37 protein-coding genes are annotated in these 42,002 nt (G+C 73.1%); 11 read left to right on the top strand and 26 right to left on the bottom strand.

The genetic code is table 11. The features are described from left to right. Positions 1-326: 326 nt before the first annotated feature. The 3 genes from ACZ4WV_RS20925 to ACZ4WV_RS20915 form a co-directional block, all read right to left on the bottom strand. Positions 327-1,130 (bottom strand): DUF3710 domain-containing protein, encoded by an 804-nt coding sequence (locus ACZ4WV_RS20925; protein WP_465748795.1) that lies wholly within the window; start codon positions 1,128-1,130, stop codon positions 327-329. Positions 1,131-1,199: 69 nt separating this feature from the next. Beyond that, positions 1,200-1,667, bottom strand: coding sequence for a dUTP diphosphatase (gene dut / locus ACZ4WV_RS20920; protein ID WP_465748793.1), 468 nt, complete (start codon positions 1,665-1,667; stop codon positions 1,200-1,202). Then, positions 1,664-2,254: a PaaI family thioesterase gene (locus tag ACZ4WV_RS20915; protein WP_465748805.1), complete on the bottom strand. Its 591-nt coding sequence runs from the start codon at positions 2,252-2,254 to the stop codon at positions 1,664-1,666. The genes dut and ACZ4WV_RS20915 overlap by 4 nt, the downstream gene beginning before the upstream one ends. A 136-nt stretch (positions 2,255-2,390) precedes the next feature. On the opposite strand from ACZ4WV_RS20915, the gene ACZ4WV_RS20910 reads away from it, so the two are divergent. Further along, positions 2,391-2,840: a DUF3093 domain-containing protein gene (locus ACZ4WV_RS20910; RefSeq protein ID WP_465748791.1), complete on the top strand. Its 450-nt coding sequence runs from the start codon at positions 2,391-2,393 to the stop codon at positions 2,838-2,840. 326 nt (positions 2,841-3,166) lie between these two features. Here the strand turns inward: ACZ4WV_RS20910 and ACZ4WV_RS20905 are convergent, their stop codons facing one another. The 4 genes from ACZ4WV_RS20905 to ACZ4WV_RS20890 form a co-directional block, all read right to left on the bottom strand. After that, positions 3,167-3,466 carry a DUF4193 domain-containing protein gene (locus tag ACZ4WV_RS20905; RefSeq protein ID WP_350745462.1) on the bottom strand — a complete coding sequence of 100 codons (300 nt, stop codon included), beginning with the start codon at positions 3,464-3,466 and terminating at the stop codon, positions 3,167-3,169. Between the two features lie 482 nt (positions 3,467-3,948). Beyond that, a complete protein-coding gene (locus tag ACZ4WV_RS20900; protein WP_465748789.1) occupies positions 3,949-4,932 on the bottom strand; it encodes an acyl-ACP desaturase in 984 nt (327 codons plus the stop codon). Between the two features lie 290 nt (positions 4,933-5,222). Beyond that, positions 5,223-6,530 (bottom strand): sensor histidine kinase, encoded by a 1,308-nt coding sequence (locus ACZ4WV_RS20895; protein ID WP_465748788.1) that lies wholly within the window; start codon positions 6,528-6,530, stop codon positions 5,223-5,225. 73 nt (positions 6,531-6,603) lie between these two features. Beyond that, positions 6,604-7,257 carry a response regulator transcription factor gene (locus ACZ4WV_RS20890; protein WP_030285473.1) on the bottom strand — a complete coding sequence of 218 codons (654 nt, stop codon included), beginning with the start codon at positions 7,255-7,257 and terminating at the stop codon, positions 6,604-6,606. A gap of 498 nt (positions 7,258-7,755) precedes the next feature. Here ACZ4WV_RS20890 and ACZ4WV_RS20885 point away from each other — a divergent pair, with 498 nt between their 5' ends. Further along, positions 7,756-7,941, top strand: coding sequence for a hypothetical protein (locus ACZ4WV_RS20885; RefSeq protein WP_030285471.1), 186 nt, complete (start codon positions 7,756-7,758; stop codon positions 7,939-7,941). Between the two features lie 133 nt (positions 7,942-8,074). Here the strand turns inward: ACZ4WV_RS20885 and ACZ4WV_RS20880 are convergent, their stop codons facing one another. Together ACZ4WV_RS20880 and ACZ4WV_RS20875 are read right to left on the bottom strand one after the other, a co-directional pair. After that, positions 8,075-8,893, bottom strand: a complete 819-nt coding sequence (locus ACZ4WV_RS20880) for an inositol monophosphatase family protein (RefSeq protein WP_465748786.1) — start codon at positions 8,891-8,893, stop codon at positions 8,075-8,077. Between the two features lie 22 nt (positions 8,894-8,915). Beyond that, the gene (locus ACZ4WV_RS20875; RefSeq protein WP_465748784.1) at positions 8,916-10,058 is read right to left on the bottom strand and encodes a ferrochelatase; all 1,143 of its coding nucleotides are present in this window, start codon (positions 10,056-10,058) and stop codon (positions 8,916-8,918) included. Between the two features lie 132 nt (positions 10,059-10,190). On the opposite strand from ACZ4WV_RS20875, the gene ACZ4WV_RS20870 reads away from it, so the two are divergent. Continuing rightward, complete coding sequence (locus ACZ4WV_RS20870) at positions 10,191-11,447, top strand: MFS transporter (RefSeq protein WP_465748782.1); 1,257 nt, start codon at positions 10,191-10,193, stop codon at positions 11,445-11,447. A gap of 119 nt (positions 11,448-11,566) precedes the next feature. Beyond that, entirely contained in the window at positions 11,567-12,889 is a 1,323-nt protein-coding gene (locus tag ACZ4WV_RS20865; protein WP_465748780.1) for a D-arabinono-1,4-lactone oxidase, read from the top strand. A 16-nt stretch (positions 12,890-12,905) separates the two neighbouring features. Here ACZ4WV_RS20865 and ACZ4WV_RS20860 read toward each other — a convergent pair whose 3' ends face one another. Continuing rightward, complete coding sequence (locus tag ACZ4WV_RS20860) at positions 12,906-13,817, bottom strand: hypothetical protein (protein ID WP_465748778.1); 912 nt, start codon at positions 13,815-13,817, stop codon at positions 12,906-12,908. A gap of 517 nt (positions 13,818-14,334) precedes the next feature. Here ACZ4WV_RS20860 and sepH point away from each other — a divergent pair. Then, complete coding sequence (gene sepH, locus ACZ4WV_RS20855; RefSeq protein WP_465748776.1) at positions 14,335-15,423, top strand: septation protein SepH; 1,089 nt, start codon at positions 14,335-14,337, stop codon at positions 15,421-15,423. Positions 15,424-15,490: 67 nt separating this feature from the next. Here the strand turns inward: sepH and ACZ4WV_RS20850 are convergent, their stop codons facing one another. Next, positions 15,491-16,366, bottom strand: a complete 876-nt coding sequence (locus ACZ4WV_RS20850) for a sulfurtransferase (RefSeq protein WP_465748772.1) — start codon at positions 16,364-16,366, stop codon at positions 15,491-15,493. Positions 16,367-16,532: 166 nt separating this feature from the next. Here ACZ4WV_RS20850 and ACZ4WV_RS20845 point away from each other — a divergent pair, with 166 nt between their 5' ends. Next, on the top strand, positions 16,533-17,276 hold the full coding sequence (locus ACZ4WV_RS20845; protein WP_465748803.1) for a VOC family protein: 744 nt from the start codon (positions 16,533-16,535) through the stop codon (positions 17,274-17,276). 62 nt (positions 17,277-17,338) lie between these two features. Here ACZ4WV_RS20845 and ACZ4WV_RS20840 read toward each other — a convergent pair whose 3' ends face one another. The 4 genes from ACZ4WV_RS20840 to ACZ4WV_RS20825 form a co-directional block, all read right to left on the bottom strand. Continuing rightward, positions 17,339-17,998 (bottom strand): thymidine kinase, encoded by a 660-nt coding sequence (locus ACZ4WV_RS20840; protein WP_465748769.1) that lies wholly within the window; start codon positions 17,996-17,998, stop codon positions 17,339-17,341. A gap of 61 nt (positions 17,999-18,059) precedes the next feature. Next, positions 18,060-19,247 carry an alkaline phosphatase family protein gene (locus ACZ4WV_RS20835; protein ID WP_465748767.1) on the bottom strand — a complete coding sequence of 396 codons (1,188 nt, stop codon included), beginning with the start codon at positions 19,245-19,247 and terminating at the stop codon, positions 18,060-18,062. Between the two features lie 44 nt (positions 19,248-19,291). Continuing rightward, positions 19,292-19,891 carry a DUF5998 family protein gene (locus ACZ4WV_RS20830; RefSeq protein ID WP_465748765.1) on the bottom strand — a complete coding sequence of 200 codons (600 nt, stop codon included), beginning with the start codon at positions 19,889-19,891 and terminating at the stop codon, positions 19,292-19,294. Between the two features lie 94 nt (positions 19,892-19,985). Further along, entirely contained in the window at positions 19,986-22,832 is a 2,847-nt protein-coding gene (locus tag ACZ4WV_RS20825) for a bifunctional acetate--CoA ligase family protein/GNAT family N-acetyltransferase (RefSeq protein WP_465748763.1), read from the bottom strand. Between the two features lie 226 nt (positions 22,833-23,058). Between ACZ4WV_RS20825 and ACZ4WV_RS20820 the strand changes: the two genes are divergently transcribed. Beyond that, the gene (locus ACZ4WV_RS20820; RefSeq protein ID WP_465748761.1) at positions 23,059-23,340 is read left to right on the top strand and encodes an HPr family phosphocarrier protein; all 282 of its coding nucleotides are present in this window, start codon (positions 23,059-23,061) and stop codon (positions 23,338-23,340) included. A gap of 63 nt (positions 23,341-23,403) precedes the next feature. Here the strand turns inward: ACZ4WV_RS20820 and ACZ4WV_RS20815 are convergent, their stop codons facing one another. From ACZ4WV_RS20815 to ACZ4WV_RS20805, 3 genes are all read right to left on the bottom strand, one after another. After that, the gene (locus ACZ4WV_RS20815) at positions 23,404-24,597 is read right to left on the bottom strand and encodes an RtcB family protein (protein WP_465748759.1); all 1,194 of its coding nucleotides are present in this window, start codon (positions 24,595-24,597) and stop codon (positions 23,404-23,406) included. A gap of 317 nt (positions 24,598-24,914) precedes the next feature. Further along, complete coding sequence (locus tag ACZ4WV_RS20810; RefSeq protein WP_465748757.1) at positions 24,915-26,303, bottom strand: M16 family metallopeptidase; 1,389 nt, start codon at positions 26,301-26,303, stop codon at positions 24,915-24,917. Then, positions 26,300-27,634, bottom strand: coding sequence for a M16 family metallopeptidase (locus ACZ4WV_RS20805; protein WP_465748755.1), 1,335 nt, complete (start codon positions 27,632-27,634; stop codon positions 26,300-26,302). Before ACZ4WV_RS20805 ends, ACZ4WV_RS20810 begins: the two co-directional genes overlap by 4 nt. Positions 27,635-27,961: 327 nt before the next feature. Here ACZ4WV_RS20805 and ACZ4WV_RS20800 point away from each other — a divergent pair, with 327 nt between their 5' ends. Next, positions 27,962-30,412, top strand: a complete 2,451-nt coding sequence (locus tag ACZ4WV_RS20800; protein WP_465748753.1) for a DNA gyrase/topoisomerase IV subunit A — start codon at positions 27,962-27,964, stop codon at positions 30,410-30,412. Positions 30,413-30,506: 94 nt separating this feature from the next. Next, a complete protein-coding gene (locus ACZ4WV_RS20795; protein ID WP_465748751.1) occupies positions 30,507-31,409 on the top strand; it encodes a sucrase ferredoxin in 903 nt (300 codons plus the stop codon). Positions 31,410-31,485: 76 nt separating this feature from the next. Here ACZ4WV_RS20795 and ACZ4WV_RS20790 read toward each other — a convergent pair whose 3' ends face one another. From ACZ4WV_RS20790 to ACZ4WV_RS20780, 3 genes are read right to left on the bottom strand one after another with little or no spacing between them, the layout of a single operon-like run. After that, positions 31,486-32,559, bottom strand: a complete 1,074-nt coding sequence (locus ACZ4WV_RS20790) for an ABC transporter substrate-binding protein (protein ID WP_465748749.1) — start codon at positions 32,557-32,559, stop codon at positions 31,486-31,488. Positions 32,560-32,598: 39 nt separating this feature from the next. Continuing rightward, positions 32,599-33,480, bottom strand: coding sequence for an ABC transporter permease (locus tag ACZ4WV_RS20785; protein WP_465748747.1), 882 nt, complete (start codon positions 33,478-33,480; stop codon positions 32,599-32,601). Continuing rightward, the gene (locus ACZ4WV_RS20780; RefSeq protein WP_465748745.1) at positions 33,470-34,294 is read right to left on the bottom strand and encodes an ABC transporter ATP-binding protein; all 825 of its coding nucleotides are present in this window, start codon (positions 34,292-34,294) and stop codon (positions 33,470-33,472) included. Before ACZ4WV_RS20780 ends, ACZ4WV_RS20785 begins: the two co-directional genes overlap by 11 nt. Positions 34,295-34,567: 273 nt before the next feature. Between ACZ4WV_RS20780 and ACZ4WV_RS20775 the strand changes: the two genes are divergently transcribed. Together ACZ4WV_RS20775 and ACZ4WV_RS20770 are read left to right on the top strand one after the other, a co-directional pair. Beyond that, positions 34,568-36,166 (top strand): ATP-binding protein, encoded by a 1,599-nt coding sequence (locus ACZ4WV_RS20775; RefSeq protein WP_465748743.1) that lies wholly within the window; start codon positions 34,568-34,570, stop codon positions 36,164-36,166. Next, positions 36,163-36,849, top strand: a complete 687-nt coding sequence (locus tag ACZ4WV_RS20770; RefSeq protein WP_465748741.1) for a response regulator — start codon at positions 36,163-36,165, stop codon at positions 36,847-36,849. Before ACZ4WV_RS20775 ends, ACZ4WV_RS20770 begins: the two co-directional genes overlap by 4 nt. Before the next feature lie 112 nt (positions 36,850-36,961). On the opposite strand, the gene ACZ4WV_RS20765 is transcribed toward ACZ4WV_RS20770, so the two are convergent. The 5 genes from ACZ4WV_RS20765 to ACZ4WV_RS20745 form a co-directional block, all read right to left on the bottom strand. After that, on the bottom strand, positions 36,962-38,638 hold the full coding sequence (locus tag ACZ4WV_RS20765) for a solute symporter family protein (protein ID WP_465748739.1): 1,677 nt from the start codon (positions 38,636-38,638) through the stop codon (positions 36,962-36,964). Continuing rightward, the gene (locus ACZ4WV_RS20760) at positions 38,635-39,228 is read right to left on the bottom strand and encodes a DUF485 domain-containing protein (protein WP_465748737.1); all 594 of its coding nucleotides are present in this window, start codon (positions 39,226-39,228) and stop codon (positions 38,635-38,637) included. The genes ACZ4WV_RS20765 and ACZ4WV_RS20760 overlap by 4 nt, the downstream gene beginning before the upstream one ends. A 126-nt stretch (positions 39,229-39,354) precedes the next feature. Beyond that, positions 39,355-40,113 (bottom strand): response regulator, encoded by a 759-nt coding sequence (locus ACZ4WV_RS20755; RefSeq protein WP_465748735.1) that lies wholly within the window; start codon positions 40,111-40,113, stop codon positions 39,355-39,357. Next, positions 40,110-41,270, bottom strand: coding sequence for a sensor histidine kinase (locus ACZ4WV_RS20750; protein ID WP_465748733.1), 1,161 nt, complete (start codon positions 41,268-41,270; stop codon positions 40,110-40,112). Before ACZ4WV_RS20750 ends, ACZ4WV_RS20755 begins: the two co-directional genes overlap by 4 nt. A gap of 50 nt (positions 41,271-41,320) precedes the next feature. After that, the gene (locus ACZ4WV_RS20745) at positions 41,321-41,806 is read right to left on the bottom strand and encodes a DUF1453 domain-containing protein (RefSeq protein WP_465748731.1); all 486 of its coding nucleotides are present in this window, start codon (positions 41,804-41,806) and stop codon (positions 41,321-41,323) included. Between the last annotated feature and the right edge of the window lie 196 nt (positions 41,807-42,002).

Genomic DNA, 42,002 nt, shown 5'->3' with positions numbered 1-42,002 from the left:
CCAACCCCGATCAGACGATCGAGGCCGGGGATGTCAACATATCTGGCGTTGACTTTTGGCACGCTGTTGAGTTCTCAAGGAACGGACACTTCCTTCGAGCCGCCTTCCAGCGGGCCCTCCGGGCGCTTCGTTCTTTCGTGTTTCCAGCTTATCAGATGTTTTCCGCTCCGTTTTCCGGAGTTTCATTCATCGGATTCGCTTTCCGCCTTGCCACCCCGGTCTCCCGCGGCGACTCCGGAACTGTACGGGGACGGACCCGCCACATGCAAATCGCCTCCACCCGGGCTCCCGGGCGGAGGCGATGCCGACGTGACCAGCCGACGCGATCAGCGGACCTCGGTGATCTCCGGGCCGCGCGCGAACGGGTCGAGTGCGGTGCCGCCGAAGCGGTTCTCGCCCTCGCCGGCGGCGGCAGCAGCCCCACCACCGTCGGCGACCATCTGGGCGTCCTCGGGGAGCTTCAGCACGATCGGGTCGCGGGGCGCCATCGGGCTCTCACCGCGCACGACCACGGTCTGGCGGAAGACCTGCTCGAGGATTCCGGCCATCTCCGGCTGCACGGCGGCCTGGCCCGAGATCACACCGCGCAGGAACCAGCGCGGGCCGTCGCAGCCGACGAAGCGCACCAGCTGCACACCCTGGGTGCCGTCCGGGAGCTGCACCGGGACCTGGGCACGGAGGTGCCAGCCGAGCGGGCCCTCCTCCTCGTCCACGATGCCGCCCTGGGAGGTGATGCCGTTGGCGATCTCCTCCCGGACCTCGCCCCAGATGCCCTCCGACTTCGGGGCCGCGAAGGCCTGGAGCTGGATGGCGCTGTTGCCGAGGACGAGGGTGGCGGCGACGATCGCGTCACCGGCGACCTCGACGCGCAGCTCCATGCCCTCGACACCGGGGACCAACAGGCCCCCGAGGTCGACCCGGCCCTCCTCGGGGTTCTCGAGCTCCGAGTGGTCCCACGGACCGTCCGGCCGCGGGGCCGGCGGCAGGCCGACCCGGTCGGCCGGATCCAGTTCGGTCACGTTCTCGCTCTCGGCGGAACCTTCGACGTCATCGGCCGTCTCGTCGGCGCTGATGGCGTCGTCGGCGAGCTGCTCGACAGCGTCCTCGCTCTTCTGGCGACGACGGAACACGGTCACTGTCCTTCCCGGTCCAAGACCGATGCGAATACCTGCTCGGCTTCCTGCGAGGCCGCGGGAATGCTAGACCGCGGCGTGGCCACCGGTCGACCCGAACCCACCCTCGGCACGTGCCGACCCAGGCAGCTCGGCCACCTCGTGGAAGCGGGCCTTCTCGACCTGCTGGATGACCAGCTGGGCGATCCGGTCCCCTCGGCGGAAGCTGACCCCCTCGCGCGGGTCCAGATTGACGACGATCACCTTGATCTCTCCACGGTACCCGGCATCGACCGTCCCCGGGGCGTTCACGAGGGCAACTCCGCAACGAGCTGCGAGCCCGGAGCGGGGGTGGACGAAGGCCGCGTAGCCGTCCGGGAGTGCGATGGCGATGCCGGTCGGGAGCACCGCCCGCTCGCCGGGGGCCAGTTCGGCGTCGACGGCGGTGCGCAGATCGGCACCGGCGTCCCCGGGCTGCGCGTACGCGGGCAGCGGCAGCTCGGGGTCGATGCGCCTGATCAGGACGTCCAGCGGCGGGCGGGGGGTCTCGCTCAAGGGTTCACCTCAAAGGCTCGTGCGCGCTTCATCAGATCCGGGTCGTCGAGGACCTTCTCGATGTCCTCGGACCGACCGTGCGTGGTGAAGTGTTCCAGCTTCACCTGGATGAAGAGCGCCTGAGCCCGTACGGCGACCGGTCCGTCCGGGCCGCCGATCCGGGCCTCGGCGGCGCTGTAGATCTTGCGGCCGTGCACGCCGGTGATCCAGGCGCGCAGGTGCAGCAGCGAGTCGACGGGCACCGGGCGCAGGAAGTCGGTCTCCAGCCGGCCGGTCACCGCGGGGGCGTGCAGCAGCCAGTTGAGCGTGCCGAGGGTCTCGTCCATCGCCGTCGTCAGCACGCCGCCGTGGGCCAGCCCGGGGCCGCCCTGGTGGACGTCCCGGACGGTGAACTCGGCGGTGACGTCGAGCCCTTCGCCGGCGACCGCGTCGATCCGCAGGCCGCCGGGGTGCTGCGGGCCGCATCCGAAGCAGTGCTCGTAGTGGGAGCCGAGCCGGGTGCCGGGGGCGGGCGCCTCGGGGGCGCGCGGCGGCAGCACGGCGTCCGGCGGCGGGGTGGTGGGGGTGGTCGAAGGGGCCGGCGGCAGGGCTGGCGCCGACCGTCCGGTGGGGGTGGTGGGGGGCGTCGTACCGGTCACGCCGACCCAGCCTACTCAGGGGTAGCAAGGCCCTTCGTGGGGGTGGCGTCCCGTCCCGGGCATCAGGGCGCCCACAATGGACGGCATGTACGACGAACGCCTCACCGTGCCGCGCTCCTGGTGGCTGCTCCCGGTCGCAGTCGGGCTCACCCTCGCGCTGATCCTGATCCGGGTCAGTGGCCCGGCCGCGCTGATCGGCCTGGTGGTCGGCATCGCCGCCGGCGCGGTGGCGATCAGCAGCTACGGCTCGGCCCGGATCCGCGTGGTCCAGGGCTCGCTGGTGGCGGGCCCGGCCCGGATCCCGGTGGAGGCGCTGGGCGCCGCGCACGCGCTGAGCCCCGCCGAGGCCACCGCCTGGCGCGGCCCGAAGGCCGACCCGCGCGCCTTCATGCTGCTGCGCAGTTACGTCCCCACCGCGCTGCGGGTCGAGGTCGACGACCCGGCCGACCCGACGCCCTACCTCTACCTGTCGACCCGCTCGCCGATGAAGCTGGCCGACGCGCTGGAGGAGGCCCGGCGCGGCGCCCGTACGTAGGCGTCCCGCCCGGGCACGGCGAGGCCGGGAAGCCGAGAGGCCCAGGAGTACGAGGCCCGGGACCACGAAGCCCGGAAAACCGAGAGGGACGGTTCCGCTGCTGCGGGACCGTCCCTACGACTTTGTCCTGGTCGACGCCCTGCTTGCCGGTGCTGTACCGGTCGGGGCCTTGGGTGCCCTTGCGCCGCCGAACGACTCCGTCCTCCAGGTCCCGTCCTTGTGGACGGGCCGCGGACCTGCCGTCCGGCCCCGCTGCCCGGGGCCGGAAGGGGCGTTGTGCCGGTCCCGCGGTAGCCGCGGGCACCGGGCGCTGTCCGCTACGGCGCTCAGGCGCCGCAGTCCCGGCAGATCGGGTTGCCGTTCTTCTCGCTGTACAGCTGACTGCGGTGGTGGACCAGGAAGCAGCTCATGCAGGTGAACTCGTCGGCCTGCTTCGGCAGCACGCGGACCGCCAGCTCCTCGCCCGAGAGGTCGGCACCGGGGAGCTCCATGCCCTCGGCAGCCTCGAACTCGTCGACGTCGACCGAGCTGCCGCCCTTGTCGTTCCGCCGGGCCTTGAGTTCCTCGATGCTGTCTTCGTTGAGCTCGTCGTCAGTCTTGCGTGGGGTGTCGTAGTCCGTTGCCATTGTTCGCTCTCCCCCTCCGGGTTTGTGCGGTGTGTGCGGTATCTCCAGCGCACGTAACGCATGGGAGGTCGGTCTTGTGCCCGACCCGAGGCGGAGATTTTGCCTTACTTCAAGCCCTGTTACTCAATCGACACTCAGCCAGGGCTCCGTTGGGGTGATCCCGCAGGGGGCGGAAGGCCTCACGCTGGGCCATCTCCGACCCGTCGCGAGCCCTGCCGACCCGCGACGCTCCGTGAGCGAAGCCCGTCCTGCTGTCCGCCGAATCCCTTGCCCACCAGGGACACCGTCCAATCCTGCGGTCCGCCCGCAGGCCGGATTCCGGTCACGGAGCGCGATCGGCACCCCCGACCGGGTGATCACTCTCCGGCGTTGCCCGACACCCTGGAGCGACACGGTGTGAGCTTGGTCACGTTCAGAATCTTCCGGGCAAATTACGGAAAATCCACCCACTCCGACCTTTCGGCAACGGCCTGCCGCAGGTGCTAGCCGGCGCTGCGGTTGGCCGCCCGGCGTGCCAGGATCGCCGCCTGGCGCTCCTCGAACTTGCGCGCCTGCGCGTCCAGCCCGTCCAGGAACACGCCCAGCTCGTTCTGGGCGACCATGCCCTCCGGACCGAGGCCGTCGATCTCCATCACGCGCAGCTTGCGCAGCACCGGCTGCAGCACGTCGTCGTGGTGGATGCGCAGGTTGTACACCCCGCCGAGGGCGATCTGGGCGGCGGCGCGCTCGAAGCCGGGGATGCCGTGGCCGGGCATCCGGAAGTTGGTGACCACGTCGGCGATGGCGCGCATGGCCTGGTCGGGGGCGATCTCCAGGGCGGCCTTCAGCAGGTTCCGGTAGAAGACCATGTGCAGGTTCTCGTCGTTGGCGATCTTCGCCAGCAGCTGCTCACACAGCGGGTCCCCGGCGTGGCGGCCGGTGTTGCGGTGCGAGATGCGGGTGGCCAGCTCCTGGAAGGCCACGTAGGCGACCGAGTGCAGCATGCTGTGCGCGTTGTCGGACTCGAAGCCCTCGGACATGTGGTTCATCCGGGCCCGCTCCAGCTCCACCGGGTCGACGGCCCGGGTGGCGAGCAGGAAGTCGCGAATGGCTATGCCGTGCCGGCCCTCCTCGGCGGTCCAGCGGTGCACCCAGGTGCCCCAGGCGCCCTCGCGGCCGAACATGGTCGCGATCTCGTGGTGGTAGCTGGGGAGGTTGTCCTCGGTCAGCAGGTTCACCACCAGCGACACCCGGCCGAGCGGGGTCACCTGGGACTGTTCGAGACTCCAGGCCTCGCCGCCCAGCACGCCGTCGAAGTCCCGGCCCTGGCTCCACGGGACGAACTCGTGCGGCATCCACTCCTTGGCGACGCCCAGGTGGCGGTCGAGCTCCTTCTCCACGACCTCCTCGAGGGCGAGGATCAGCCGCGTGTCGGTCCAGCCGCTCGATCCGAGCGAGGTGCTGCTCTGCACAGGGGCGATGGTCACGGTCTTGCTCCTGGGGGACGGGCACGCGCGGGACGGGCGCGTTGGGCGGGCAGACGTCGTACGGAGCCGTCGGCGGGGCGCACCGACGGGCGCACTTACGGTTGCGTAGGTTACGACACCGTAAGTTGCCCGGGGTGGAAATGACAAGCCGCCCCCGCCAGGCCTTATGTCGTCTTGACAGGCCCGACGGGAGCGGCGGGAAAGGGTCGCCCACGGAACGCGCACCCCCGGAGGGCACCCGGCGGCGCTCCAGGGGCCCGGCAAGGGCGCCACAGCGGCGCGCGGGCCCGCTACGGCGTGGGAATGCGCACCCGCATGGTGAGGCCGCCCCCGGCCCGCGGCGTGGCCTCCACGGTGCCGCCGTGGGCGCGCACCACCGAGCGGACGATGGACAGGCCCAGCCCGACCCCCTTGTCGCTGCGGGTGCGGTCCGCGCCCTTGACCCGGCGGAACGGCTCGAAGATGTGCTCCAGCTCGTACCCGGGCACCACCGGGCCGGTGTTGGAGACCACCAGCTCGCCGCCGCCCGGCACCGCGGCGGTGGCCAGCTCGACCCAGCCGCCCGGGGTGTTGTAGCGGACGGCGTTCTGCAGCAGGTTGAGCGCGAGCCGCTCCAGCAGCACGCCGTTGCCCGCGACCACGGCCGGATCGAGCTTCGAGCGCAGCTCCACCTCGCGCTTGTCGGCCTCGCCCCTGGTCTGCTCCAGTGCCCGGGTGGCCACCTCGGACAGCTCCACCGGCCGGCGGTCGGTCAGCTCGTTCTCGCTGCGGGCGAGCAGCAGCAGGCCCTCGACCAGCTGCTCGCTGCGCTCGTTGGTGGCCAGCAGGGTCTTGCCGAGCTGCTGGAGGTCTGGCGAGGCGGCCGGGTCGGAGAGCTGGACCTCCAGCAGGGTGCGGTTGATCGCCAGCGGGGTGCGCAGCTCGTGCGAGGCGTTGGCGACGAAGCGGCGCTGGGAGTCGAAGGAGCGGTCCAGCCGGTCCAGCATGTCGTCGAAGGTGTCGGCGAGTTCCTTGAGCTCGTCGTCCGGGCCGTCCAGTTCGATCCGGCGGTGCAGGTCGGAGGAGGCAACGTCGCGGGCGGTGCGGGTGATCCGGCCGAGCGGGCGCAGCACCCGGCCGGCCATCGCGTAGCCGGCCGCGAAGGCGATCACGGCGAGGCAGACCAGCACGGTGAGCAGCTTGCGCAGCAGGGTGTTGAGTGCCGCGGCGGCCTGGATGGACTTGTTGTCGTTCAGCCACTGGTCCAAGGCGGACTGGCTGGTGATGGTGAAGCCGTCCGGCGTCTTGACCTGGATGCCCTGGCCGTTGAGCACCAGGTGCGGCTGGCCGACCTCCTGGAGCGCCTGCTGGACGAAGAAGTACATCACCAGCAGCAGGACCACGCCGGCCATTAGGAACATCCCGCCGTAGAGCAGGGTGAGCCGCATCCGGATGGTCGGGCGGAAAGGCAGCCAGGCGAGCAGGCCGTCCCCGGGGACGTAGGTCTCGTGCTGGTTCGGGCGGCCCTGGCGCGGCGGGTGCACGGGCTTGGGCGGTACGGCACGCGGGCCGCCGGCGGGCGCGCCGGAGGGCCCGCCGGCCGGGGGCGGGGTGGTCATGATGGTCCTCTCGGGGCGTCCGCTTCGGGCGGGCGCGGGTTTGCGGGGAGTCCTCGGGGGCGAACTGCCCGGGTCAGATCCGGTAGCCGGAACCTGGCACGGTGACGATCACCGGCGGGTCGCCGAGCTTGCGGCGCAGCGTCATCACGGTGACGCGCACCACGTTGGTGAACGGGTCGGTGTGCTCGTCCCAGGCCTTCTCCAGCAGCTGCTCGGCGGAGACGACGGCGCCGCCGGCCCGCATCAGCACCTCCAGGACGGCGAACTCCTTGGGGGCGAGCTGGACGGTGCGTCCCTCGCGGATCACCTCGCGGCGGCCGGGGTCGAGCGAGATTCCGGCCCGCTCGAGCACCGGTGGCAGCGGGATGGTGGCGCGGCGGCCGAGGGCCCGGACGCGGGCGACGAGTTCGCTGAAGGCGAACGGCTTGGGAAGGTAGTCGTCCGCGCCGATCTCCAGGCCCTCGACCCGGTCGCTGATGTCGCCGGAGGCGGTCAGCATGATGACGCGGGTGGCCAGGCCCTGTTCGACCACCTTGCGGCACACGTCGTCGCCGTGCACCAGCGGCAGGTCGCGGTCCAGGACGACCACGTCGTAGTCGTTGACCGCGATGCGCTGGAGCGCGGCCTCCCCGTCGTACACCACGTCGACGGCCATCGCCTCGCGGCGCAGGCCGGTCGCGACGGCCTCGGCAAGCAGCTGCTCGTCCTCGACGACGAGAACCCGCACGGTCGTAGTCCCTTCTCCAGGCCGGCCCCGGAAGCGGACGCACGGCTCCGACGGTGCCTCCATCCTGCCTGGTCCTGCGGTAAAGCAGCGATAAGCTGCCGTGAGGGCAAGGGTCGTGACCCCGCGAGCGACCCGCGAATGAGCCCGGAGCGACCCGCGAATGACCCGCGAGCGATCCCGCGACGGTGACCGTTCGCACCGGGAACGCTCCGTTTGGACTGTGACACCGGCAAATTTCTTCCGGTCCGAGGTTTCCCCGGTCTCCCGGCGGGGAGGACAGCTGCACACCCGCGATCTGGCCGATGGCTGATCGCACCCACCCGCCGTGCGTTCATCCGCGCCGGCCCTGGGGCTGGGACGTCACCGGGAGCGGCCGCAGGCCGTCTCCGCGCCCGACCGGAGATCCACCACCTGCCGGCCCGGACGCTTTCGCTGGCTGGACCTCCTCGGGGCGGAGAACGTACGACCGTGCACGTCCGACACAGTAAGGGGGCCCGTATGGACGCCTTCAAGGCCGGAATCCTGCAGCGCATAGCCAACGCCGAGCAGGACCTGCACCGCGCGATCGAGGCCGGGGACGAGTTCCTCGCCGAGGTGGAGCAGTCCGAGCTGGACGACCTGCGTCGTCTGGCCGCCGAGCACGGTGTGGACACCGTGCTGGACCGCCACCGCACCGCCGCCTGACCCGTCGCCGGTCCTCCGGTACCTGCGGCCCTACGGGGGCCGTGCGAAAACCCAAGCCCTGGCGCCGCCCGTGTGCCAGGGCTCTTCGCATGTCCGGAGGGTCTTCGCGTCCGGGGCCCCGGCGGGTGGCCGGTCAGTCCGCCCAGGCGCGCAGTGCGGCCAGCCGCTCCTGCAGGGGCTCGTACACGCCGGGCGCGGCGGCCACGGTCAGCTCGCCGTCCGGGCCCTGCCCGGGGCGGCCGCCGACCAGGGCGCCGGCCTCGGTGGTGATCAGGCAGCCGGCCGCGCGGTCCCAGGGGGCGAGGCCGCGCTCGTAGTAGCCGTCCAGCCGCCCGGCGGCCACGTCGCACAGGTCCACCGCGGCCGCCCCGGCCCGGCGGACGTCCCGCACCTCGGGCATCAGGGCGAGCAGCACCTCGGCCTGGCGGACCCGCACCGACTGGACGTAGTTGAAGCCGGTGCCGATCAGCGCCTGGCCCCAGGGCGGGGCCGGGCGGGTGGCGATCGGACGGCCGTCGAGCCGCGCGCCGCGGCCGAGGACGGCGTGGAACAGCTCGCCGCGGGCCGGCGCGAAGACGACCCCGACGACGGCCCGGCCATCCAGCTCGGCCGCCACGCTGACCGCCCAGGAGGGCAGCCCGTACAGGTAGTTGACAGTGCCGTCGAGCGGGTCGACCACCCAGCGCACGCCGCTGGTGCCGGGGCGCTCGGCGCCCTCCTCGCCGAGGTAGCCGTCCTCGGGGCGGCGGTCGGCGATCAGCTCCAGGACGAGCTTCTCGGAGGCGAGGTCCATCTCGGTGACCACGTCGACCGGGCTGCTCTTGGTGCCGGCCACCCCGAGGTCCGCGGGGCGGCCGTCGCGCAGCAGGGCGCCGGCCTGCCGGGCCGCGTCCAGGGCGACGTCGAGCAGGTCGTCGAGGAGCCGGTCGTCGGGCTGGGCGGGGGTGATCACGGGATTCTCCTCCGGTGAGGGGTCAGCGCTCGGCGGCGGCCGGGCGGGGGGCGCGCGGGTTGAGGCAGCAGGCGACCGCGCACACGTCGTGGCTCGGGCCGAGGGCGCCCAGGGCGCAGCGGGCCACGGGCTCGCCGCGTTCGGTGGCGGCCCGTTCCAGGACCAGCTCGCGCACGGCGGCGGTGAATCGCGGGTCGACGCCGACGGTGGCGGCCCGGGCCACCGGCAGGCCGAGCTCGGCGGCCGTGGCGACGGCCTCGGTGTCGAGGTCGTACTTGACCTCCATGTGGTCCGAGACGAAGCCGATCGGCACCATCACCACGGCCAGCGCGCCATCGGCGTGCTGGGCCTCCAGGTGGTCGCAGATGTCGGGTTCCAGCCACGGGATGTGCGGGGCGCCGCTGCGGCTCTGGAACACCAGCTGCCACGGCCGGTCGGCCACGCCGGTGCGCTCGGCGACGGCCGCGGCGATCAGCCCGGCCACGTCCAGGTGCTGGGCGACGTAGGCGCCGCCGGGGGTGCCGCGGGCCGGGTCGTCCGGGGCGCCGGAGGTCTCGGCCATCGCGTCGGGGATGGAGTGGGTGGTGAACGCCAGTCGGGCGCCGGGGCGGACGGTCGCGGGAAGCTGCTCCAGGGCGGCCAGGGTGGCGTCGATCATCGGCTCGACGAAGCCCGGGTGGTTGTAGAAGTGCCGCAGCTTGTCGACGGTCAGTGCCGGGCGGCCCTCCTCGGCGAGGGTGGCGAGCGCGTCGGCCAGGTTCTCGCGGTACTGGCGGCAGCCCGAGTAGCCGGCGTAGGCGCTGGTGGCCAGCACGGCGATCCGGTGGTGGCCGTCGGCGGCCATCTCCCGCAGGGTGTCGACCAGGTAGGGCGCCCAGTTCCGGTTGCCCCAGTAGACCGGCAGGTCCAGGCCGTGTTCGGCGAAGTCCTTGCGCAGGGCGGCGAGCAGCTCGCGGTTCTGGGCGTTGATCGGGCTGACGCCGCCGAACATGAAGTAGTGCTTGCCCACCTCCTTCAGGCGTTCCTTGGGGATGCCGCGGCCGCGGGTGACGTTCTCCAGGAACGGGACGACGTCCTCGGGGGCCTCGGGCCCGCCGAAGGAGAGCAGCAGCAGGGCGTCGTACGGGGCGGCGCCGGAGGGAGCGGGTTTGCGCGCGTCGGACATGGCACCGATCCTGCCACTGAGGGGCCGGGGCCCGGCGCCGGGGCCGCGCAGGTGCCCGGAAAATACCGTTTGCCAACGTACGTAAGCTGTGTTCGCCCCCCTGGTTCCTTACCCCTTCCGTCCGGAGCTCCCGTGCTGTCCAGCTACCGCCGAATATTCGCCTCCCCCGGCACCCTGGCCTTCTCCTCCACCGGGTTCATCGCCCGGCTGCCGATATCGATGACCGGCATCGGCATCGTGACGATGCTCTCCGAGCAGCGGGGGTCGTTCGGGGTCGCGGGCGCGGTCTCGGCGACGCTGGCGATCGCCGCCGGGGCACTCGGACCGGCGGTGTCCTGGCTGGTCGACCGCTACGGGCAGCGCCGCGTCGCCCTCCCCTCCGCCGCGCTCGCGGTCGCCGCCGCCATCGGACTCCTGCTCTGCGCGCACTTCGGCGCCCCTTCCTGGACGCTGTTCCTGTTCGCCGTCGGCATGGGCGTGATGCCCAGTGCCGGCGCCATGGTCCGCGCCCGCTGGGCCCACCTGTACCGCGACGACGCCGCCAAGCTGCACACCGCGTACTCCTTCGAGGCGGTGGTCGACGAGTTCTGCTTCATGGTCGGGCCGATCCTCGCCGTCATCCTCGCCACCAACGTCCTCCCCGAGTCCGGGGTGATCGCCGCCGTCGTCGCCCTCGCGGTCGGCATCCTCCTGTTCACCGCCCAGCGCCGCACCGAACCCCCGGTCCATCCGGCCGCGACCCGCGGCGGCGGCAGCGCCATCGTCAACGGCGGCCTGGTCGTCCTGGTGCTCACCTTCATCGCCACCGGCGCGATCTTCGGCTCGGTCGAGATCGTCACCGTCGCCTTCTCCAAGGCCCAGGGCCACGAGGGCCTGGCCGGCACCGTCCTCGCCGTCTGGGCGCTCGGCTCCGGCCTGGCCGGCATGGTCTACGGCGCGCTCAAGCCCAAGGGCGCGCTGTCCACCCGGTTCTTCGTCGGCGTCGTGATGATGGCGCTCAGCATGATCCCCGTCCTGATCGTCGCCTCGACCGTGCACGGCCTCGGCGGGCTGCTCGGCGCCGGCGCCGCCCTGCTCCTCGCCGGCCTCGCCATCTCCCCCACGCTGATCTCCGCGATGGCCCTCGTCGAGCGGCTCGTCCCGGCCGCCCAGCTCACCGAGGGCATGGCCTGGACCACCACCGGACTGGCCATCGGCGTCGCCTTCGGCTCCTCCGCCGGCGGCTGGGTGGTCGACGCCTCCGGCGCCGCCGCCGGCTACTGGGTACCGCTGACCGCCGGCGTGCTCGGCGTGGTCACCGCGCTCGCCGGACTGGGCCGCCTGCGGGCCGGACTCGCCGCCGAGGAGGCCGCCGAAGCGGCCGCACGACCCGTAGACGTCGAACGGTGAACTGACTACTCTCGCCCTACCCGTGGCCCTACCCGCGGGTAGGGCCTGCCTCCGGGGTTCCGTCGGCGGGCCGATCCGGACCGCGCCGATCCGTTCGGCCACGGAGCAGGAGGCAGCGCATGCCCCAGGCCAGTACCGCGACCCCCGCCCGGTGGACCAACTGGGCCGGGAACCAGAGCGCCCTCCCGGCCCGGACCGCCACGCCCGGCACCGCGGAGGAACTGGCCAAGGAGATCCTGCGCGCCGCCGAGCAGGGCCGCACCGTCAAGGCCGTTGGCTCCGGCCACTCCTTCACCGCGATCGCCTCGGCCGGCGACGGCCTGCTCGTCCGCCCGCACGCGCTCACCGCCGTCCGCGAGATCGACCGCACGGCCGGCACCATCACCGTCGAGTCCGGCCTGCCGCTGAACCGCCTCAACCGGATCCTCGCCGCCGAGGGCCTCTCGCTCACCAACATGGGCGACATCGAGGTCCAGACCGTCGCGGGCGCCACCAGCACCGGCACCCACGGCACCGGCCGGGACTCCGGATCGCTCGCCGCCCAGATCCGCGCGCTGGAGATCGTCCTCGCCGACGGCACCGTCCAACGCTGCTCCCCCACCGAGAACCCCCGGCTCTTCCAGGGCGCCCGGCTCGGCCTCGGCGCGCTCGGCGTCATCACCGCACTCACCTTCGGCGTCGAACCGGCCTTCCTGCTCACCGCCCACGAGCAGCCGATGACCTTCGACGAGGTGCTGGAGCGCCTCGACGACCTCACCGCCGTCAACGAGCACTTCGAGTTCTACTGGTTCCCGCACACCGACCGGTGCTCCACCAAGCGCAACAACCGCAGCCTGGGGCCGGCCGCCCCGCTGCCCCGGTTCAAGGAGTGGCTGGAGGACGACTTCCTCTCCAACACCGTCTGGGAGGCCGCCTGCCGAATCGGCCGCCGCTTCCCCGGCGCCATCCCCTCGATCGCCGCCCTGGCCAGCCGCGCCTGGTCCGAGCGCAGCTACACCGACACGGCGTACCGGGTGTTCACCAGCCCGCGCAAGGTCCGCTTCGTGGAGATGGAGTACGCCGTCCCGCGTGCGGCCGTCGCCGGGGTGCTGCGCGAACTGAAGGCCCTGGTCGAACGCTCCGGCTGGAGGGTCAGCTTCCCGGTCGAGGTGCGCTTCGCCCCCGCCGACGACCTCTGGCTCTCCACCGCCTCCGGCCGCGACACCGCCTACATCGCCGTCCACCTCTACCGGGGCACCGCCGACCAGGGCTACTTCACCGGGGTCGAGCAGCTGATGACCGCCCATCAGGGCCGCCCCCACTGGGGCAAGCTGCACACCCGCGACGCCGAGTACCTGGCCGGCGTCTACCCGCACTTCGGGGACTTCACCGCGCTGCGCGACGAGGTCGACCCCCAGCGTGTCTTCGGCAACGACTACCTGCGACGGGTGCTGGGGGCCTGAGGGCGTCAACCGGCGATCAGTTCGCGGGCGTCCCGCCGGACGGCGGCGGGGCCACCGTCGCGTTCGCCGGGGCGTCGGTCGGTGCGGGCGGCTGCGGCGTGGTCCCACCGGTGGGCTTCCCGCCACCGCCCGCCGACGGGGAGGAGCCGGCCGAGGGGCTGGCGCTCGGACCGGCCGAGGGCGAGGCGCTGCCGCCGGTGCCGCCGCTGGGGGTGGTGCTCGGGGTGGCGCTGGGCTCCCGGCTCGGCCGGGTCGTGTCCGGAGCCGAGGCCCCGCCCGAGGGTGCGGTCTGCGAGCCCTGCCCGCCGCCACCGGAGGGCTGCCGGTCCGCCGGGTCGTCCCGCCGCGTCGAGTCCTTGGAGGTCACCGTGCCGCCGAAGGACGTCCCGTCGCCGGACTGGCCCTTCACCGTCGCCGACACCGGCTGACCGGTGGCGAGCTCGAACGCCACGATCGGCGTCATCGCCAGCAGGAACACCAGCCCGGACACCGCCGCGTAGGTCCGCCAGCTCCACCGCCGGCGCGCCCGCACCACCTGGGGCTCGTTCCACTCCGCGGTGATCACCGACGGCCCGGCCGGCTGCTCCGCCGGCTGTTCCAGTGGACGCCCCGCCGGACGCCCCGCAGAACGGTCCGGCTCGAGCGGCACCTGCCGCAGCGTGTTGACGGTTCGGCCCGGCCCACGGTCCACCGCCCCGCGCAGCTGTTCACCGGTCCGTCTGAACACGTGCTGGAACACCGCGCCGCCGGTGGTCGCCCCGACACTCACCACGGCGGCGCCCATGATCGTGCCGTAGACCCCGAGTTCGGAGGCGAGCAGCGCACCCACCACCGTGGCCAGCGCACTCGCCACGACCTGAGCCACACTCAGGTCGATCCGCTTGCGGTCCTCCTTGGCGCCCTCCTCGGCGGGGCTCAGCTCCGACATCGACATCCCTCGGTCCGTACGACTGTTCTTCGAACAAGTCACTCCATCTTGCCCAAAGAAGGACACAAGGGGCGAAAATGCGGTTCTCCGCTCCCGGATTGTGTGAAGATGATCACCGTTCATCCGGTGGCAGTCCGCCATTGGGGGTGCGCGCTCTTGAGATTCCCGTGAATCGCGGGAGACTTGAGCGGCGAGCCGCCCCTTCGGATGCCACGAATGGAGTACTGTTCGTAAAGCCCGAGCCTTGGGTCGACTTGTCGACTGTGCCTACACCGGCAGCCTGACGAAGAGCCACGGGGCGGGCACGCACGGCGACGCCGGTCCCGGATCGTCGCGATCACTGCGCGTGCGAGGACGGCCGGGACACCCAGGCGCGACGTCGACGGATGACGTGGCAAAAAGGCAACCGTGCCACAGTGGTGTGCCCGGGCGGACGCCCGACACGCCGGGGAACTCAGCAAGGTTGTGGCCAGTCGCGAGCGGGCAGGCCACACTCAGTACGGGAGCAGCGACGCAGGTGACGTCGGCAGGCACCACCCGGGAGGTAACCGTGCCCGAACTGCGGGTTGTGGCCGTCAGCAACGACGGCACACGGCTGGTGCTCAAGGCTGCCGACAGCACGGAGTACACCCTTCCCATCGACGAGCGGCTGCGCGCCGCCATCCGTGGCGACCGGCCGCGCCTCGGCCAGATCGAGATCGAGGTCGAGAGCCATCTGCGGCCCCGTGACATCCAGGCGCGGATACGAGCCGGTGCCTCCGCCGAGGAGGTCGCCCAGGCCGCCGGGATCTCCGTCGACCGCGTCCGCCGCTTCGAGGGGCCGGTCCTCGCCGAGCGCGCCTTCATGGCCGAGCGCGCCCGCAAGACCGCCATCCGCCGCAACGGCGAGTCCCCCGGGCCCCAGCTCGGCGACGCCGTGGCCGAGCGGCTCACGCTGCGCGGCGCCGAGAAGGACACCGAGCGCTGGGACTCCTGGCGGCGTGACGACGGCACCTGGGAGGTCATCCTCGCCTACCGGGCCGATGGCGAGGGCCGCAGCGCGTCCTGGACGTACGACCCGCCCCGGCGCCTGGTCCAGCCCAACGACGACGAGGCCCGCGCGCTGATCGGCGAATCCGTCGAGCGCGAGGAGGACTCGGTCTTCCCGTTCATCCCGCGGATCGCCCGGCTCCCCCAGGACCGGCCGCCCCGCCCGATGATCGACCGGCCCGCCGCCGACCGCATCATGTCGGCCCGCGAGGTTCGGGAGGCCCGGGAGGCGCGGGAGGCCACCGCCGAAACCCGGGACTCGCTGACCAGCCTGCTCGACGTGGTCCCCGCGTTCCGCGGCGACCTCGCCGTCGGCGGCCCCGCCCCGATCGAACCGGTGCCCGCCGAGGTCGCCGAGGAGAGCGAGGAGCCGGCCGCGGCCGCCGCCCCGGCGGTCGGCGCGGGATCGGCGTACGCCGACATCCTGATGCCGCGCGCCGTCGCCCCGCACCGCGAGCGCCTGGTGGGCACCACCGACCGGCAGGCCGAGGCGGACGGCGTCCGGCCCGGCCGCCGGGCGACCGTGCCCAGCTGGGACGAGATCGTCTTCGGCAGTCGGCGCAAGAAGCAGGAGTAGCACCGACCTGGCACGTCGAAGGGGCGGGAGGCCTGGCCTCCCGCCCCTTCGACGTGTCCTGTCCGGATCAGCCGGGCTGGTCGGTCACCGCCACCGGGCGGTCCCCGTCGCTCGACCACTCGCTCCACGAGCCCGGGTACAGCGTGGCGTCCAGGCCCGCCACCTCCAGCGCCAGGATCTGGTGCGCCGCCGTCACGCCCGAGCCGCAGTACACCGCGGTCTTCCGCTCTCCCGCGCCCAGCGCCCGGAACCGCGCCGCCAGTTCGGCCGCCGGGCGGAACCGCCCGTCCGGGCGCACGTTCTCGGTGGTCGGCGCCGACACCGCGCCCGGGATGTGCCCGGCCCGCGGGTCCACCGGCTCGGTCTCGCCCCGGTAGCGCTCCCCCGACCGGGCGTCCAGCAGCAGACCGTCGCGCGCCCAGGCCGCGGCCCCGTCCGCGTCCACCGTCGGCAGCCGGCCCGGCGCGGGCTTGAAGTCGCCCTCCACCGGCTCCGGCGGCTCCGCCGTCACCGGCAGCCCGGCCGCCTGCCAGGCCGCGAAGCCGCCGTCCAGCACCCGGACCTCCCGGTGCCCCGCCCAGCGCAGCAGCCACCAGGCCCGGGCCGCGGCCATCGACGCCGCACCGTCGTACACCACGACCGGGCGACCGGCGCTCACCCCGAAGCCGCGCATCGCGGCGCCGAACTCCTCCACGTCCGGCAGCGGGTGGCGTCCGCCCCGACCGGGGGCGCCGGGCGGGGCCGCGAGATCCCGGTCCAGCTCGACGAAGTGGGCACCGGGCAGGTGCCCCGCCCGGTACTCCTCGGCCGCGGTCGGGCCGCCCGGTGCGGCACCGACCAGTTGGTAGCGCACGTCCAGCAGCACCGGCGGGCGCGCGGAGGCGAGCGCCTCCCGCAGCTCGGCCGCGGAGATCAGCGGGGAACCGTCGTTGTGGATGGTCATGCCGGTCATTGTCGCGCAACACGCCCGAACCACGGCTCTTTGTGCGCTCTTTGCCGGATTTTCCGCGCGGCCCGAGGGTTGGGCGCGCGCCAGAGTGGAAGCATCACCCTCGCACGCGAGGATCTCCGTGCGTCAAGCACCCACGAGGAGGCCCGCATTGCCCGCGGTGGAACTCCGACTGGCCCAGGGCACGCCCTGCTGGGTCAGCCTGCTGACCGACGACCTGCCCGGCGCCCGCGCCTTCTACGGCGAACTGCTCGGCTGGACGTACACCCCCGGGCCGGGCCAACTCGGCGCGTACGTCCGGGCCGAGCTCGACGGGGAGCCCGTCGCAGGCCTGGGTGTCTCCACCGCCACCGGCTTCCCGGTGCAGTGGACCACCTACTTCGCCGTGGACGACGCCGACCGCACCACCCAGCTGGTGCGCGAGTGCGGCGGCACCGTCGCCGTCGGGCCGCTGCAGGCCGAGCGCGCCGGGCGGATGGCGATCGCCTCGGACGTCTCCGGCGCCGTCTTCGGCCTCTGGCAGGGCGAGGAGCACCTCGGCCGGGAGGCCGGGACGAAACCGGGCGGCCCCGCCTGGGCCGAGCTGCTCACCCCGGACGCGGACGGCGCCGCGGTCTTCTACGCCGCCGTGCTCGACCGCCCGGTCCGGGCCGCCGAGGGCGAGTCCGCGCTGCTGGTGCGCGGGCGCCCGGTCGCGGGCATCCGCCACCGCGCCGACCTGCGCGGCCACCCGCCGCGCTGGCGCACCCACTTCGCCGTCCGCGATGTGGCCCTGACCGCTCGTCACACCGTCGAGCTCGGCGGCCGCGTCCTGGTCGAACCGCACGAGACCGTCCGCGGCCGGGCCGCCCGGCTGGCCGACCCGCAGGGCGGGCACTTCTCCGTCCTGGAGGTCAGCCCTTAGCGGTGCGGCGGGACGGTGGTACGCAGTCGGTGGTGCGGCGGTGCGGCTTCAGAAGTGCGGCTTCAGAGGTGCGGCTGGTCCTCGAAGGGCAGCACGTCCGGGGAGAGCACCGACGCCCGGGCGGTCGCGGCGGTCAACCGGCGGCGGTGGTGCCGACGGCACAGCACCTCGTAGCCGACCTCGTCCTCCTTCACCGAGATGTCGCCGATCACCACCTGGGCGCCCTCGACCACCATCACCCCGCCGACCGTCCGGGCGTTGTGGGTCGCCCGCGCGCCGCACCAGCACAGGGCCTCGACCTGGAGAACCTCCACCCGGTCGGCCAGCTCGATGAGCCGCTGCGAACCCGGGAACAGCCGGGTGCGGAAGTCGGTGGCGATGCCGAAGGTGAAGACGTCGATGCCCAGCTCGTCCACCACCCGGGCCAGTTGGTCGACCTGCTCGGTGGCGAAGAACTGCGCCTCGTCGCAGATCAGGTAGTCCACCCGGCCGCCCGCCGAGAGCCGCTGCACCACGTGCGCATGGAAGTCGAAGTCGTCCGTCACCTCGACCGCCTCGGCGCGCAGACCCAGGCGGCTGGAGATGGTCGCCGCACCCGCACGGTCGTTGCGGGTCAGGATGACGCCCTGGCGACCGCGCGCGGTGTGGTTGTGGTCCATCTGCAGTGCCAGCGTCGACTTGCCGCAGTCCATCGTGCCCGAGAAGAACACCAGTTCAGCCATGGGTGGAGCAAAGGCCTTTCACGTCAAGGGGTTTCGGGCGCAGACAGGTCAACGGTCCGACTCAGGCGCGGAGTTCGAGCAGCGGCACGAACTGCTCGACCGGGGTCATCGAGCCGTGCAGGCCGATCATCGCGGACTCCCCGGGCTCGTTCCGGGAGGCGGTGATGGCGATGTCGTCGCGGGCCGCAGCGACCACGTCGCCGATCCGCCGGTACACCCGCTCGTCCACGGTCGGGCCGAACCAGCCCGCCGCGATCGCCTGGTCCCGGGTGGCCACCCACATCCGGTCTCCCAGCACCTCGCTCCAGACGGCGTGCACGTCGGCCGCGGCGCCCGGTACGGCGTACACGTGCCGGGCCCGGCCCTCGCCGCCGAGCAGGGCGACACCGGCGCCGAGCTCCCAGTCCTCGTCGAAGTCGATCCGGTCCTCCGGCGCAATGTCGATCATGCCGTGGTCCGCGGTCACGTACATCACCGAGCGCGGCGGCAACTGCTCGGCCAGACGGCGGGCCAGCCGGTCCACCGCGTCCAGCGTCATCCGCCACTCGTCGGAGTCCACGCCGAAGCGGTGGCCCGCGCCGTCCAGCTCGCTGACGTAGGTGTACACCAGCGCCCGGTCGTGCTCGGCCAGCCAGGCGGCGGCCAGGTCCATCCGCTCCTCGCCCGTGGTGCGGCCGAGGAAGGTCCCGCCGGAGAGCGCCACCCTGGTCAGCGGGGTCTGAGCGAACAGCGGGGAGGACACTTGGGCGGTCGCCACGCCGGCCCGCTCGGTGAGTTCGAAGACCGTCGGGTACGGCTGCCAGACCTGCGGGTCGGTGTGCGGCTGCCAGCGCAGCTGGTTCATCAGGTAGTCCGCGCCCGGCACCGCCACCGTGTACCCGGCCAGTCCGTGCAGGCCCGGCGGGGTGCCGGTGCCGACCGAGGCCAGCGAGGTGGCGGTGGTGGAGGGGAAGCCCGCGGTCAGCGGACGGCCGGAGCCGCCCAGCGAGCTGCCCGCCAGCGAGGACAGGAACGGCGCGTACTCGGGGTGGCGCAGCAGCAGCTCCCAGCCGAGGCCGTCGACCAGGAACACCACCGCCCGGTCGGCCGGGGCGATCGGCAGCGTCGCGGTGAACCCCGGGACGCCCAGACCCGCCGCCACCGAGGGCAGCAGGTCGCAGAGCGAGCCGCTGCCGTACGGGGGCGCGGGGGCGGCGGCCGGGTCGAGGATCTCGAAGGCGTCGTAGCCGTCGGAGGGTGCGAAGGACATGGAACCGGATTCGTAGCGGTCGGAAGCGGCGGACTCGGCCGGGGTCAACCCCGCGGGCCGTTGTTGATCGTCGCGTCGGACAGCGCCCGGGCGAACAGCAGCGCCTGGGCCACCGTCTCCGGGCCGTCGCCGGCCTCACTCACCCGCAGCGAGAGGTCGTCGGCCGTCGCCGAACCGGTGTAGCCGTGGTCGGCCTCACAGTTCGGGTCCGAGCAGCCGGCCGGCTCCAGGTCGAGGCGCTGCACCGCGCCCCACCCGATCGTCAGCACCACCTCGCGGGGCAGCGTCCCCGGGGTGTACGTCTCCGGGTTGGCGACCATCCGGCTCAGCACGACCGAGCCGATCCGGTCCAGCCGGACGCTCTCCGTCGACGTCGTCGCGAACGGCACGGCGGGGCTGCCCGCGTCGCCCGACTGCTCGTCGGTGTGGCTCACCACGAATCGGGTCGGAGTCAGCACCAGCACCGTCACGTGACGGCGCACCTCGTTGGAGTCGAAGGTCGTCTCCTGGTGGACCAGGTACGAGCTGATCGGCTCCGGGCCCACCGCGGCCTCCACCGCCTCGGACACCAGGGCCGGGTAGTAGCCGCTGCGCTCGATCGCCGAGCGCAGGTCCTGAGTGGTGGTGGTACCGGTCTTCGCCATAACTCCATCCTGGCATGGTCCGCCGACGAAGCGGGCGGCGCGGCGCCGAGCTTCGGACATCAGCGCGCCCACGGGCAGGCGCAACCAAGGAAGGTTACAGCGTGCTCATCGCGCGCGGGCCCAGATCGCTGCGGACGGGCAGGGGCGCGACCCTCACCCGCGCCCCCAGGATCGCCAGTCCGTGCGGAGCGACGACCACCGGTTCGAGGTCCACCGAGGCGATCTCCGGCACGTCGTCCACGAGCTGCGACACCCGCAGCAGCAGTTCCTCCAGGGCCGCGGTGTCCACCGCCTCGGCCCCCCGCCAGCCGAACAGCAGTGGCGCAGCCCTCACCTCCCGGATCAGGCTCGCGACGTCCTGGTCGGTGGCCGGCACCAGCCGGTGGGCCACGTCGCCCAGCAGTTCGGCCGGGGCGCCGGCCAGTCCGAAGGAGAGGATCGCGCCCACGGCCGGGTCCACCGTGGCGCCGATCACGGTGTCCACGCCGCGCGCGGCCATCCGCTGCACCACCAGCTGGGCGCCGGCCGCGCCGCCGAGCAGGGCGTCCAGCTCGCGGTGGGCGCGGCGCAGGCCCGGCTCGCCGGTCAGGTCCAGGCGGACGCTGCCCAGGTCGGGGCGGTGGCGCAGGTGCGGGGCGGTCGCCTTCAGGGCGACCGGGTAGCCGAGCCGCTCGGCGGCCCGGACGGCGCTCTCCTCGTCCGGGGCGGGCAGCGCCGGGGAGACGTCGATGCCGTAGCGGGCCAGCAGCACCTGGGCGTCGGTCTCGGACAGCGTGATCCGGGCGCCACCGGGCTGGGTGCGCGCGGCGGTCGCGGCGCGGGTGCTCAGCGCCGCCTCCACCAGGGCGCGGGCACCGGGCTCGTCGATCCGGTCCAGCTCGGGAACGCGCGCCGTCTCCTCCGCCTCGGCGGTGCGGCTGCGCCACTGGGCGTAGTGCACGGCGTGGGCGAGGGCGTGCACGGCGCGCTCGGGGGCGGCGTAGGCCGGGATGCCGCCGGGGCGCAACCGGGCCGGCAGGTCGGTCAGGGCCAGGTGTGCCAGCACCAGGGGCTTGCCCAACTCGCGGGCGCGGGCGCCCGCTTCGAGCAGGCCGGTGGCGATCTCCGGGTCGTCCGAGCCGAGCTCGGGGTCGTCCGGGCCGGTCAGCCGGCCGCCCGTGAAGGCGTGCGCGGCGGTGCCGATCGGCGGAATGGCGACGGCGATCACGGCGTCCACGGCGGGGTCGCTGAGCGCGACGTCCAGGGCGATCCGGAAGTTCTCGCCGGTCGCGGCGGTGGTGAGGTCGACGGGCGTGCGCGGGCGCAGGCCGGCGCTCAGGCAGGCGTCGTAGGTGAGCAGGCCGAGCGAGTCGGAGTTGCCGACCACGGCGATCCGGTCGCCCGGCGGCAGCGGCTGCTGGGCGAGCAGTTCCCCGGTGTCGAAGAGATCGGTGATGGTCGCCACCCTGATCACGCCGGCCTGTTCGAACAGCGCGTCCACGGTGGCGTCGCGCAGGCCGGTGGCGGTGGTGGGGACGGCGTGGCCGGGCGGCAGGCTGCCGGTGTGCCGGGCGCCCTTGACCACGACCACCGGCTTGGCGGCGGCCAGGCGGCGGGCGATCCGGGTGAACTTGCGGGGGTTGCCGAAGGACTCCAGGTAGAGCAGCACCACCTCGGTGGCCTCGTCCTCGGCCCAGTACTGGAGGAAGTCGTTGCCGGAGACGTCGGCGCGGTTGCCGACCGAGGCGAAGGAGGAGACGCCGAGTCCGCGCTTGTGGGCGGCCTCCAGCAGGGCGACGCCGATCGCCCCGGACTGGCAGAAGATCCCGAAGCCGCCGCGATCGGACAGGTGCGGGGCGAGCGAGGCGTTCAGCGGGCGTTCGGGGTCGGTGTTGATGAGGCCGAAGGCGTTCGGGCCGACCACCCGCATGCCGGCCGCCCGGGCCTGGCGGACCAGGGCGCGCTGCCGGTCCCGCCCCTCGGGGCCGGTCTCGGCGTAGCCGGCGGTGACCACCACCAGGCCCTGCACCCCGTGGGCGCCGCACTCGGCGACGGCCGCCGGGACGGCGCTCTCCGGGACGGTGATCACCGCGAGGTCGACCGGCCCGGGGACGTCCAGCACCGAACGGTGCACCGGTACGCCGTCCAGCTCGGTGCCGGGCGGGGCGTTGCGGTTCACCGCGTACACGGCGCGCGGCTCGCCGCCGGGCTCGTACCGGCTCCGGAACTCGGTGCCGAAGCCGCCCAGCAGGTCGCGCAGGATGGCCCGGCCGACGGTCTGCGGGTTGCGGGAGACCCCGACCACGGCCACCGACCGCGGGTTGAGCAGGCGCTGGACGGAGCGGGCCTCGGCGCGGTGCTCGCGGGCGCGCATCACCGCGAGCGAGCGGTCGGTCTGTTCGAGGTCGAATTCCAGGTGCACGACGCCGTCGGCGAAGCTGCGGCGCTGGGTGTAGCCAGCGTCGGTGAAGACCTTCACCATCTTGCGGTTCTCGGGCAGCACCTCGGCCTGGAAACGGCGGATGCCGCGCTCCTGGGCGACGGCCGCGATGTGCTCCAGCAGGGCGGAGGCGACGCCGCGGCCCTGGTGGGCGTCCTGGACCAGGAAGGCGACCTCGGCGTCCGTCCCCTGCTCGGAGGGGCGGCCCTCGGCGTCGATCCGGTCGTAGCGGACGGTGGCGATGAAGTGGTCCCGGACCACCACGGCGAGGCCGACCCGGTTCACGAAGTCGTGGTGGGTGAAGCGGCGGACGTCCTTGTCGGACAGCCGCGGGTAGGGGGCGAAGAAGCGGAAGTACTTGGACTGGTCCGAGACCTGCTCGTAGAACTCCACCAGCCGCCCGGCGTCGTCGGGGGTGATGGGCCGGATCCGGGCCGTACCTCCGTCGCGCAGCAGGACGTCGGCCTCCCAGTGCTGCGGATAGCCGGTCTGCTCGGGGTTCGCCACCGTGGGGTCGTCCACATTCGTCAGGTTATCCGGCGGCGGGCCGAATGGCGCCGGTCGCGTGCTCGCGGCAGGGTGGACGGGGCCACTGGCCGGGCCTTATGCCCCGAAAAGAAACAATCACAACTCCTGAACGCGGCGGCTCCGAGGGGTTGCCTGCGTGCGACACTGGTCTAGACAACACGGTCGTTTCCCCCGCTCCCCGAGCACGGCCGTGACCAGCTTCACCGGAAAGGCACGTCTCATGGCCGAGCGCCGCGTCACCATCGGTTGGGCCGAGGGCCTGCACGCCCGTCCCGCCTCCGTCTTCGTCCGGGCCGTCACGGCCACCGGCGTGCCGATCACCATCGCCAAGCCGGGCGGCAACCCCGTCAACGCCGCCTCCATGCTCGGCCTCCTCGCCCTGGGCGCCCAGGGCGGCGACGAGGTCGTCCTCGCCTCCGACGCCCCCGACGCCGACGGGGCCCTCGACCGCCTCGCCAAGCTCGTCGCCGAAGGCCTCGACGAGCTGCCGGCCGCGGCCTGAGCCTGCGCAGCCGCCCGATCGGGGGTGCCGCCACACCGTGGCCGGCACCCCCGATCGCTGTGATCAGCCCTTCACGCAGACCACCTGCTTGAGGTGCGCGACCACCTCGACCAGGTCCTTCTGCTGCTCGATGACCTTCTCGATGTTCTTGTACGCGCCCGGGATCTCGTCCACGACGCCGCTGTCCTTGCGGCACTCCACGCCGTGGGTCTGCTCGGCCAGGTCCCGGGTGGTGAACCGCTTCTTCGCGGCGTTGCGGCTCATCTTCCGGCCGGCGCCGTGCGAGGCGGAGTTGAACGCCGCCTCGTTGCCGAGGCCGCGGACGATGTAGGAGCCCGTCCCCATCGAACCCGGGATGATCCCGTAGTCGCCGGAGCCCGCCCGGATCGCGCCCTTGCGCGTGACGAGCAGGTCGACGCCGTCGTAGGACTCCTCCGCCACGTAGTTGTGGTGGCAGCTGATCACCTCGTCGAAGGTGACCTTCGCCTTGGCGAACTGACGGCGGACGACGTCCTGGAGGAGCGCCATCATCAGGGCGCGGTTGTTCTTGGCGTACTCCTGCGCCCAGAACAGGTCCTGACGGTAGGCGGCCATCTGCGGGGTGTCCGCGATGAAGACGGCCAGGTCCTGGTCGACCAGGCCCTGGTTGTGCGGCAGCGAGCGGGCGACGCCCATGTGGTGCTCCGCCAGCTCCTTGCCGATGTTGCGGGACCCGGAGTGCAGCATCAGCCAGACCGCGCCGGTGTCGTCGACGCACACCTCGCAGAAGTGGTTGCCCGAGCCGAGCGTCCCCATCTGCTGCATCGCCCGCTCACGGCGCCACTTGACCTCCTGCGCCACCCCGTCGAAGCGCTGCCAGAAGTCGTCCCAGCCCGCCGTCCGGAAGCCGTGCAGCTTCGCCGGGTCGACCGGGTCGCTGTGCAGGCCTCGGCCGACCGGGATCGCCTGCTCGATCTTGGACCGCAGGCGGGACAGGTCGTCCGGGAGGTCCTCGGCGGTGAGGGAGGTCTTCACCGCGCTCATCCCGCAGCCGATGTCGACGCCGACGGCCGCCGGGCAGACCGCGCCCTTCATGGCGATGACGGAGCCGACGGTCGCGCCCTTGCCCAGGTGGACATCGGGCATCACGGCGAGACCGTGCAGCCACGGCAGGGAGCTGATGTTGCGCAGCTGCTGCATGGCCTGGCCCTCGACCGTCGCCGGATCGGTCCACATCCGGATCGGGACCCGGATTCCGGGCACCTCGGTGTACGTCATGATCGAACGACCTCCAGAGGTCGGGTGGTTCGGGAAGGGGATCGCCACGCGAAACGGATCCCGGCGCGGCTCGGGGAAGTTCGGGGCGGGTGCGCTCAGGCAGCCGGCGCGGAACAGGGGAGGGACGGCCTCGGGGAGCGTCGTATGGTTCGCTCGACCCGCATGGTGACCGCCTCCCTTCGTCCGTCGCAGTTCGCACGTGGTGTGCGTCGGGGAACATCTATCCACGGAGCGGGCCGGGCCCGCAAGGGATTTAGAAACGCGCCGGCCCGGTGGAGCGGGCGCTCCACCGGGCCGGACGGAAACGGCGGCAGGACTCAGCTGACGACGGTGACCTCGCCGATCCCCAGCGCCCGCACGTCGGCCTCGACCGCGGCGGCGTCACCGACCAGGACGGTGACCAGGCGGTCCGGCGGGAAGGCCGCGACCACGGCCTCGGTGGCCGCGGCGGTGGGCAGTTCGGCGAGCTGCCGGTAGACCTCCGCCTGGTAGTCGTCGGGGAGCTGCTGCTCGACCTGGTCGGCCAGGGTGCCGGCGACCGAGCCCGCGGTCTCGTACTTCAGCGGCGCGACGCCGACCAGGAACTGCACGGCCTCGTCCCGCTCGGCGTCGGTGAGACCCTCGGCGGCGAGGGTGCGCAGGATGGTCCAGGTGTCGGCGAGCGCCGGGGCGGTGGAGGCGGTGTCCACCGAGCCGCTGATGGCCAGCAGCGAGCGCCCGCGGCCGTCGGCGGCGGAGCGCAGCGGCTGGGCGAAGGCGCGCACACCGTAGGTGTAGCCCTTCTCCTCGCGCAGCACCCGGTCGAGCCGGGAGGTGAGGGTGCCACCCAGGCAGTACGTCCCGAGGATCTGGGCGGCCCAGACCGGGTCGTGCCGGTCCGGCCCGATCCGGCCGATGAGCAGCTGGGTCTGCACCGAGCCGGGGCGGTCGACGATCACGACGCGGCCGCGGTCGTCGGCGGTGACGGGAGCGTGCGCGGAGGGCTCGGCGGCGGAGCCCGTCCAGGTGCCGAGGGTGCTCTCCAGCAGGGCGGGCAGCTCGACGCCGGTGAGGTCGCCGACCACGACGACGGTGCTGGTGGCCGGGCGCACGTGGGCCTCGTAGAAGGCCTTGACGGCGGCGCGGTCGATCGACTTGACGGTGTCGGCGGTGCCGCTGCGGGGCCGGGAGAGGCGGTCGGCGGCATCGAACAGCTCGGCGTAGAGGGCCTTGGCGGCGCGCCGGGCGGGGTTGGCCTGCTCGTGGACGATCTCGTCCAGCCGGTTGGCGACGAGCCGCTCGATCTCCTCGGCGGGCAGGGCGGGGGCGCGCAGGGCGTCGGCGAGCAGGGTGAGGCCGCGCTGGAGCCGGGAGGCGGGGACCTCCAGGGAGACCCGGATGCACGGGTGGTCGGCGTGGGCGTCCAGGGTGGCACCGGCGCGCTCGAGTTCGGCGGCGAACTCCTCGGCGGTGAGGGTGTCGGTGCCCTCGCTGAACGCCCGGGCGAGGATGGCGGCGATGCCGTCGAGGCCCTCGGGTTCGGCGGCGAGCGGGGCGTCGAGGAGCACCTCGACGGCGACCAGCTGCTGGCCGGGCCGGTGGCAGTGCAGCACGGTGATCCCGTTGCCGAGGGCGGAGCGCTCGGGGGCCGGGAAGGCCCAGGGGCTGGGGGTGCCGGGCTGGGGCTGGGGGTGGAAGGTCATCGCGGGGACGTAGTCGGTGCTCATGCGGCGGCACCCTCCTCTTCGGAAGCGGCGTCGGAAGCGGCGGCGGTCGGCTCGTAGACGAGGACGGCCCGGTTGTCGGGGTGGAGCCGGGCCTTGGCGACGGCCTGGACCTCTTCGGCGGTGACGTCGAGGACCTTGGGGAGGGCGTCGTTCAGCAGCTTGGGGTCGCCGAACAGGACGGCGTAGCGGCAGAGTTCGTCGGCGCGGCCGGCGACGGTGGTGAGGCGGTCGAGCCATTCGCGCTCGATCTGGGCCTGGGCGCGCTCGAGCTCCTCGGGAGTGGGGCCCTCCGCGGCGAAGCGGGCGAGTTCCTCGTCCACGGCGGCCTCAATCTGCGCGATGGTGGCGTCACCGGAGGTCTTGACGTCGAGCCAGCCGAGGCTGGGGGCGCCGGCCAGGCGGAGCAGGCCGAAGCCGGCGGCGACGGCGGTGCGGTCGCGGCGCACGAGCCGGTTGTAGAGGCGGCTGGACTCGCCGCTGCCGAGGATGGTGAGCGCGAGGTCGGCGGCGTCGGCCTCCCGGGTGCCGTCGTGCGGCAGGCGGTAGGCGGCCATCAGGGCGCGGGAGGGGACGTCCTCGTGGATCTCCTCGCGCAGTTCGCGGCCGATGGTGTCGGGGAGTTCACCGGAGCGCGGGGGCTGCTTGCCGTCGTGGGCGGGGATCGAGCCGAAGTACTTCTCGACCCAGGCGATGGTCTGCTCCGGGTCGATGTCGCCGACGACGGACAGCACGGCGTTGTTGGGCGCGTAGTAGGTGCGGAAGAACGCGCGGGCGTCCTCCAGGGTGGCCGCGTCCAGGTCGGCCATCGAGCCGATCGGGGTGTGGTGGTACGGGTGGCCGTCCGGGAAGGAGAGCGCGGTGAGCTTCTCGAAGGCGGTGCCGTACGGGACGTTGTCGTAGCGCTGGCGGCGCTCGTTCTTGACGACGTCGCGCTGGTTCTCCATGGACGTCTCGTCGAGGGCGGCGAGCAGCGAGCCCATGCGGTCGGCCTCGAGCCAGAGGGCGAGCTCCAGCTGGTGGGCGGGCATGGTCTCGAAGTAGTTGGTGCGCTCGAAACTGGTGGTGCCGTTGAGCGAGCCGCCGGCGCCCTGGACGAGCTCGAAGTGCCCGTTGTTGGAGACGTTGGCGGAGCCCTGGAACATCAGGTGCTCGAAGAGGTGGGCGAGGCCGGTGCGGCCCTTGACCTCGTGGCGGGAGCCCACGTCGTACCAGAGGCAGACCGCGGCGACCGGGGTGAGGTGGTCCTCGGAGAGGACGACGCGCAGGCCGTTGGCCAGGCGGTGCTCGGTGATGGCGATGCCTCGGCTGGAGGCGGGGGCCGGGTTGGCCATGCGCTCGGGTCCTTCCCGTCGTCGATGTCGGGGTTCGTGTGGCGTCCCCATTGTGGTGCAACGCGCGGAGGGCGTGTTCGTGTCCGCGCGGACGGGGCGTTCGCCAGGGGCGGAAGAGGGCCGCTGACCGGGAGTGTCGGCGGGAGGGTCCACAATGGGGGCGCCGTGCCCTGTTGACGGCGCCCCGTTGACGGGTCCGGAGGCAGGGCGGCGGACGGGACGGTGAAGGCCGTCCCGTCCCGTCGACAGACCGCCGATGACCGACCGACGGCCGATGACCGACCGACCGACGACACAGCCAGCGACACGTAAGGGAGCCCCGCCGCGATGGCCCGCCGCAGTTCGCAGACCCCGCCGCCCGGAGACTTCGAGGAGCGCATCCTCGACGTCGACGTCGTGGACGAGATGCAGGGCTCCTTCCTGGAGTACGCCTACTCGGTGATCTACTCGCGTGCGCTGCCCGACGCGCGGGACGGTCTGAAGCCGGTGCACCGCCGGATCCTGTACCAGGCCAACGAGATGGGCCTGCGCCCGGACCGCGCGCACGTGAAGTGCGCCCGCGTGGTGGGCGAGGTGATGGGCCGGCTGCACCCGCACGGTGACGCGTCGATCTACGACTCGGTGGTGCGCATGGCGCAGCCGTTCTCGATGCGGCTGCCGCTGATCGACGGGCACGGCAACTTCGGTTCGCTGGGCAACGACGACCCGCCGGCGGCGATGCGCTACACCGAGTCGCGGCTGACGGCGGCGTCGATGGCGATGGTGGAGTCGATCCACGAGGACACCGTCGACTTCGGCCCGAACTACGACGGCAGCGAGCAGGAGCCGTTGGCGCTGCCGGCCGCGTTCCCGAACCTGCTGGTGAACGGCGCGACGGGCATCGCGGTGGGCATGGCGACGAACATGCCGCCGCACAACCTGTCCGAGGTGGTGGCGGCGGCCCGGCACCTGATCAAGCACCCGAACGCGGACCTGGACACGCTGATGCGGTTCGTGCCCGGCCCGGACCTGCCGACCGGCGGGCGGATCGTGGGCCTGTCGGGGATCCGGGACGCGTACGAGTCGGGCCGCGGCACCTTCAAGATCCGGGCGACGGCGACGGTGGAGGCGGTGACGGCCCGCCGCAAGGGCATCGTGGTCACCGAGCTGCCGTACAACGTCGGCCCCGAGAAGGTCATCTCGAAGATCAAGGACCTGGTCAACGCGAAGAAGCTGCAGGGAGTCGCGGACGTCAAGGACCTGACCGACCGCGAGCACGGCTTGCGGCTGGTGATCGAGGTGAAGAACGGCTTCGTGCCGGAGGCGCTGCTGGAGCAGCTGTACAAGCTGACGCCGATGGAGGAGACCTTCGGCATCAACAACGTGGCGCTGGTGGACGGCCAGCCGCTGACGCTGGGGCTGAAGGAGCTGCTGGAGGTCTACGTCGACCACCGCTTCACCGTGGTGCGCCGGCGCAGCGACTTCCGTCGGCGCAAGCGCGAGGAGCGGCTGCACCTGGTCGAGGGTCTGCTGGTGGCGCTCGTCGACATCGACGAGGTCATCGCGATCATCCGGTCGAGTGACAATGCCCAGCAGGCGAAGGAGCGCCTGATGGAGCGCTTCTCGCTGTCGGAGACGCAGACCGGCTACATCCTGGACACCCCGCTGCGGCGGCTGACCCGGTTCGACCGGGTGGAGCTGGAGCAGGAGAAGCAGAAGCTGACCACGGAGATCGCGGAGCTGACCGAGATCCTGGACTCGGACACCAAGCTGCGCAGCGTGGTGTCGTCCGAACTGGGCGCGGTGTCCAAGCAGTTCGGGACGGAGCGGCGAACGGTCCTGCTGGAGGCGGGCGCCGCGCCGGCGGCGGCCCTGGCGGTGCCGCTGGAGGTGGCGGACGACCCGTGCCGGGTGCTGCTGTCCTCGACGGGGCTGCTGGCGCGGACGGCCGACGGCGAGCCGTTCGAGGTGTCGGAGAAGCGTTCCAAGCACGATGTGATCGTCTCGGCGGTGCACGCGACGGCGCGCGCGGACGTGGGTGTGGTGACCTCGGCGGGGCGGGTGCTGCGACTGCCAGTGATCGACCTGCCGGCCCTGCCGCCGACGCCGTCGCCGACGCTCGCGGGCGGTGCGCCGGTGGGCGAGTTCCTGCGGCTGGAGGCCGGCGAGCGGGTGCTCGGGCTGACGACGCTGGACGAGTCCTCGCCCGGCTTGGCGCTGGGCACCGTGCAGGGCGTGGTGAAGCGGGTGGTGCCGGAGTGGCCGGCGAACAAGGACGAGTTCGAGGTGATCGCCCTCAAGGAGGGTGACGAGCTGGTGGGCGCGGTCGAACTGCGCACCGGCGAGGAGGACTTGGTCTTCATCACCTCGGACGCCCAACTGCTGCGCTACCCGGCGGGCCAGGTCCGTCCGCAGGGCCGCCCGGCGGGTGGCATGGCGGGCATCAAGCTGTCGGACGGTGCCCGGGTGCTGTCCTTCACGGCGGTGGACCCGGCCGCGGACGCCGTGGTGGTCTCGGTGGCGGGCACCTCGGGGACGCTGTCCGGCGAGGAGCAGACCAGCTGGAAGGTCACCCCGTTCGAGCAGTACCCGCGCAAGGGTCGCGCCACCGGCGGCGTCCGCTGCCAGCGTTTTCTGCGCGGCGAGGACGGCCTGGCGTTCGCCTGGGCGGGTGCCGCCCCGGCCCGGGCCGCCACCGCCAAGGGCGCCCCGGTCGACCTGCCGGAGCGCGACCCGCGCCGCGACGGCTCGGGCACCCCGGTGACCACTCCGATCGCGGTGGTGGCCGGCCCCGCGTGAGAGCGCGACCGGTGCGGAGGGCGGGGTGCCTGCGGGCTCCCCGCCCTCCGGCGCACCCGGGCCGGGCCGGACCGCTGAGGGTAGCCTTGCCCGGGTGAGCACCTGTGCGACCGTGTCGCGTGAACTTTCGGAGCCGCTGACCGCCACGGCCGCGGTGGCGGCCACCTGGCTGCTGCTGGAGCAGAACGGCCCGTGGGGCGCGAAGGCGCTGGGTGAGAGCCACCTGGACGCGGCCGTGGGCCGGGCGCTGGACGCGGCCGCGGCGGGCACCGGGGTGCGGGTGGCGCTGATCCGGCGGCCGGGCCGGCACGCGGACTGCCTGCCGACGGCGCGGCACGAGGTGGTGGTGGCGCACACCGTGCCGGGGCGCGGCTGGGTGCGCCGGTCACAGGTGGCGGACCCCGCAGAACTGCTGGAACTGGACTTCGCGGCGCTGGGCGCCGGGGACCACACGGGTTTCGGGGTGGAGCACGTCGGCGGCCCGCTGGCCATGGTGTGCACCAACGGGCGGCGGGACCGCTGCTGCGCGCTGCTGGGCCGCCCGCTCGCGGCGGAGCTGGCGGCGGCCGGGCACAGCGAGGTCTGGGAGGTGACCCACCTGGGCGGGCACCGCTTCTCCCCCACCATGCTGGTGCTGCCGTACGGCTACGCGTACGGGCGACTGACGGCGGAGAGCGCCAAGGAGGTGCTGGCCGCGACGGCGGCCGGGCGGATGGTGCCGGAGTGGGCGCGGGGCTGTTCGGGCTGGGAGCGTCCGGGCCAGGCGGCCGAGCACGCGGTGCGGCTGGCGACCGGCGAGACCGGCGTGGACGTGCTGACGCTGACCCAGCGGCCGGACGGCGAGGGCCGCTGGCTGGTGCGGGTCATGCACCGGGACGGCCGGGCCTGGGAGGTCGACGTGATCGAGACGGTGAGCGAGCCGCCGCGCCCGGAGAGCTGTGGCAAGGCGGCGGGGACGCCGTCGCGGATGGACGTGCTGTCCGTGCGGGGCCTGTAGCGGCCGCACGGGGCGCACGGCGGCCCCGCGCCCGTGGGGGTGAGCGCGGGACCGCGGCTGCGGAGGGAAAGGGCTCTCAGCCGGTGGCCTTGCCGACGAACTCGGTGGTGTAGGTACGGGAGAGGTCGATCGTCCCCTCCTTGCCCATGACGTCCGGGTGGAAGGCGGCGAGAACCGCGAGCACCGTCCGGGGCCCGTCGGCCGGCATCACCCCGTCGGTGGTGAACATCGGCAGGGTCGCCTTGATCGCCGCCGCGTACTGCTCGGCGCCGCCCTGCGCGTAGTCGGCGGGCATCTTGGCGGCGATCTCCTCCGGGGTGTGAGTGGACATCCACGCGAGGGTCTTCACGAAGGCGTCGGCCAGCTTCTGGGTGGTGTCCCTGTTCTTCTCCACCCAGTCGGTGTTCATGTACAGCGAGGACGACGGGTAGAGGCCGCCGAGCGCCTGGCGCGAGCCCTCGGGGGTGCGCATGTCGTAGAGGATCTTCCCGAGGCCCTTGTCGAGGACGTTGGCGACGGTCGGGTCGGTGGTCATCCCGGCGTCGATGCTGCCCTGCTGGAGCGCGGCGATGAAGGTCTGTCCGGCGCCGACCGCGATCGGGCTGAACTCGCTGACGGCGGTGCCGTTCTTGACCGCGAGGTACTTGGTGAGGAAGTCGGTGGAGGAGCCGATGCTGGTGACGCCGAGCTTCTTGCCCTTGAAGTCGGCGGCGGACTTGACGGCGTCGGCCTGCTTGGCGGAGACGAGCTCGACCTCGCCGGGGGCCTGGGCGAACTGCACCACGGATTCGACGTGCTTGCCCTTGGCCTGGAGGTCGATGGTGTGGTCGTAGAAGCCGACGGCGCCCTGGACGTCGCCGGCCAGCAGCGCGGTGGTGGCGTTGACGCCGGCCGGCTCGCTCATCAGCTCGACGTTGACGCCGGCGTCGGCGAAGTAGCCGAGCCGCTGGGTGAGCATCGCGGGCAGGTAGATGACCTTGTCCAGGCCACCGACCATGATCTTGACCTTGGGCCCGTCGACCTGCCGGCCGGCCGGGGCGGCGGCGCCGTGGGTGGCGGTGGCGGCGTCGTTGGCGCAGGCGGAGAGCGGGAGGAGCAGGGCGGCGACGAGGGTGGCGGCGGCGACTCTGTTCGTCGAGTTCGGGCGCATGGCTGGGGGAGCCTCTCTCTTCTTACGGGCGGGGGGAGTTCAGCGGCCGTCGCCCGCGTCCGCGGGCTTCCAGCGGAACAGCTTCTTCTCGGCGAAGGTCAGCAGTCCCTCGGTCACCAGCGCGACGACGGCGAGGATGCTCATGGCCGCGTACACCCCGGCCGCGTTGAAGGTGCCCTGGGCGGCGGCGACCATCAGGCCGAGGCCCTTGGTGGCGCCGATGTACTCGCCGACGATCGCGCCGATCAGTGCGAAGCCGAAGCTGACGTGCAGGCTGGTGAAGATCCAGGTGGTGGCGGCGGGGATGACCACCTGCAGGGTGACCTTGCGGTTGTCGGCGCCGAGGATGCGGGCGTTGGCGACGAGGTTGCGGTCCACCTCGCGGGCGCCCTGGAAGGCGTTGAAGAACACCGGGAAGAACACCAGCACCACTGCGGAGGCGACCTTCGACGCCGGGCCGAGGCCGAACCAGATCAGGAAGATCGGGGCGAGCACGATCCGCGGGATGGCGTTGAGCACCTTGATGTACGGTCCGAACACATCGGCCAGGAAGCGGATCCGGCCGAGCGCGATGCCCAGCAGCACACCGCCGATGACGCCCAGCACCCAGCCGGTGAGGGCCTCGTACAGGGTGTAGCCGATCTGCTCGCCGAGCGAGCCCTGGGCGGTGCCGTGGCTGATCCACTGCCAGGTCTGGTCCCAGATCCTCGACGGCTGCGAGAAGTTGAACGGGTCGATGACGTTCGTCCGGGCGCAGACCTCCCACAGGCCGAGGAAGGCGACCAGCACCCCGACCCGGGCTCCGTAGACGCCCAACTTCCGGTTCCGGGCGGCCCGTTCGCGGGCCTCGGTTCTCGTCGTGGCGGCCGCGGGCTTTCCCGCCGGCGCCGACGCGGTCTCGGACGCGGTCTCAAGCGGCACGACCCGCTCCTCTCTCCCGGGTGATCCGTACCTCTTCGCCGAGCGAGGCCCAGATCTCGCGGTACAGCTCGACGAACCTCGGTTCCAGCCGGACGGCCTCCACGGTGCGCGGTCGCGGCAGGTCGACGGTGAACACCTCCTTGACGGTGGCCGGCCCGGCGGTCATCACCACGACCCGGTCGGCGAGCGCGATGGCCTCGTCCAGGTCGTGGGTGACGAAGACGACCGAGGCCGCGTTCTCGGAGGAACCGCTCCCGGCCCACAGCTCCAGCAGCTGGTCGGACATCAGGGCGCGGGTCTGCACGTCCAGCGCCGAGAACGGCTCGTCCATCAGCAGGATCGCCGGGTCGTTGACGAAGGTCTGGGCGAGCGCGACCCGCTTGCGCATGCCGCCGGACAGCTGGTGCGGGTAGCGGTCCTCGAAGGCGGCCAGGCCGACCCGGCCCAGCCAGTCCCGGGCGCGCTCCCTGGCCTCGGCGGCGGGCACACCGCGGAAGCGCGGCCCGGCCATGACGTTGGAGAGCACGGTGCGCCACGGGAAGACGGCGTCCTGCTGGAAGACGAACCCGACCCGGGGGTCGATCCCGCGCACGGGCTCGCCGTGCACCCGCACCTCGCCCTCGGTGGGCTCCTCGAGACCGCTGACCAGAGTCAGCGTGGTGGACTTGCCGCAGCCGGTGGGGCCGACGACGGCGACGAACTCGCCCTGGGCGACGGTCAGATCGAGATCGCGGACGGCGGTGTGCAGGGCCCCTGAGGGGGTGCGGAAGCGTTTCGTCGCGCCGGTCAGCTCGATCGCCGGGGTACTGGTCATTGATCCTCCCGGGTCTGTGCTTGCCCCCGAAAGGTAGGAGCGGGCCCGGCCGTCCCGGGAGCCTTCTCCGCGTAGTGCGGGTTCTCCGCGTTGAGGGGTGTTCTGCTCGTTTTGCTTCCGCTACAACTGCGGGGACGCGGTGACAGAAACACGGCGGAAACATAGGGTGTCCCAACCCCCGGCCCGCACCATCCCGCACCACCCCGTCGAACCGGCACCCCCGGACCGCCCCGCACCGCCCCGCACCACCTCAGCCGCCGAGAGGAGGCCCGGATGAAGCTCCCCCACTGGCCCCGCCGGGTCTTCGCCCAACTGCTGCTGAGCCAGACGGTCGTCACCGTCGGGGTCACCGCGGTGACCGCCGGGCTGTTCCTGGCCCCGGTCAGCAGCGAGCTGGACCACGACGCGATGCAGCGTGCGCTGTCCATCGCCCAGGCCACCGCCACCGACGAGACCATCGCCCGGGCCGCCGCCACCCGCGACGCGGTGACCGCCCAGCGCAACGCCGAGCAGATCCGGCTGGCCACCGGCGCCAGCTTCGTGGTGGTCACCGACCTGGACGGGATCCGCCTCTCGCACACCGACCCGGTCCGGATCGGCCACCGGGTCAGCACCGACCCGGAGCCAGCCCTCAACGGCCGCAGCGTCACCGCCATCCAGCAGGGCACCCTGGGCCGCACCGCCCGGGGCAAGGTGCCGCTGCGCACGGCCGACGGCCGGATCGTCGGCGAGGTGTCCGTCGGCATCAGCGACGACTCGATCCGCCGGCGGCTGCTGAAGATGCTCACCGGCATCCTGCTGTGCGCCGGCGCCGGCCTGGCCGCGGGCACCGTCGCCACCCTCGCCCTGGCCCGCCGGCTCAAGCGCCGCACCCACAACATCGCCCTCGCCGACATCTCCGCGCTGCTGATCGAACGCGAGGCGATGCTGCACGGCATCCGCGAGGGCATGGTGGCGCTGGACGAACGCGGCCGGATCCGGCTGGCCAACGACGAGGCCGTGCGGCTGCTCGGCCTGCCCGAGGACTGCACCGGCCGTCCGATCACCGAGGTGCTGCCACCGGGCCGGCTGACCGACGTGCTGACCGGCCGGATCACCGGCGCCGACCTGCCCGCCGTCCGGGACGACCGGGTGCTGGTGGTGAACCGGATGAACACCGCCGACGACGGCGCCGTGGTCACGCTGCGCGACCGCACCGAGCTGGAGTCGCTGGTCCGCGAACTGGACACCACCCGCAGCCTGACCGAGGCGCTGCGCGCCCAGGACCACGAACACGCCAACCGGATGCACACCCTGCTCGGCCTGCTGGAGCTCGGCCACCACGAACAGGCGGTGGCCTTCATCTCCGAGCAGTCCGGCTCGCACGCCGTGGTCGCCGCCGGGATCGCCGAACAGGTCCGGGATCCGCACGTGGCGGCCCTGCTGGCGGGCAAGACGGCGGTCGCCGCCGAGCGCGGGGTGCGGCTGGCGCTGGCCCCGGCGGCCCACCTGCCGGACGCGGTGGTGGACGCCCGGGCGCTGGTGACGGTGCTCGGCAACCTGATCGACAACGCAGTGGACGCCATGGCACCCGGCGGGGGCGGCAGCGCCGAGGTGACGCTGGCGGCAGCCGGCTCCACCCTGCTGCTGCAGGTCGCGGACAGCGGCCCGGGGGTGCCGGAGGAGCTGCGCGAGCAGGTCTTCGAGGAGGGGTGGACCAGCAAGGACGCGCCCGCGCACCGCCCGCGCGGGCTGGGCCTGGCGATGGTGCGGCGGCTGGTCGAACGGACCGGCGGCCGGGTCGTGCTCGACACCGGCCCGCTCGGCGGCGCCCGGTTCACCGTCGAGCTGCCCGAGGCCCTGCTCACCGCTCAGCTCGTGGAGGCCCGATGATCGACGTACTCGTGGTGGACGACGACTTCCGGGTCGCGGACGTGCACGCCGCGTACGTGGCCAAGGTGCCGGGCTTCCGGGTGACCGGCACCGCCCACTCCGCCGGGGAGGCGCTGGCCGCCCTGGAGCGCCGCCCGGTGGATCTGCTGCTGCTCGACCACCACCTGCCGGACGAGACCGGCCTCGCGCTGGTCCGGCGGCTGCGGGACCGGCAGGTGGCCTGCGACGTGATGATGGTGACCGCGGCCCGGGACGTCTCCACGGTGCACGCCGCGATGCAGCACGGCGCCCTGCAGTACCTGGTCAAGCCGTTCACCTTCGCCGGCCTGCGGGAGAAGCTCACCTCCTACGCCCAGTTGCGGCACGCGCTGGCCGCACCGGCCCGGGAGGCCGGCCAGGACGAGGTGGACCGGCTGTTCGCGACCCTGCGCAGCGCCTCCGCCACCGCCGGACCGCTGCCCAAGGGTCACTCGGCGCCGACCACCGATCTGGTGCTCGGCGTGCTGCGCCGGGCCGCCCGGCCGCTGTCCGCCCAGGAGGTGGCCGACGCCACCGGCCTCAGCCGCTCCACGGCGCAGCGCTACCTCAAGCAGCTGGAGCGGGACAGCCGGCTGCGGCTGACCCTGCGCTACGGCGACACCGGCCGCCCGGAGCACCGCTACGGCCTGGCCGCCAGGGCGTAGCGGCCGGCGCACGACCCCGGAGCGGACTCGGCGCGGACCTGGCGCGGACAGGGGGGAACCCCGGCGGCCCCAGGCCCGCCGGGGTTCCCCGGGCACAGCGCTCAGGACGAACCTAGGCTGCGCCCGCACCGGTGAGGGCACGCACCTCCAGCTCGGCGAAGCGGTCCGCGTCGGCGGGCTCGGCCGAGGTGAGCGTCCCGATCCAGCCGGCCAGGAAGCCGAGCGGGATGGAGACGATGCCGGGGTTCTCCAGCGGGAACCAGTGGAAGTCGACGCCGGGGAACAGCGCCACCTTGGAGCCGGAGACCACGGGCGAGAAGACCACCAGCGCGATCGCCGGGACGAGCCCGCCGTACACCGACCAGACCGCGCCCCGGGCGGTGAACCGCGACCAGAACAGGCTGTACATCAGCACCGGCAGGTTGGAGGAGGCGGCCACCGCGAAGGCCAGACCGACCAGGAAGGCGACGTTCAGCTGCTGGGCGAAGAGGCTGATCGCGATCGCTGCCGCGCCGATCCCGGCGGCGGCGAACCGGGCGACCACCACCTCCTGCTGCTCGCTGGGCTTCGCCACGGTTTCGGCCGCACGGCCGCGGCGGGAGCGCCCGTGCCAGGCGCCGGCCCAGATGTCGTGGGCGAAGGCCGCCGAGGAGGCCAGGGTCAGCCCGGCGACCACGGCGAGGATGGTGGCGAAGGCGATCGCCGAGATCAGCGCGAACAGCACCACCCCGCCGGTGCTGCCGTTGCCACCGCCGAGCACCAGGGCGAGCAGCGGAACGGCGGTGTTCCCGGCCGGGTTGGCGTGCCGCACCTCGGCCGAGCCGACCAGCGCGGTGGCGCCGAGGCCGAGCGCGATGGCCATCAGGTAGAACCCGCCGACCAGGCCGATCGCCCACATCGTGGAGCGGCGGGCGGCCCGGGCGGTGGGCACCGTGTAGAAGCGGGACAGGATGTGCGGCAGGCCGGCGGTGCCCAGCACCAGGGCCAGGCCGAGGCTGAAGAAGTCGAGCCGGCTGGTGAAGGTGGCGCCGTACTTCAGGCCCGGTTCGAGGTAGCGGCGCCCGGCGCCGCTGTGCTCGGCGGCCTGGCGCATCAGCTCGAACAGGTCGCCGTGGAAGCGGACTACCAGCAGCACGGTGAGCAGGACGGAGCCGGCGATCAGCAGGAAGGCCTTGACGATCTGGATCCAGGTGGTGGCCCGCATCCCGCCGACCGTGACGTAGACGATCATCAGGGCGCCGACGGCGATGATGGTCCAGGTCCGGGCCAGGGCGCTGTTGGTGCCGAGCAGCAGGGCGACCAGCGAGCCGGCGCCGACCATCTGGGCGACCAGGTAGAGCAGGGTGACCACGACGCTGGCGCCGCCGGCCGCCGCGCGCACCCTGGAGCGGCGCAGCCGCAGCGCGAGCACGTCGGCGAGGGTGTAGCGCCCGGCGTTGCGGACGAGTTCGGCGACCAGCATCAGCACGACCAGCCAGGCGACCAGGAAGCCGATGCTGTAGAGCACGCCGTCGTAGCCGTACAGGGCGATCAGCCCGGCGACACCGAGGAAGGAGGCGGCGGACAGGTAGTCGCCGGAGAGCGCGAAGCCGTTCTGCAGCGGGGTGAAGTCCCGGCCGCCGGCGTAGAAGTCCTCGGCGGCGTTGCCCTGGCGGCCGACCCAGAGGGTGATGCCGAGGGTGACCAGGACGATGACGGCGAACAGCACGATCGCCAGGTCGTGGTGGTCGCCGGTGGCGGCGACAGGCGGCGGGGTGGCGGTGGTCACCGCGTTCGTCAGGGCCGTCATCGCAGCTGGTCCTGGGTGTCCCAGCGCAGGCCGAGGGCGGCGCGGTCGCGCTTGGTCCGGGCGTTGCGGGCGTAGAGCCAGGTGAGCAGGAAGGTGCTGGCGAACTGCAGCAGGCCGAGCAGCCAGGCCACGTTGAGCGGGCCGGCGATCCGGCCGCGCATCACGCCGGGGGCGACGGCCTCGGCGGCGACGTACATCAGGTACCAGCCGAGGAAGCCGCCGCTGACCGGGAAGACGAACGCCCGGTAGCTGTGGCGGATGTCCTGGAAGGCCGTGCTGGCCTGGACGGTCCGGTAGACCTCGCTGCTGTCGGTGGTGCGCTGCGGCGCCGGGACCGGCTCCAGCCCCTGCGGCTCGCCCGGCGGAGCCGGTACGACGGCCGGAGCGGCGGCCGGCACGACGGGCGCGGTCAACGGCTCGGGCACGTCGTCCGCCGGCCGGACGGGGGCGGTACGGGCCTGCCGCGGCTGGACCGGTACCGCCGCTCGGCGGGGTTCGGCGGCCGGCTCGGGCGCGGTCGCGGCGGCCGGAGCGGCCCACCAGTCGAATCGCTGCCCCTGGCCGGGACTGCTCGTCTGCTGCTGTGGCACTGCTGCTCCTGGGCCGGCGGACGGTTCTGACCCGATTCATCATGGTGGCCGCCGAACACCGTCCCTGACCATCGCGGATACCTTCACTCGATGAGGTGGTCGATGATCCGACGGTCACTCATCCCACTACTGCTGCGTTCCGGTGATTCCGTGCCGGAAGGCGTACGCGACGGCCTGTGCCCGGTCCCGCACCGCGGTCTTGGCGAACAGGTTGTTGATGTGGGTCTTCACGGTGGCCTGGCTGACGAACAACCGCTGGGCGATCTCGGCGTTGGAGAGCCCCTCGGCGATCAGCGCGAGCACCTCGGCCTCCCGCACGGTCAGCCCGTCCGGCAGTTCCCCGGGCCGGGCCGCGGAGCGGGCGGTGGGTCGGGCAGCGGCCTGTGCGGGATGGGCGGGCTGCGCGGGTTGGGCGGGCTGGGCGGACTGCGCGGGTTGGGCGGGCTCCTCCGAAAGCCTTTTCAGCAAGCGGAGTTGGACCTGCGGGGAGAGCCCGGCCGCACCCGCCCGGACGTCCGCGATGGCCTTGGCGATCTCCTCGCCGCCGGCGTCCTTGGTGAGGTAGCCGCGCGCCCCCGCCTGCAGCGCCGGGAACAGCGAGTCGTCGTCGGCGTACGTGGTGAGCACCACCACCTCGGTCTCCGGATGGGCGGCCCGGATCCGCCGGGTCGCCTCGACTCCGTCCACCCGCGGCATCCGCAGGTCCATCAGCACCACGTCCGGGTGATGGCGCTCCACCAGGGTGACGGCCTCCTCCCCGTCGGCCGCCGCGCCGACCACCTCGATGCCGGGCAGCAGTCCCAGCAGCATCACGATGCCCTCGCGGACCACCGTCTGGTCATCCGCCACCAGCACCCTGGTGACCGCACCGACCGCTCCGGTCATGCCGGCACCCGCAGCACCACGCGCCACCCTCCGTCCTCCGGGCCCGCCAGCAGGGTGCCGCCGAGCAGTTCCGCGCGTTCGCGCATCCCGAGCAGACCGTACCCGCTGCCGCTGTCGGCCAGTTCCCCGGCGGACTCACCGCGCGGCGCCCGGGTGTTGCGCACCTCCAGCTCCACCTCCCCCTCCAGGTAGCGCAGTTCGACGGCGCACCGGGCGCCCGGCGCGTGCTTGCGGACGTTGGTCACCGCCTCCTGCGCGGTGCGCCGCACGGCGAGGCCTGCCTCGGCGGCCAGCGGCCGGGGCGTGCCGGTGACGGTGAACGCGGCCCGCTCGCGCCCGGTCAGCTCCACCAGGAACTCCCCGACCGGGGTCAGCTCCCCGCGCAGCGCGGACAGCGCCTGCCTGGTCTCGGCCAGCCCGTCCTGCGCCATCCGCCGGGCGGCGACGACCCGTTCGCGGACCTGCTCACGGTCCGTCCCGGCGTCCAGCATCAGCCGTGCCGCCTCCAGGTGGACCAGCTGGGCGGAGAGGCTGTGGGCGAGCACGTCGTGGATCTCCCGGGCGATCCTGGCCCGTTCGGCGAGCGCCGCGCTCTCCGCCTCGGCCGCCCGGGCGGCCCGCTCCTGGGCCAGCAGCCGACGGGCGGTGCCGCGCGCCTCGATGTCCAGCCGCAGCAGGAAACCGAGCAGGGTGACGCCTCCGATGGTGGCGGCGATGCTGAGCCAGCCCGCCCAGCTCGCCGCGGTGTACGAGCCCAGCGCGGTCGCGGCGGCGAGCAGTGCGGGCGCGGCCGGCAGGCGCACCAGGGCCGTCACGGCCAGCCCGATCCAGAGCAGGTCGGCGAGCGTGTAGGCCTGCCCCCAGTTGGCCAGCCAGGCGGCGCCGACCAGGGTGCCGGTCAGCAGGTAGGTGGCCGTCGGGCGCTGCTCCCTGCTGGCCTGGAGGTAGACCGCGCAGAGCACGGCGGCCGCGACCAGTCCGGCCGCCGCGACCGCCGCCGCCCAGCCGGTGTACTTGTCGTCGGAGAAGGTCCCCCAGCCGACGACGGCCATCACCACGGTCCGGCCGAGCACGGTGAGGACCCGCCGCGGCCGGCTCTCGGCCTCGCGCTCCAGCCCCTCGCGGGACGGCCAGCGGGTCCAGTACCACCCGGCCACGGGTGCCTCCTCGATGCTCACGGCGGTGGGTCGGTGCAGGACGGCGGGGGTCAGTGCAGGACGGCGCTGGTCGGCGCGGTCTCCAGCATCCGGGCCCTCCAGTTCACCACGAGCGAGCGGACCAGCAGCATGACCGCCATGCCGAGCAGCAGCGCGCTGCTCGCCTGGTGGACGTGCAGGGCGGAGCCGATCCCGTAGATTCCGATCCGGACGGCGATCATCCCGCCCCAGGCGGCCAGGGTGGCCTTGGTGCCCTTGACCAGGAGGGCGCCGTCCGCGGCCCGCCAGATCCGCACGGTCCAGCCCCAGACGGTGCCCATCGCGAGCACGGCGACCAGTCCGGCGGCCAGCAGGACGGCCGACAGCGCGGTGTGCTGGTGGTCGATGAGCTGCGGATCGCGCAGGGCGAGCACGCCCAGGATGAGCGGCAGCAGCCAGAAGCGGCGCTCGGTGTCCAGGCGTTGGACGCGCATCTGGCGCTGGAGCACCAGGACCACCACCGCGGCGATCACGAGGAGGTTGGCTACGGCAGACATCGGATTCTCCGTCTCGGGGAGAGGCTCGTCACTGACCTCTCCGACGCTACGGATCCGGCGCCTTCCGCTGATCGGAGCGCGGGTGGAGCCGGAGGTGGAACCGACGGCGGGGGGGGGGGGGGGGCACGGGGGGGGGGGGGGGGGGGGGGGCGCGGTGGCCTATAGTCATCCGGGTGTAATGGCGGGAGGGTTTCCC

The organism is Kitasatospora sp. NPDC029312 (assembly GCF_055569215.1).
Note: the sequence above shows the minus strand (reverse complement) of the source record. Positions and strands in the feature narration are given on the sequence as shown.

What these genes read in the sequence shown, in the direction of transcription:
- ACZ4WV_RS20910 (WP_465748791.1), top strand. Translation starts at nt 2,391, where the DNA reads ATGTACGACGAACGCCTCACCGTGCCGCGCTCCTGGTGGCTGCTCCCG.
- ACZ4WV_RS20755 (WP_465748735.1), bottom strand. Translation starts at nt 40,113, where the DNA reads ATGACCGGAGCGGTCGGTGCGGTCACCAGGGTGCTGGTGGCGGATGAC.
- ACZ4WV_RS20765 (WP_465748739.1), bottom strand. Translation starts at nt 38,638, where the DNA reads ATGACGGCCCTGACGAACGCGGTGACCACCGCCACCCCGCCGCCTGTC.
- ACZ4WV_RS20815 (WP_465748759.1), bottom strand. Translation starts at nt 24,597, where the DNA reads ATGACGTACACCGAGGTGCCCGGAATCCGGGTCCCGATCCGGATGTGG.
- ACZ4WV_RS20820 (WP_465748761.1), top strand. Translation starts at nt 23,059, where the DNA reads ATGGCCGAGCGCCGCGTCACCATCGGTTGGGCCGAGGGCCTGCACGCC.
- ACZ4WV_RS20875 (WP_465748784.1), bottom strand. Translation starts at nt 10,058, where the DNA reads ATGTCCGACGCGCGCAAACCCGCTCCCTCCGGCGCCGCCCCGTACGAC.
- ACZ4WV_RS20780 (WP_465748745.1), bottom strand. Translation starts at nt 34,294, where the DNA reads ATGACCAGTACCCCGGCGATCGAGCTGACCGGCGCGACGAAACGCTTC.
- ACZ4WV_RS20800 (WP_465748753.1), top strand. Translation starts at nt 27,962, where the DNA reads ATGGCCCGCCGCAGTTCGCAGACCCCGCCGCCCGGAGACTTCGAGGAG.
- ACZ4WV_RS20805 (WP_465748755.1), bottom strand. Translation starts at nt 27,634, where the DNA reads ATGGCCAACCCGGCCCCCGCCTCCAGCCGAGGCATCGCCATCACCGAG.
- ACZ4WV_RS20745 (WP_465748731.1), bottom strand. Translation starts at nt 41,806, where the DNA reads ATGTCTGCCGTAGCCAACCTCCTCGTGATCGCCGCGGTGGTGGTCCTG.
- ACZ4WV_RS20830 (WP_465748765.1), bottom strand. Translation starts at nt 19,891, where the DNA reads ATGGCGAAGACCGGTACCACCACCACTCAGGACCTGCGCTCGGCGATC.
- ACZ4WV_RS20885 (WP_030285471.1), top strand. Translation starts at nt 7,756, where the DNA reads ATGGACGCCTTCAAGGCCGGAATCCTGCAGCGCATAGCCAACGCCGAG.
- ACZ4WV_RS20770 (WP_465748741.1), top strand. Translation starts at nt 36,163, where the DNA reads ATGATCGACGTACTCGTGGTGGACGACGACTTCCGGGTCGCGGACGTG.
- ACZ4WV_RS20865 (WP_465748780.1), top strand. Translation starts at nt 11,567, where the DNA reads ATGCCCCAGGCCAGTACCGCGACCCCCGCCCGGTGGACCAACTGGGCC.
- ACZ4WV_RS20840 (WP_465748769.1), bottom strand. Translation starts at nt 17,998, where the DNA reads ATGGCTGAACTGGTGTTCTTCTCGGGCACGATGGACTGCGGCAAGTCG.
- ACZ4WV_RS20810 (WP_465748757.1), bottom strand. Translation starts at nt 26,303, where the DNA reads ATGAGCACCGACTACGTCCCCGCGATGACCTTCCACCCCCAGCCCCAG.
- ACZ4WV_RS20850 (WP_465748772.1), bottom strand. Translation starts at nt 16,366, where the DNA reads ATGACCATCCACAACGACGGTTCCCCGCTGATCTCCGCGGCCGAGCTG.
- ACZ4WV_RS20790 (WP_465748749.1), bottom strand. Translation starts at nt 32,559, where the DNA reads ATGCGCCCGAACTCGACGAACAGAGTCGCCGCCGCCACCCTCGTCGCC.
- ACZ4WV_RS20835 (WP_465748767.1), bottom strand. Translation starts at nt 19,247, where the DNA reads ATGTCCTTCGCACCCTCCGACGGCTACGACGCCTTCGAGATCCTCGAC.
- ACZ4WV_RS20905 (WP_350745462.1), bottom strand. Translation starts at nt 3,466, where the DNA reads ATGGCAACGGACTACGACACCCCACGCAAGACTGACGACGAGCTCAAC.
- ACZ4WV_RS20860 (WP_465748778.1), bottom strand. Translation starts at nt 13,817, where the DNA reads ATGTCGGAGCTGAGCCCCGCCGAGGAGGGCGCCAAGGAGGACCGCAAG.
- ACZ4WV_RS20775 (WP_465748743.1), top strand. Translation starts at nt 34,568, where the DNA reads ATGAAGCTCCCCCACTGGCCCCGCCGGGTCTTCGCCCAACTGCTGCTG.
- ACZ4WV_RS20895 (WP_465748788.1), bottom strand. Translation starts at nt 6,530, where the DNA reads ATGACCACCCCGCCCCCGGCCGGCGGGCCCTCCGGCGCGCCCGCCGGC.